We start from the raw sequence: 57,671 nt of genomic DNA, 5'->3' as shown, positions 1-57,671 counted from the left end.
CGCCGATGTCGGACGGCACCCCGACGCCGGGCAAGCACGACGGCATGGCCTCGTTCCGCGGCCGCCGCGGCAAGACCGTCCTGGTCCGCAACCACGAGGTGAACGGGCCGGTCGGGGCGTTCGGCAACGCCGCCGAGGCGTACGACCCGGCCTGCGGCGGCGGCACGACCACCGCGATCGTCGACCGCTACGGCAACGTCGAGTGGTCCGGCGTGAGCCTCAACGGCACCCAGATGAACTGCTCGGGCGGCCCGATGCCGTGGGGCTCGTGGGTCACCTGCGAGGAGACCGTCAACGGCCCGGACGTCGGCCCCGACTTCACCGGGCAGCCCAACACCAAGCTGACGCAGAAGCACGGCTACCTGTTCGAGGTGCCGTCCGACGGGACGTCGTCGCGTGTGCCGATCCGCAGCGCGGGCCGCTTCGCCCACGAGTCGGCGGTGTTCGACCCGATCACCGGCGCGGTCTACATGACCGAGGACAACTTCGGCTTCGCATCCGGCTTCTACCGCTACCTGCCGCCGGTGACCCCGTGGATCGGCGGCAAGCTCCGCGACGGCGGACGCCTGCAGATGCTCGCGGTCAAGAAGCGTCCCAACCTCGACCTGTCGGCCGGCCAGCAGCCGGGCGCGGCGTACGACATCACCTGGGTCGACATCGACGACCCGGACCCGGCGTTCGCCCCCGGCACGACCAACGACCAGGCGATCCAGGCGGTCGGCAACCAGGGGCGGGCCAAGGGCGCGGCGCTGTTCTCGCGGCTCGAAGGCGCTTACTACCAGCGCGGCGTCGTGTACTTCGTCTCGACGCAGGGCGGCGCGACCCCGGCCGGCGACACCGCACCGGACGGCTTCGGCGACGGCCGCGGCCAGGTGTGGGCGTACAACACCGTCACACGGCGGCTGCGGCTTGTCTTCGAGTCGCCGGGCTCGGCCAAGCTCGACCTGCCGGACAACGTCACGGTCAGCCCGCGCGGCACCCTCGTGCTGTGCGAGGACGGCGACGGCGACAACTTCCTGCGCGGCCTGACGGTCGACGGGCGCATCTTCGACCTGGCGCGCATGGAGCCGGTGGCCGGCGACGCGGGCGCGGAGTTCGCGGGCTCGACGTTCGGCCCGGACGGGCACACGTTGTACGTGAACATCCAGTCGCGGAAGGGCATGTCAATCGCGGTCTGGGGGCCGTGGCACAAGGGCGGATTCTGAGTCCCTGGGTGACTCCTTCCCGGCACAGGCCGGATGCCGCCGCGCCGCGGACCGGACGGGCGACCGTTCGGCCGCGGCCCGCCCCCGGGCGCCCCGCCCCGGCCCCCCCCCCCCCGGCCCCCCCCCCCCCCCCCCCCCGCGGCGGCGTGCCATGCTGGCCCGCGTGATCGTGGGCGTGGGCATCGACGTGGCGGACATCGGGCGCTTCGGGCAGTCGCTGGAGCGGACCCCGGGGCTCGCCGACCGGCTGTTCACCGAGGCGGAGCGCTACGTGCGCCCCGGGCAGGAGCGCGGCGTCGCCTCCTTGGCCGCCCGGTTCGCGGCCAAGGAGGCCCTCGCCAAGGCGCTCGGCGCCCCGCGCGGACTCCAGTGGCAGGACGCGGAGATCGGTACCGAGGACTCCGGCCGCCCGGTGCTCACCGTGCGCGGCACGGTCGCGGCGCGGGCCGCGGAACTGGGCGTCACGACCTGGCATGTGTCGCTGAGCCACGACGCGGGCATCGCCTCCGCGGTGGTCATCGCCGAGGGCTGAGCCCGGCCGGGCCGCGGTTCTCGCGGTACGCGGCGGGTGGGCTCTCGGCCTGTCCGGGGCGCCCGGATGATTCGCCGCGAGACCGGGCAGGACGGTCTCCGGTGGAGGTCTCCGGTCGCGGAGCGGTCTTCGGAAGGGGCAAGCGTGCGCGAGGCTCATGATGTCTGGCAGGTCCGGGCGGCCGAGGCCGCGCTGATGGCCCTGCTGCCGGACGGCGCGCTCATGGAGCGTGCCGCCGCGGGTCTCGCGGCGACCTGCGCGGGACTTCTCGGCCGCGTCCACGGCAGCCGCGTCGTGCTGCTCGTCGGCAGCGGTGACAACGGCGGCGACGCCCTGATCGCGGGTGCCCGGCTGGCCCGGCGCGGCGCACGCGTCGACGCGCTCCTGCTGGCCCCGCAGCGGGCCCACGCGGGCGGTCTGGCGGCCTTGCGCGGTGCGGGCGGGCGGATCCTCCCGGCCGACGCCCTGGGCTTTCCCGCAGCCGCACACGACCTCGTCGCCGCCGCGGACCTCGTGGTGGACGGCATCGTCGGCATCGGCGGCCGGGGCGGACTGCGCGCCCCCGCGGACGACTTGGCCCGCGCCGCCGCGCAGTCGCGCGCGGTCGTCGTCGCGGTCGACCTGCCCAGCGGCGTCGACGCGGACACCGGCGCGGTCGCGGCGGAAGCCGTCCGGGCGGACGTCACGGTCACCTTCGGGACCTGGAAGCCCGGGCTCCTGGTCGACCCCGGAGCCTCGTACGCGGGAGCCGTCGAGCTCGTCGACATCGGCCTGCAGCCGCCCGCGCCCGTCCTGCGGGCCCCCCAACACGTCGACATCGCCGCCCTGCTGCCGACCCCGGCACGCGAGACCGACAAGTACGCACGCGGAGTGCTCGGGCTCGCGGCCGGCTCGGAGCGCTACCCGGGCGCCGCGGTACTGGCCGCCGGGTCCGCGCTGCGGGCAGGCGTAGGGGCGCTCCGCTATCTGGGACCGCGCGCGGTCGCCGATGCGGTGGTCTCGGCGCACCCCGAAGTGATGGCGGGCTCCGGGCGCGTGCAGGCGTACGCGGTCGGTCCGGGGCTCGACACGGGCGAAGAGGCGCGCGGCCGGTTCGCCGCGGCGCTGGACGGCGGCGTCCCCGTGCTGGTCGACGCCGATGCGCTCACGCTCCTCGCCGAGGCCGGCCCCAAGGCGCTCGAAGGCGTGCCCGGCGCGCTGCTGACCCCGCATGCGGGGGAGGCCGTCCGCCTGCTGGCCGGACTGGGGGAGTCGCCGACCCGGGCGGATGTCGAGGCCGAGCGGCTGACGTGGGCGGTCCGGCTGGCGGCCGGATACGACGCCACCGTGCTCCTCAAAGGCAGCACGACCGTGGTGGCCGACCCGCGCGGCGAGGTGTGGGTGAACCCGACGGGCACGCCGTATCTGGCGACCGCGGGCAGCGGCGACGTGCTCACCGGCGTCGCGGGCGCGCTGCTGGCGGCCGGCCTGACCCCGGCCGAGGCGGCCGTCGCGGGCGCGTACCTGCACGGTCTGGCAGGCCGGATCGCCTCGGACGGAGACGTCCCGTGCGCGGCTTCGGACGTGTCGGCGGCGTTGCCTGCGGCGTGGCGCGCGGTGCGCGAGGCGGGCGCGCCGGACGAGGAGTGACGAGGAGTGAGGACGACGCACCGCGGGTACGCCGCGTGCGGTCGTCCCCGGAGAAACGGACATCCGCGGACCACGGCCGCACAGGTGTGGACCGTCACAAGAGCGTCACCGCACTGTTTGGCTGCCGCGTCCGCGCCAGCGTCGCGGGCGCGGGCCTGCCACACTGGGAGACCCGATCGGGCCCGACAGCGCGGCCCGCACGACCGTACGACCGCCGAATGAGGGGATCCACCGCCCTATGCGTGCCGAAGCCCGGATCGATCTCGACGCGGTCCGGCACAACATCGCCGCGGTGCGCGGCCGGGCCGGATCGGCCGAGGTCATGGCGGTGGTGAAGGCCGACGCTTACGGGCACGGCATGGTGGCCTGCGCCCGTGCCGCGCAGCAGGCCGGCGCCTCGTGGCTGGGCACTGCTATCCCGGGTGAGGCGCTCCGACTGCGCCGGGCCGGGCTGGACGGCCGGATCCTGACCTGGCTGTGGGTGCCCGGCGACCCGTTCGCCGAGGCGGTCGAGGCCGACGTCGACATCTCGGTGAGCGCGCTGTGGGCGCTGCGCGAGGTCGAGGACGCGGCGCGCGCGACCGGCCGTACCGCGCGCGTGCACCTCAAGGCGGACACCGGTCTGGGCCGCAACGGCTGCCAGCCGCACGACTGGGCGGCGCTGGTCGAGTCCGCGCTCAAGGCGGAGGCCGACGGGCTGGTCCAGGTGGTCGGGCTGTGGTCGCACTTCGCGTGCGCGGACGAGCCCGGGCACCCGTCGATCGCCCTGCAACTGGCCGCGTTCCGCGATGCGGTGGACTACGCCGAGCAGCGCGGCGTCACCCCCGAGGTGCGGCACATGGCGAACTCGCCGGCCACGCTGCTGCTCCCCGAATCGCATTTCGACCTGGTCCGCAGCGGCCTTGCCACGTACGGCGTCTCGCCGGTCCCCGACCTGCACACGCCCGCCGAGCTGGGCCTGCGGCCGGCGATGACGCTGGCCGCGTCGGTGGCGTCCGTCAAGCGGGTCCCGGCCGGGCACGGAGTGAGCTACGGGCACACCTGGCACGCCGAAGCGGAATCGACGCTCGCGCTGGTGCCGGTCGGCTACGCGGACGGCATCCCGCGGCACGCCAGCAGCGCCGGTCCGGTGCTGATCGGCGGGCAGCGCCGCACGCTCGTGGGCCGGGTGGCGATGGACCAGTTCGTGGTCGACCTGGGCGACGGCACCGCCGAGCCGGGCGACGAGGTGATCCTGTTCGGCCCCGGGGACCGGGGCGAGCCGACCGCCGAGGACTGGGCGCAGGCGGCCGGCACCATCGCGTACGAGGTCGTCACGCGGATCGGGTCGCGCGTGCCGCGGGTGTACCTGGGGGCCCGGTGAGCGATGCCGGGAGCAATGTCGGACGCCGCGCCGGGATCCTCGGGGCGGCCGTCGGCGTGCTCGCGGTCGGCGCCGCGGCCGGGGTCGCCATCGAGCGGATGACGGTCGGCCGGGTGCGCCGCCGGGCCGAGGAAGAGCTGGACGCCATCGCGGAGTTCGGCACCCTGCGCGGTGAACCGCACATCGTCGCGGCGGAGGACGGCGTCGAGCTGTACGCCGAGGTCGACGGCGACCCGCGGGCCCCGCTCACCGTGGTCCTGTGCCACGGCTACACGCTCAACATGGACTGCTGGCACTTCCAGCGCGCCGAACTCCAGGACGACTACCGGCTGGTGCTGTTCGACCAGCGCAGCCACGGGCGCTCCGGTCGGGGCGCGCCGGAGACGTCCACGATCGACCAACTCGGCGAGGACCTGTACGCGGTGCTGCAGGAGCTGGTGCCGCGCGGCCCGATGGTGCTGGTCGGGCACTCCATGGGCGGCATGACGATCATGGCGCTGGCGGACCAGCACCCGGAGCTGTTCGGGCGCCGGATCGTCGGCGTCGCGCTGCTCAACACGTCGGCGGGCAAATGGGCGACCGTGACGCTCGGCATCCCGGCGGCCGGCGCGCGGCTGCTGCACCGGGTGGCGCCCGGCGTGATGCGGACGCTCGGGCGCCGCGCGGCGCTGGTCGAGGCGGGCCGCCGGGCAGCCCGTGACCTGGTGTACGTGTTCACCGAGCGGTACGCGTTCGACTCGGACGTGGACCCGACGGTCGTGCGGTTCACCGACCGGATGATCTCGGCGACGCCGATCGACGTGATCGCGGAGTTCTTCCCGGCGTTCGAGACACACGACAAGCTGGCCGCGCTGCCGGTGCTGGGCCGCGTGCCGACGCTCGTGGTCGGGGGAGCGGGCGACCTGATGACGCCCGCGTCGCACAGCGAGGCGATCCACGACGCACTGCCGGACTCCGAGCTGGTCGTGGTGCCCGAATCCGGGCACCTGACCCCTCTCGAGCATCCGGAGGTGGTCAATGCGGCGCTGCGCGGGCTCCTTGCGCGCGCCGCGCGCGAACCGGGCCGGCACGCCGGCACCGGAGGTGGGCCGCGGCGAAACGGATCGTTTGGCTCCCCTCGCAGCGGCGGCGATCGTGACGCCGGCTAGGCGGTGCGCGGCATAGGTGCAGGACCACGGCCCGGGTATGAGCCCGGGCCCGAGCATGGGCAGGGACAGGAAGCTGTGGCGGTGAACGAGACGGTGCAGGAAGTCCGCGTGACGGTCGCGACCGGCGAGGAGATGCGGGACCTCGGCCGCCGCCTTGCGGGACTGCTGCGCGGCGGTGACCTGCTGGTGCTGTCCGGCGGGCTCGGGGCCGGCAAGACGACGATGACGCAGGGGCTGGGCGCGGGGCTCGGGGTGCGGGGAGCGGTGACGTCGCCGACCTTCGTCATCGCCCGCGTGCACCCTTCGCTGGTGGGCGGCCCCGCGCTGGTGCATGTGGACGCGTACCGCCTCGGCGCCACGAGCGACGTCGCGGGCGAGGTCGACGACCTGGACCTGGACGCGTCGCTGGACGAGTCGGTGACGGTCGTCGAGTGGGGCGAGGGCAAGGTCGAGGACCTCAACGAGGACCGCCTCACGGTCGTCATCGAGCGCGCCGAGGGCGAGGACGCCGCCGACGGCGGCGGCACGGACGCCGATGCCGACGTCGACCCGCCGTCCGACCCGCGCACCGTGATCCTGCGCGGCCACGGCCCCCGCTGGGCCGGAGTCGACGTGGCCGAGGCGCTGACGCGCGACTGAGCCCGGTGCCGGCCCGCAAGGCGGGCATCCGCTCTCGCGGGCTCCGCACAGTCTGTGGACGGGCCGGGACGGAGTCGTCGTGGCCGAGGCCTTGACCCGCGGCTGACCCCCGTCCCGGCCCGCAAGGCGGGTATCTGACGGCGGCCGCTCTGGCGCGCTCTGCACAGCCTGTGGACAGACCTCCGCGCGACTGCTCCCACTCTTGGTAAGTCCCTGAAGCGGGGGCGCATGGTGCGGTCGGATGATCACATCGGCGTCGTCTGCCGGGTCACTCCGTGGGCGGGGGCGGGACGACGATGCGGTTCGTGGGCGGGGGTGGGCCGGTCGGGGTGCTGCCGCCCGAGCTGCCTGCGTTGCCGCCGGAGCCTCCGCTGCTGCCGCCGTTGGATCCGCCCGTGCTGCCGCCGGTCGAGCCGCCGCTGGATCCGCCCGTGGAGCCGCCCGTCGAGCCGCCGTTCGAGCCTCCTGTGGAGCCCGTCGGCGGTGCCGACGTGGGCGGGCCCGACGTCGGGGGACCGGAGGTCTCCGGCGGTGCCGTGGTCGTGGGCGGGGCCGTCGTCGGCGGTGCCGTCGTGGCGGGCGGCGCGGTGGTCTCCGGGACGCGGTTGTCGTTGCTGTTGTCCGCCGGGACCTCGAAGTCCACGACCGGCTCGCCGGCCAGCGCGGCCTTCATGTAGTCGGTCCACATCCGGGTGGGCAGGTTGCCGCCGTCCACGCGGGCCAGGCCCGCGGTGCCGTTCATGGACTCGAACTCGTTCGTGGTCGGGTTCTGCCGGAACATCCCGATCGCGGTGGACAGCTGCGGCGTGTAGCCGACGAACCAGGCCGACTTGTTCTCGTCCGTGGTGCCGGTCTTGCCGGCCGCCGGGCGGCCCAGCGCGCGGGCCCGTGCGCCGGTACCGGTCTGCACGACGGACTGCAGCACCTCGTTGACGCTGTTGGCCTCGTCCTCGCTGTACGCGGACTTCTTGTCGTGGTCCGGCAGCCCGATCTCGTTGCCGTTGCGGGTCAGCTGCTCGACCGAGTACGCGTCGACGCGCGTGCCCTGCCCGGCGAACGTGGCGTACGAGCCGGCCATGTCCAGCGCGCTGGGCGACGCGGTGCCGAGCGACACCGCGGGGTTCGTGTTCAGACCCGGGGTGTTCTCCGGCAGACCGGCCCGTACCGCGTCCTCGACCACCCGGTCGGTGCCGACGTCCACGCCGAGCTGCGCGTAGACGGTGTTCGCCGAGACGTCCATGGCCCGGGACAGCGTGACCATGCCGTAGTCGCGCCCGTCCTCGTTGCCCGGCTGCCAGGGCTTGCCGCCCTCCATCACGGGCTTGCCGTTGGGGTACGTGATGACCACGTCGTCGTCGCCGTCGTACCGCGTCTGCGGCGTGACCGGCACGCGCTTCTTGCCCTTCTGCGCGCCTTCGCGCAGGCCCGAGGCCAGCACATACGGCTTGAACGTCGAGCCGACCTGCACATCGCGGCGCGTCGCGCTGTTGACGTACTGCTTCACGTAGTTGGGCCCGCCGTAGATGGCCACGATCTTGCCGGTGCCGACCTCGACCGAAGCGCCGCCGACCCGGACCCCGACATCCTTCGCGCGCGCCTCCGGATCCAGGTTGTCCGCCAGGGAGTTCTGCACGGTGTCGTACATGGCCTGGGTCTTGGCCTTGTCGAACGTCGTCTTGATCGTGTAGCCGCCGGCCGCGAGCAGCTGCTCGTCGACGATGTTGTTCTCCAGCAGGTACTGCTTGGCGGTCTCGACGAGGTAGCCGTTCATGCCCTCCAGACCGGGCTGGGTCTGCGGGTCGAGCGGTTCGGGGAAGACCATTGCGGCGCGCTGCTCGGCGGTCAGCCACTTGGACTTGACCATGCCGTCCAGGACGTAGTTCCAGCGCGCGATGGCGTTCGCGCGGCCGCGGGCGGTCGTGTTCTTGACGTCGTAGGCGCTCGGCGCGTTGACCAGTGCGGCCAGGTACGCGCCCTGCTCGACGGTCAACTGCGAAGCGTCCACGCCGTAGTAGGCCTGCGCGGCGGCCTGGATGCCGTACGCGCCGCGCCCGAAGTACACCGTGTTCAGGTAGCCCTCGAGGATGTCGTCCTTGGACTCGGTGCGGTCCATCTTGATTGCGATGACCGCTTCCTTGAACTTCCGCGACAGCGTCTGTTCCTGCGTCAGGTAGAGGTTCTTCACGTACTGCTGCGTGATGGTGGAGCCGCCCTGCAGCGACGATCCGCCGCTGGTGACCGACTTGGCCAGGCCGCGCAGCGTGCCGGTCAGGGAGATGCCGGAGTCGGTGTAGAAGCTGCGGTTCTCGGCGGCCAGGAACGCCTGCTGGACCGGCTTGGGGACGGTCGACAGCGGCACGTTCTGCCGGTTCGTGGAGCCGGTCCGGACGATCTCGCTGCCGTCGCTCCACTGCCAGATGTTGCTCTGCTTGGTGGCCGTGGCGTTCGCGTGCGAGGGGATCGGGGTGATGGCGTACACCACGCCCACGCCGAGGAAGAGCAGCCCGAGGCCGAGCAGCACTGTGGTGGCCACGTGCTTGAACGACGGGATCCAGCGCCGGACGCCGGTCCGGCCGGACCGCGGGTAGTCGACGAGGCGGCGCCGCCGGACGGCGCTCACGGCAGGCGCGGCCGGAGGGCGGCCGCCCGCGGGTGCGCCGGGACCCGGGGTCTGCTTCGCCACTCCGTCACCACTTCCGCCGTACCGACATGCCTCCCCGATCTTGAAGGCGATGGTATGTCGATAAATCGGAAAAAGTGATGTTGCTGCTGGTTTGCCGGGCGTGCCGCGGACGCGCCCGGCCGCGGCGTCCGAGCCGAACGAGGCAGGTCGGACCGGGGATTGCGGCGGTGCGCCCGGTACCCGGGCCCGGGAGTACCAGGCCGGGAAATGAGAGTTAGGCCACGGCCGCCGGGGCGGCGGACGTGCGCTGCGACGGCCGGCCGGCCTCCGGCTACGCCGCGGGAGCGGCTTTGAAGGCGGCCTCGGCGGCAGCCTCGGGGGCGGCCTCAGGGGCTGCCGCTACGCGACCACGACCACGAGGGTTCCGATGTCCACGAACTGGTACATCGCGAGGCTGTCCGGGACCGTCTCGCGCACGCCCGCGTTCTTGGCCTTGTTGGACGCGGTCGGCTTCGCGGTGGCCTTGCCGGTCGCCTTGCGCGTCGCGGTCCCCGACGGGCTGGTGGACGGGGCGATCGGGGTGGGCGCGTTCGCCGCGATTATCTCGGCGAGCGGGGTCTCGGTGCCGCTGAAGCCGTAGACGAGGTTGCCCGCCCGCTTGATCACCACGGTGTTGACGATCTTCAGGCCGTCGCCGCCCGACTGCGGGCCGGTCGTCTTGCCCTCGACCCGGTAGTTGCCCACCGGGGTGAGTGCCGTGCCAGGGGCCACGCTGTATGTGCGCAGCACCTTGTCCTTGCCTTCTTCCAGGCCGACCAGCCACACGCGGTTCTGCCCGACCGAGTAGACGACGCGCTTACCGCTGCCCGAGCCGTTCGGCACGCCCGGGTCCGGTGCCGTGGTCGGCGGCTGCGGTTCCTGCGGCGCGCCGCCGCTGGGCGGAGGGGCGGTGGACGACGTTATCGCCGCCCTGCGGTCCTTGGGTGCGCTGTCCGAGGCCTGCCAGGCCAGTGCGCCCACGCCGATCAGCGCCGCGACCGTGATGCCCGCGACCGTCGTACCCGGATTCGCCATTGCCGTGCCTCTCGGAGAACCGCCGAACCTTCTGCCCTGCCCGGTCCCGAGTCGGAGGCCGGGACAGGATTTCCTGGCACACATCGTGCCAGCAGGGCGGGGCCTGCCGTGGCCGGGCGGCCCGCAGCTGTGGAAAATCCGTCAGTGGGTCTGCATCTTGCCGTTCAGCCACAGGAACGCGGGCTCGATCAGCTGCCGCCACGTCGCCGTCACGTGCCCGCCCCGCGGCACGGTGTACGCCTCGGCGGGCACGCCGGCCTGCTGCGCAGCCGCCACGAGTTCGTCGCTGTAGCGCGACAGGCCCACCTCGTCCTCCTTGCTGGTCATCAGCCACAGCGAGGCGTCCGGCGCGGGCTTGTGGTGGCCCAGCAGCCACAGCGCGCTGTTGCGGTCGCGCAGGTCCTTGTCGCCGCCGAAGGCCGACGCGTCGCCCTTGAAGTCGTCGCCCGCGATGCTCATGCCGTAGTGGAACGCCTGCGGGAACTGCACGGCCAGCTTCGCGGCGCACGTGCCGCCCGTCGAATAACCGAGCGCCGCCCACTTCTTGGGGTCGCTCGCCACCCGGAAGTTGCTGATCACCATCGTCCGGACGTCGTCGGCCAGCCAGGTCGCCCGGTTGCCCTTGCCGGGCACGTCGCTGCACTGGGTGTTCGTGGTGTTGTTGCCGATGTCGGCGACGACGAGGACGAACGGCTGCACGCGGCCGTCCGCGAACAGCGGCTCGACCTGTTTCTGCACGTTCATCGCCCCGCCGCCCACCCAGCCCGAGTTGGTGCCCGGGATGCCATGCAGCAGCATCACGACCGGGAACTCGCGGTCCTTGTTCGCCGGGTCGTCGTACTGCGGCGGGGTGTACACGTCGACCTCGCCGGTGACGCCGGACTTGGGCCCGGTGAAGTCGGTCTTCACGAAGCGTCCCGAGTACGGCTTGAACTGCTGGGTGCCGTTGTGCGGCACGCCGCTCGCGGGAGTCGTGCCCGGCGCCGCGCCGCCCGGCCCGGCATGCCCGGCGCCTCCGGGGTGCGGGGTGCCCGGCGCGGAGGCCTGGCCGGCCGTCACGTCGCCCACGTCCTGCCCGAACAGGTCGGCCCAGGTCACGTAGAACGGCCCGAGGGTCTTGTTGGTGATGATCAGCGCGCACAGCGCGGCGACGACCTGGCCGGTGACGACGAGGCCGGTACGCCCGGCTATGTGGCTCGCCTTGCGCTGCGCGAGCCGGGGCCACACGGCGACGGTCACCGCGATCACCGCGAGCAGGAGCAGGACGGTCAGCCACATGAACGGCGTACCGGCAGGACCCATGGGTGCGTGCTCCTTGCTGCTGCTTGCTCTCGGCGGTGCGGGGGAGGGACGGGAGAGATGCGGGAGGATTTGGTGTGCTTTGCGCCGTTTCAGGCACATCCATCCAGTGTCACCCGCGCGGCGGAGTGCTCTGGACCCGCCCCACCCCGCCCTGACCCGGCCAGGTCGGCGGCGCTCCCGGGATAGCCTGGGCCGGTGCTTCTGCTCGCTTTCGATACCGCCACCCCCGCAGTGACCGTCGCTCTGCACGACGGATCCGGCGTCGTGTCCGGTTGCACCCAGGTCGACGCCCGCCGCCACGGCGAGCTGCTGGTCCCCGGCATCGTCGCGGCGCTGGCCGAGGCCGGCCGCGACCGCGCCGAGCTGACCGGCATCGCGGTCGGCGTGGGCCCGGGCCCGTACACCGGCCTGCGGGTCGGCCTGATGACCGCCCGCGCGCTGGGCGACGCGCTCGGCATCCCGGTGCACGGCATCTGCACCCTGGACGCCCTTGCGTACGCCACCGGCCGCGACACGCCTTTCGTCGCCGCGACCGACGCGCGCCGCAAAGAGGTCTACTGGGCGCGCTACGAGAACTCCCGCACGCGCGTCGAGGGCCCGTCCGTGGGCCGCGCCGCCGATCTTGCGGAGTCCGTCGCGGGCCTGCCCGCGGTCGGCGCGGGGGCTGCGCTGTACGCCGACGCGTTCGCGTCGGTGGACGGCCCCGAGCACGTGGACGCCGCGGCGCTGGCCGCACTCGCGGTCGAGCGCCTGAAGGACGGCGGGGAGATCCTGCTGCCCGAACCGCTTTACCTGCGGCGGCCGGACGCGAAGGTGCCGGCCAACTACAAGCCTGTCGTACCGTCTTGAGGGCCTCGACCTGAGGGTTCCGTCCTGAGACAACCGTCCTGGGGGAGGACTGTCATGAACGGACCGCCGTACCCGCCGCCGCCTGCGGTGCCGCCGCCTCCGCCGCAGTACGAGGCCGGATCGGTGCCCGCCGGGTTGCCGAAGCCGGGCAACTGGGCGGTGCTCATCGAGGAGCAGATGAGCACGAACCGCCGCACCACGGTGCGGGTCGTGGCCTGGGCCGCCGACCGTGCCGGGGCATGCGCGGTGGCGGCTCACTACGCCCATACCTATGAGCCGCGGCACCCAAGGAGGCCGCAGAGCCGCAACGCTTTCCGGTACGACGAGGGGCACTGGACGGTGCTCATCGACGGGGCCATGGAGGCGTTCCACTTCTCGGTGCGCGTGGCAGAACACAAGGCGACCTCCCCTTAGTGGGGAGGCCGCCTTGGTCGTTCACTCACGGAAGCGATACCCCCGGGCGGGGGGCTTGAGCGGCTGCGGCCGGCAGGCCGTCCTCAGCTCGCCGGGAGGCTGTCCAGCCACCCCTCGAACCACTGGTCCACGGTGTCCAGGAAGTCGTTCCCGGTGCTCGGCCGGACCCGCAGCACCTGCGGGTCGTGGTCGCTCGCCTGGTCCGCGAACTCCGCGTTCACGTGCACGATGTCGTACTCGAACCGGGTCACCCGCGGGCTCGCCAGGATGTGGTCCAGGACCTGGCTGTTGCCGTTGAAGACGTACCCGTACTGCTCGTTCGCGGGCAGGGTCTCGACCAGCGCCTTGAGCGAGCCGTCGCCGGTCAGCGCCTGGACGGACGGCGAGAAGGCGAAGTCGTTCAGGTCGCCGAGCACCACGATGTTGGCGCGCGGGTCGGCCTTGAGGATCTCGCCCACGAAGCCGTGCAGGACCTGGGCCTGCTTGATCCGCTGCACCTCGGAGCTGCGCACCGGCGGCTGCGTGCGCGAGTCGAGCGTCTGGTCGCCGCCCTTGGACGCGAAGTGGTTCGCCACCACGAAGACCGTGCGGCCGCGGAACTTGAACTCCGCGGCGAGCGGCTTGCGGCTGCTCGTCCACGCCTCGTCGGCCGGGGCCACGCGCCCGGGGGAGAGCGTCAGCTGGGTCTGGCCGAGCCAGTTCTTGCGGACCCCGACCGCGGTGGTCGCGTCGCCGCCCGCGCGGTCGACGAACTGCACGCGCTTGGCGTCGAACAGGAAGGCGTTGCGGATGTTGCCGCCCGGCTGGCCGCCGTCCTTGCCGTCCTGCGGGTCGATGGTGCGCCACTCGTAGCGCGGGCCGCCGGCCGCCACGATCGCCTCGACCAGCTTGTCGAGGGTCTGGTTCGCGGCCACCACACCGTCGTTGACCGGCCCGGTGTTGTCCTGGATCTCCTCCAGGGCCACGATGTCCGGCGTCGACAGGTTGGTGACGATGCCGCGCGCGAGGCGGTCGAACTTGGCCTGGGCGTCCACCGGCGAGAGGTTCTCGACGTTGTAGGTCGCGATCGCCAGCTCGGTGTTGCGCTGGTCGCGGGTGACCTCGGGGGTGCGACCCGCGGAGGTCACCGTGCCGAGCGTGGTCGCGGCGATGACGTATCCGCCGAAGCTGTCGTAGTTCAGCGGCCCGGCGGTCACGCCGGACAGCGTGTCCCCGACATTGGCCTTGGGGAACGGCCTCTCGGCGAACGGGATCAGCGAGGTGACCTTGATCCGGCCGCCGTTCTGCGCCGCGTACGAGTTGTAGAGCGTGCCGCCCGCGGCGGTCGGGTTCTGCGTCGGCTCGACGGTCGCCCACAGCTCGTTGAACTCGGTGGTGGCGCCGGTGATCCGGGTGTCGGAGACCTGCACGCGCTGGCCTTCGAGCGACTCGTAGAAGTCGAGGGCGTACGCGGTCGGCTCGAGCGGGCGGGCCTCCAGGTCGCCGTCGGCGGTGTACGCGTCGGGCACCGAAGCCGCGTCCACGACCACCGCAGCGGGCAGCGCGTTGCCGGACGACGTGACCTTCCACGTGGCGCCGGTGACCTGCGTCATCGACTGGCCGTTGGACGACGCGGAGCCCGGGTAGAACTCGGTGACCTTGCCGTCGACCGCGACCAGGTCGCCGACCGCGACCTGCGGGGTGGCCGAGCCGGTGAAGACGAACAGGCCTTCGGAGGTGCGCGGGTCGGCGTCCGGTGCGGTGTCCTGGAACCAGAAGCCGCGGGCCGAGCCGAACGCCCGGATCGCGGTGACCACTCCGGGCACCGCGGTGACCTGGGTGTTGTTCTTCGGCGAGACGCGCCCGGTGCCCTGGATCTCGTGGATGCGCGCGGACGGGCCGCCGGGGCCGGGGCCCGGGTCGACCGGGCCTTCGCCGCGCGAGTTGAGCGGGGTCGGCGCGCCGGCGGCGAAGTCCGCGGCGTTGTCGTCGGTGTCGGCCAGGGCCGCGCCGCGAGCCGCCGAGGTGGCATTGGCGGTGGCCGGCGCCGGGGCGCCTTCGCGCACCACGGCGGTGCCGTAGCCGACGAGGTCGCGCACGCTCGCGTCGGCGAGGCAGTCGGCGGCGGTCAGGCAGGTCAGCGGCGTGGTGCCCTGCACGAGGGCGACGGTGCCCGCGGTACCGGACATGTTGAAGCCGCCGGACGCGTCGGGCGCGGGCAGCGGCACCGTGCCGCCGGAGCCCTTAGCCGCGGCCACGAGGTAGCGGCCGTTGGGGGCGAGCGAGCCGGTCAGCGCGATCGCCTGCCACTTGCTGGTCGGGCTGGGCGCGGCGGGCAGGTACTGCACGCTCCAGCCGTCCAGGGCGAGTGCGGTGCCGCCTCGGTTGGCCAGTTCGACGAAGTCCTGGTTCAGCGTGGCGCCGGCGTTCCCGCCGCCGCCGTACACCTCGGCGACGACCGCGTCGGCGGACGGGGCCGCGACCGCGGCCGACGGCACGAACAGCACGGGAGTGGCGGCAAGCGCGCCGGCCAGTGCGGTCGCCACCGCTCCGGACGTACGTCGCCGCCGCGCACGCGACGACAACTGACGTGATGTCACCCGAATCCTCCTGGGTCTGGCTGGGTTCTGCTCGGGGGCGAAAAGCGGAACGGATGTGCGTGGCCCGGGGAATCCGGCGCTCCCGCGAATCCTCGGGAGTGCCGGTGAACGCCGTCCGTCGCGCGGGCGACGCGAGGTGCGTGGGCGGCGGAACAACGGTCGGGAATGCGGACAAGTCGCTCCCCCGACTCTTCGCGCGTAGAACTGTGGGGCCGACATTAGGGCGTGGGCGGGGGCCTGCGGAAGATGCCGGAGTCGACGCGCGTAGCCCGCGCGGCGGGCGGACGGGCGGCGGCGGGCGCGGCCGTAGACTCGCGTCCATGACGTCCGCTCCGACACTGCGCCCTCTGCGCTGGTGGGACATCGCGCCGCTGCTGGCGCTCGAACACGACCTTTTCCCCGAGGACGCCTGGTCGCCGGGGATGTTCTGGTCCGAGCTCGCCGACCCCGAGACGCGGCACTACGTGATCGCCGAGGACGAGTCCGGCGAGATCGCCGGGTACGCCGGGCTGGCCACCGCGGGCGGCGAAGGCGATGTGCAGACCATCGGCGTACGCCGCGACCAGTGGGGGACCGGGCTGGGCGCGACGCTGCTCGCCGACCTGCTGGCCGAGGCCCGGGCGCGCGGCTGCCACCACGTGCTGCTGGAAGTGCGCGTCGACAACACGCGGGCGCAACGGCTCTACGAGCGCTTCGGGTTCGTCCCGCTCGGGGTGCGGCGCGGGTACTACCAGCCGGCGAACGTCGACGCGCTGGTGATGCGCTGCGACCTCGGGGCGTCCGAGCAGCCTGCGCCGAACGAGGGAGTGGACACCGGTGGCCGCTGACGAACCGCTGGTCCTGGGCATCGAGACCTCGTGCGACGAGACCGGCGTCGGCATCGTGCGCGGCACCACGCTGCTCGCCGACGCCGTCGCCTCCAGCGTCGACGAACACGCCCGCTACGGCGGCGTGGTCCCCGAAGTCGCCAGCCGCGCGCACCTGGAGGCGATGCTCCCCACGGTGCACCGCGCGCTGAAGGACGCGGGCGTCACGATGTCCGACATCGACGCCATCGCGGTCACCGCGGGCCCGGGGCTGGCCGGCGCGCTGCTGGTCGGCGTAGCTGCCGCCAAGGGCTACGCGATGGCCCTCGACAAGCCGGTCTACGGCGTCAACCACCTCGCCGCGCACGTGTGCGTCGACCAGCTCGAGCACGGCCGGCTGCCGGAGCCGTGCATGGCCCTGCTCGTGTCCGGCGGGCACTCGTCGCTGCTGATGGTCCCGGACGTCACCTCGGATGTGCGGCCGCTCGGCGCGACCATCGACGACGCGGCGGGCGAGGCGTTCGACAAGGTGGCCCGCGTCCTCGGGCTCGGGTTCCCGGGCGGGCCGGCCATCGACCGGCACGCGCGCGAGGGGGACCCGGCGGCGATCGCGTTCCCGCGCGGGCTCACCGGGCCGCGCGATGCGGCGTACGACTTCTCGTTCTCCGGCCTGAAGACCGCGGTGGCCCGCTGGATCGAGACGCGGCAGCGCGAAGGGCAGGCGGTGCCGGTCGCGGACGTCGCGGCGTCCTTCCAGGAAGCCGTGGTGGATGTGCTGACCCGCAAGGCGGTCCGGGCCTGCCGCGAGAACGGCGTGGAGCACCTCCTCCTCGGCGGCGGCGTCGCGGCCAACTCGCGGCTGCGCGCGCTGGCCGAGGAACGCTGCGCGGCGGCCGGCATCACCTTGCGCGTGCCGCGTCCTGCACTGTGCACCGACAACGGGGCCATGGTCGCGGCGCTCGGCGCCGAGATGGTGTGGCGCGACAGGGCGCCGTCGCTGCTCGACATCCCGGCGGACTCGTCCATGCCGGTCACCGTGACGCAGGCCTAGCGTGCGTCCACAGAAGACGGAGGACCCGCCATGACTGCACGCATCACGGCCGCCATGTGGGAGGCGAAGGCCAACCCGGGCTGCGGGGACGCGCTCGTCGACTGGGTCTATGCGACGGCGCTGCCGACCCTGGAAGGCCTGCCCGGGCTCGGGCGCGTCGAGGTGTTCCGCAGCGGTGAGGAGAGCCGCGTGGTCGTCATCAGCCTGTGGACGGGAGAGCCGGCCTGGCTGCCCGACCCGCCGGCGCGGCTGGTCGCCCGGCCGCCGCACGCCTGGGACTTCGAGCAGATCCAGCGCTGACCGGCCGCCGGAGCAGGGCCGGGACATCCGGCCCGCCCCCGGCGAGGAGGCCTGATTCACAAGCCGGGGGCGAGACGGGCCGCGCTCATGGCATCGCGCCGCCGCACGAGCCATGCCTTCAGGTCTTGAGTGTGCCCCGGTCACCCTGTGGTTTACACACGTAACCGCATTCCCGTGCCTGTCGCGGCCGGGATGGTGTATGCGCGTCGCCTAGCGTGGGGGCGGCGGCCGACGGAAAGGCATCAGGAACGGTGGCGGTGCGTACAGCAGTTCGGAGCCGGCTCGGGGTCGTGGCGGCGGTGGTCCTGGCGCTCGCCGTGTCGGCGTGCGGGGGGGCGGACGAGCCGGGCCCGTTCGGCAGCGGGACGCCGCACGGCCTGGACGTACCGGGCACCGCCTCCGCGGAGAACCCGAACGGCGCCGGAAGCCAAGGCGGTTCGGGTGCTCCCGCGCCGGGCGACGCGGCTGCCGCGGCGGCCCGCTGGGGCCTCGAACCGCTGCGCGCCGCACCGCCCGCCCCGGCGGTCAAGCCGGTCAAGGCGGACCCGGCCGCGCCGCCGGTGGTCAAGCGGATCCCCACCGACCAGAAGATCGTGTTCGTGACCATCGACGACGGCGCCGAGAAGGACCCGAAGTTCGTCGAGATGATGCGCGACCTGAAGGTGCCGTTCACGATGTTCCTGAACGACACGTACGTACGCCAGGACCCCGGCTACTTCCGGAAGTTGCAGGAGCTCGGCAACAGCGTCCAGAACCACACGCTCGACCACCCCAACATGGTCAAGCTCGGCCCGGACGCGCAGAAGCGCGAGATCTGCGGCAACTCCGACCGGATCGAGGCGGAGTACGGCACGCGCCCGTACCTCTTCCGCCCGCCCTTCGGGAACTACAACTCCACCACTGTGCAGGCCGCGGGCGGGTGCGGCGTCGGCGCTATCATCCTGTGGCGCGAGGCCATGCAGATCGGCGACATGCAATATGTGGACGCCGACAAGACGCTCAAGCCCGGCGACGTGATCCTGGCGCACTTCCGCGGGCCGTCCGACCTCAAGGGCAAGACGATGACGCAGATGATGGCCAACCTGCTCCGCAAGATCCAGGCGCAGGGTTTCGCCGTCGCGCGCCTGGAGGACTACGTCTGACCGGCCGCGCGCACCGGTCGGCCGATGAGCATCGCGGGCTGCCCGGCGACGCGCGTGAGGAACACCGTCGCGGACGCGGGGCCGCTCGGCTTCACCCGCTTGCGCACTTCCTCGGGCTCGACTGCCGAGCCGCGCTTCTTCACGGTCAGCGTCCCGATGCCGCGCTCGCGCACGAGTGCCTTGAGCTTCTTCAGGTTGAACGGCAGCACGTCCGTCAGCTCGTACGCCGTGGCGTAGGCACTGCCCACCAGCGCATCCCCGGTGATGTACGCGATCGACGGATCCACCAGCACGCCGCCGACCTCCTCCGCGACCTCGGCGACCAAGTGCGCCCGGATGACCGCCCCGTCCGGCTCGTACAGATACCGCCCCACCGGCCCGTCCGGCGCCTGCCGTTCCGCCGCCGCGGTCAGCTCCGCCCCGGACGGCAGCAAGGTGGCCCGCAGCCGCTCACCCGCGAGCCGGCCCCACCACACCACGGCTTCCTTCACATCCCCGCCGTACGAGACCCACTCGGCCTCCATGCCGGCCGGCACCACCTCGTGCGGAATGCCCGGGGCCACCTTGACCGCCCCGCACGGCACCTTCTCCGCCAGCGTGCCCACGAACGAGAACGGCGGCGAATAAGCCTCCGGGTCGAACACCCGCCCCCGCGCGGTCCGCCGCGCCGGATCCAGGAACGCCGCATCGAACCCGCCGAGCTCCATCTCGGTCACGTCCCCCTGCCGGACCTCGACCAGCCCGCCCAGCCCCAGCGCCTCGGCATTGGCCGCCGCCACCGCACAGGTCAGCCGGTCCAGGTCCACCGCCACCACCGAGATGCCCGCCCGGGCCAGGGCCAGCGCGTCGCCGCCGATCCCGCAGCACAGGTCCGCCGCCCGCCGCACCCCGGCCGCCGCGATCCGCGCCGCCCGATGCGCGGCCACTTCGGCGCGCGTCGACTGCTCCACCCCGTTCGGCGTGAAGAACATCCGGTCCGCATCGGCCCCGAACTTCACCCGCGCCCGCTGCCGCAACCGCGCCTGCGTCAGCGCCGCCGCGACCAGCTCCGCGTCATGCTCCTTGCGCAGCCGCGTCGCCCACGCCAACTCGTCCGCCGCCGCATGATCGGCCAGCACGGCCAGCAGGTCCCGGCCCTCATCCCCCAGCAGCCGCACAAAGATCTCGGAGTCCACGCCCCCATTCTCGCTGCGCGGACCCCGCACCCCGCACCGGACGGCCCGAGGCCGGCCGCCCCGGTCGCGGCGCGGGGGACTCCCACCACCCCCGAGCCGACTCCGGCAGATCCCGCCCCGGCCTAAATTCCCCCGCCGCCCCCGCCGCCGCGCATCCAGGCGGTGGCCCCCGCCGCCCGCTCCGCAGCCTCCCCGCTGCCGACCGGCGCGTCTCCGACACGCTGCAGCCCGGAGTCTCCGGCCGCGGCCCGCTCGGGCGACCTGACCGCCCACACCACGAGCACGGCGACCGCGGCGACCGCGACAACCCCGGCAAAGACCAGCACCGACACGTCCACAGGACCTCCCCGATTCTGCTGGACCTCCCATGATCGCCCGGCCTGGCCGGCAGGCCACTGCGCCCCGATGAACTCCGCATGAACACCAGGAAGTTGCCGGACTCGCCCCACGCCCCCCGGCGCACACGCCGACGCCACGACCCGGTGGCGGGGCTCCAAATCAGGGGACAGGGAGGCCGCTTTGCCGCAGTCGTCCGGCGTGATCACGGCCCGGCGAGAGCTCCACGGAATCGCCCCCTGAAAGGGCTCCGCGTTCCCCCGCAGGTGGGACCGAGGCCCCGATGATTGGCACTCTAGTTGACGGAGTGCTAAGCGGACCTTAGGGTCTGTGATTGGCACTCTCCCTATGAGTGTGCCAACACGCGACGGGCAGGTCCGGCACCCGCGACGACGGGCTTACCTGGTCGCCACCTGACAATTACCCCGTGAGATCTCCGAAGGGGGAGGTCGGATCGTGACGACCGCCAGCACCAAGGTTGCCATCAAGCCGCTTGAGGACCGCATCGTGGTCCAGACGCTCGAAGCCGAGCAGACCACGGCCTCGGGCCTGGTCATTCCGGACACGGCGAAGGAGAAGCCCCAGGAGGGCGTCGTCCTGGCCGTCGGCCCGGGCCGCTTCGAGGACGGGCAGCGCCTGCCGCTCGACGTGAAGGTCGGCGACGTTGTCCTGTACAGCAAGTACGGCGGCACCGAGGTGAAGTACAACGGCGAGGAGTACCTCGTCCTCTCGGCGCGCGACGTTCTCGCGATCATCGAGAAGTGACATCGCGGCCCGGGGATGAACCCGGGCCGCTGATTCAGCGACCCGCCCCGGGCACCCCGACTGGGGCGCCCGGGGCGGTGTCGTTGCGTGCGCCACGCACAGCCGTAGAGGACCAGGAACAGAGGACTCACATCCCATGCCCAAGATTCTGCAGTTCGACGAGCACGCCCGCCGTTCGCTGGAGCGCGGCGTCAACGCGCTCGCGGACGCGGTCAAGGTGACGATCGGCCCCAAGGGCCGCAACGTCGTCATCGACAAGAAGTTCGGCGCGCCGACCATCACCAACGACGGCGTGACCATCGCCCGCGAGGTCGAGCTCGACGACCCGTACGAGAACCTCGGCGCGCAGCTCGCGAAGGAGGTGGCGACCAAGACCAACGACATCGCGGGTGACGGCACCACCACCGCGACCGTGCTGGCCCAGGCCCTGGTACGCGAGGGCCTGCGCAACGTCGCGGCCGGCGCCGCGCCGATGGACCTCAAGAAGGGCATCGACGCCGCGGTCAAGGCCGTGTCGGACGAGCTGCTCGGCACCGCCCGCGCGATCGACGGCAAGGAGGACATCGCCAACGTCGCCGCGCTGTCCGCCCAGGACCGCCAGATCGGCGAGCTCATCGCCGAGGCCATGGACAAGGTCGGCAAGGACGGTGTCATCACCGTCGAAGAGTCGAACACCATGGGCCTGGAGCTGGAGTTCACCGAGGGCCTGCAGTTCGACAAGGGCTACCTGTCGCCGTACATGGTGACCGACCAGGAGCGCATGGAAGCGGTCCTGGAGGAGCCCTACATCCTCATCAACCAGGGCAAGATCTCGGCGATCTCCGAGCTCCTCCCGATCCTCGAGAAGATCATCCAGGCGGGTGGCAACAAGCCGCTGCTGATCGTCGCCGAGGACATCGAGGGCGAGGCGCTCTCCACCCTGGTGGTCAACAAGATCCGCGGCACGTTCAACGCCGTCGCGGTCAAGGCCCCGGGCTTCGGCGACCGCCGCAAGGCGATGCTGGAGGACATGGCCATCCTGACCGGCGGCCAGGTCATCGCCCCCGAGGTCGGCCTCAAGCTGGACCAGGCCGGTCTCGAGGTGCTCGGCACCGCGCGCCGCGTGACCATCACCAAGGACGCGACCACGGTCGTGGACGGGGCCGGCGAGTCGGACAAGATCGCCGACCGGGTGCGCCAGATCAAGGCCGAGATCGAGAACACCGACTCCGACTGGGACCGCGAGAAGCTCCAGGAGCGCCTCGCGAAGCTGGCCGGCGGCGTGTGCGTGATCCGCGTGGGTGCGGCCACCGAGGTCGAGCTCAAGGAGAAGAAGCACCGTCTGGAGGACGCGGTCTCCGCGACCCGTGCGGCCATCGAGGAGGGCATCGTCGCGGGCGGCGGCGCCGCTCTCGTGCACGCCTCCTCGGTGCTGGAGGGCAACCTCGGCCTGTCCGGCGACGTCGCCACCGGCGTCTCCGTGGTGCGCCGCGCGATGGTCGAGCCGCTGCGCTGGATCGCCGAGAACGCGGGCCTCGAGGGCTACGTCATCGTCAACAAGGTGCAGGAGCTCGAGGTCGGCCACGGCTTCAACGCGGCCTCCGGCGAGTACGGCGACCTGCTGAAGGCCGGCGTCATCGACCCGGTCAAGGTCACCCGCTCCGCGCTGCAGAACGCCGCGTCGATCGCGTCGCTGCTGCTCACCACCGAGTCGCTGGTCGTCGAGAAGCCGGCCGAGGCCGAGGCCTCGCACGGCCACAGCCACGGCGGCCACGGCCACAGCCACTGACGCGGACATCGCATCGGTACTGGCGTAGATAGGTTCGGACGTACGTAGCTGCCGGGTCCGCCCGGCGGTCGCGGCGCAGTGGTCGGCCCGGCCGGCCGCGGGCGCGTGGTACGTCTGCACCGAGCTTGCGGGCCCGGTCCCCTTCGGGGGCCGGGCCCGTTCGCGTACCTGGTGAGCGTCACAGCGCGGGGTCCTTCCAGGTGCGGACGCGTTCTGCGAAAGTGCAGGCAGTGCCGCGCCTGACGTTGCGTCAGAACACCGCTGCGGCAGGGTTCGGCGGCCAACGGCCAAGAACAAGGGAGAACCATGGGTACGTACGCGATCACTGGTGCGGCTTCGGGCCTCGGGGCGGCCACCAAGGCCCGTCTGGAGGCGGACGGGCACCGGGTCATCGGCGTCGACCTGCAGGGCAGCGACGTGAACGTGGACCTGTCCACGGCCGAGGGGCGCGCCGAGGCGGTCGAGCGGATCACCGAGCTCGCCGGGGACTCCCTGGACGGCTTCGCGCCGTTCGCGGGCCTGGCCGCGGCGACCGGCCGCCCCGGTTCGCTGATGGTGTCGGTGAACTACTTCGGCGCGATCGTGCTGCTCGAAGGCCTGCGCCCGCTGCTGGCCAAGGCCGAGAAGCCGTCGGTCGTGCTGGTGAGCTCGAACTCCACGACGTGCCAGCCGAACTGGCCGGTGGAGCTGGCCGAGCTGTGCCTGGCCGGCGACGAGGCAGCGGCGCGCGAGGCGGCCGACAAGGATCCGCTGGGCTCGTACCCGGCGGCCAAGGCGGCGCTGGCGTACTACGTGCGCACGAAGGGCGTCTCGGAGGAGTGGATCGGCGCGGGCATCCGCCTCAACGCGATCGCCCCGGGCCTCATCGAGACCCCGATGACCGCGGCGGGCAAGGTCGACCCGCTGACCGCCGAGGGCATGAAGATGTTCCCGCTGCCGATCGGCCGCGGCGGCCGCCCGGAGGAGATCGCGGCGCTCACCGCGTTCCTGCTCGGCCCGGAGTCGACGTTCTTCGTCGGCTCGGTGGTCTTCTCGGACGGCGGCACCGACGCGCTGCTGCGCGGCAAGGACTGGCCCGCGATGTGGGAGCTGGACCTGTCCGCCTTCGGCATGTGAGGCCGGCGGCCCGGTGCCGCGGCCGCGTACGACACGTGTCGTGCCGGCCCCGGCCCCCGCTCCGCGCAGGATGACGGTGCCCCCGTCCCGAATCCTCGGGACGGGGGCACCGTCATCTGCGGGTCACCCCGCGGTGGTCACATCGGTCCTGTTGAGCATCCGGCGCCTGCCGTCCATTTCGACGCGGTCGTCCTCGGTGAGGCCGCCCCAGACGCCGTAAGGTTCGCGTACCGCGAGCGCGTGTTGCGCGCACTGCATGCGGACCGGGCAGCGCTGGCACACCTCCTTGGCCGCAGCCTCCCGCGCGACCCTCGCCGCGCCGCGTTCGCCCTCCGGGTGGAAGAACAGCGCGCTGTCGACACCTCGGCAGGCGGCGGACAACTGCCAGTCCCACAGGTCGGCGTTCGGGCCGGGGAGCCGTGAGAAATCAGCCATGAGTCGTCCCTCGGGTTCAGGGGCAATTGCAGGGTCGTACCTGTGCCGTCACGGTCACTGTGCGGATCGCTCCGCAAGAGGTGGCATGACCATGCGATCAAACGATGGTGCGAAAGTGCCACAGAATGATCAGTTCCATGCATATATCGGTCTTATGCGCGAAAACCAGTAAAAAATATGTGCCTCTGGCGGGTGAGCGCGTGTCGCTCGGAAAGGTCACCGCGTCGGCGTGCCCTCCGATGGGGTCGGCTCGTTGTGGTAGCGGCGGGCCGAAGGTCCCCGAACTACCCGCGACTCGACCCCGTAACCCTTTCGGGTGACGGTCGTTGGTGATGAATGAGGCGGTCGGCGGTTCGGCTCCCGTGCACAGGGCGGGCGGGCCACACTTTTTGATCACCGATCGCGAAGGCAACGGAACGTACAGGCGTGGAGGCTCAACGTGACGCGGATCTGCTGCGGAGGCCGGCGATGACGACCGTCCTGGTCTGCGACGATTCCCCGCTGGTTCGGGAGACGCTGCGGCGCGCGGTGGCCACGGTGCCCGGCGTCGAGCGGGTGACGACCGCCACGAGCGGCGAGGAGGTGCTGCGCCGCTGGGGCGCCGAGCGCTCCGACCTCGTGCTCATGGACGTGCGCATGCCCGGGCTCGGCGGTGTGGAGGCCGTACGGCGGCTGCTGGCCGGCGACCCGGGGGCCCGGGTGATCATGCTGACGATGGCCGAGGACCTCGACGGCGTGGCCCTCGCGGTCGCCGCGGGTGCCCGCGGCTACCTGCACAAGGACGCGTCGCGCGCGGAACTGCGCGCCACCGTCTCGCAGGCGCTCGCCGACCCGACGTGGCGGCTGGCCCCGCGCCGGCTCCGCTCCGCGGACATGGGCGTCGCGCCGACCCTCACGGCCCGGGAGATCCAGGTCCTCGAGGGCATGAGCCACGGCCGGAGCAACGCGGAGATCGGCCGCGAGCTGTTCCTGTCCGAGGACACCGTCAAGACGCACGCGCGCCGGCTGTTCAAGAAGCTCGGCGCCTCGGACCGCGCGCACGCGGTCGCACTGGGCTTCCGATGGGGCCTCGTGCGCTGATTCGCCGAGGGATCACGGCCCTGCGGGAGGCCTCCGGGACGACCGGGGCGAACCGCAGGGTCCGCGGCCCGGCATACTGAATCTCATGGGCGGGATCGCCGAGCGCATGCCGGACAGACCGGACAGGGCCGACAGCCGGGCAGACGACGGCATGCGTGCCGTGGTCGTCCGGGCTGTCCAGGGGGACCTGCAGGCCACCGACGAACTCCTGGCATACGTGCGCCCGCTGGTGCTGCGGTACTGCCGGGCGAGGCTCGGCCGGGTGCCCGGCGCCGAGCATGCCGCGGACGACGCGGCCCAGGAAGTGTGCCTCGCGGTGCTGTCCGCACTGCCGCGCTACCGCGACGAGGGGCGCCCGTTCGAGGCGTTCGTCTTCGGCATCGCCGCGCACAAGGTGGTCGACGTGCAGCGGGCCGCGGTCCGCGCCGCGGTGCCGACCTGCGATCTGCCCGAGGCCATCGACGACTACCCGGGTCCCGAGGACCAGGTGGTGCGGCGCAGCGACGCCGCCCAGGCCCGCGCGCTGCTCGGCCGGCTGCCCGACAACCTGCGTGAACTCCTCGTCCTGCGGGTCGCCGTGGGCCTGTCCGCGGAGGAGACCGGCCGCGCCATGGGCATGTCGCCGGGCGCCGTGCGGGTCGCGCAGCACCGGGCGCTGTCCCGGCTCCGCGCGCTGGCCGAGGAGGAGATGACCGCGTGAACGCAGGGATCCCCGGGATGCGGAAGTTGCGGGTCGGCCCGCCGACCCCGCGGGCGCTCGCCGATCTGGGGCTCCTGCGCCGCGACGACGAGTTCGTGGAGACGCTGCGCCGCCGGTCCGCGCGTACTTCCGGGGACCGGGTGTCCCGGCTCTTCCAGGCGCTGCTCGCCGAGGTGGACGCGAATCCGGCGGGCCGCCGCCCGGTCGGCGAGCGCTGCTGACCCGGTCCGGGGCGGCGGGTCCCGGCGGCCGGGCGGTCCTGGGTCCAAGGCCCGTCGGAGCCGAGTAGCATGGGGGGCCATCCCTTTGGCACACCACCGGGGCCGCTGTTCCGGCATGGACGGCGGGCTCACCGGCGGAGTCGTCGTTTTCCCTCGCCCGTGCGGCGGAGGGCGGCCGCAGTGTCGAAAGTGTCGAACCGGCCGAACCACTCGGCCGGCTCGCCGACCGGATCCCGTGCGGGACCGGCAGCGGCGATGACTTCGAACCGGAACCGGAAGGTGTCATGAGTCTCACGGCCGACGGCGTACCCGAGAAGTTCGCGATGCTCGGGCTGACCTACGACGACGTCCTGCTGCTGCCGGGTGCGTCGGACGTCGTGCCGAGCGAGGTCGACACCGCGTCGCGGGTCACGCGCAACATCACCGTGCGCATCCCGCTGCTGTCGTCCGCGATGGACACCGTCACCGAGTCCCGCATGGCCATCGCGATGGCCCGCCAGGGCGGCGTCGGCGTGCTGCACCGCAACCTGTCGATCGAGGACCAGGCCGGCCAGGTCGACCTGGTCAAGCGGTCCGAGGCCGGCATGGTCATCGACCCGATCACCATCGGTCCGGACGCCACGCTGCGCGAGGCCGACGAGCTGTGCGGGCGCTACCGCATCAGCGGCGTCCCGGTCACCGACGAGAACGGCCGCCTGCTCGGCATCGTCACCAACCGCGACCTGCGCTTCGAGGTCGACCACGCGCGCAAGGTCCGCGAGGTCATGACGCCGATGCCGCTGGTCACCGGACCGGTGGGGATCGCCGGCGAGGAGGCGATGGAGCTCCTGCGCCGCCACAAGGTCGAGAAGCTGCCGCTGATCGACGACGCGGGCCGGCTCAAGGGCCTGATCACCGTCAAGGACTTCGTCAAGAGCGAGAAGTACCCCAACGCCACCAAGGACGCGGACGGTCGCCTGGTCGTCGGTGCCGCGGTCGGCACCGGCGAGGACAGCTTCCGCCGCGTGCAGGCGCTGGTCGAGGCGGGCGTCGACTTCATCGTGGTGGACAGCGCGCACGGCCACTCGCGCGGCGTGCTGGACATGATCGCCAAGGTCAAGGCCAACACCAAGGTCGACGTCATCGGCGGCAACGTCGCCACCCGGGACGGCGCCCAGGCGCTGATCGACGCGGGCGTGGACGGCGTCAAGGTCGGCGTCGGCCCCGGCTCGATCTGCACCACCCGCGTCATCGCCGGCGTCGGCGCGCCGCAGGTCACCGCCATCTACGAGGCCTCGCTCGCATGCGGCCCGGCGGGCGTCCCGGTCATCGGCGACGGCGGCCTGCAGTACTCCGGCGACATCGCCAAGGCGATCGCCGCGGGCGCCGACACGGTCATGCTGGGCAGCCTGCTCGCGGGCTGCGAGGAGAGCCCCGGCGAGCTGATCTTCATCAACGGCAAGCAGTTCAAGAGCTACCGCGGCATGGGCTCGCTGGGCGCCATGCAGTCGCGCGGCCAGGCCAAGTCGTTCTCCAAGGACCGCTACTTCCAGGACGACGTGCTCTCCGAGGACAAGCTCGTCCCCGAGGGCATCGAGGGCCAGGTGCCGTACCGCGGCCCGCTGTCCGCGGTCGCGCACCAGCTCATCGGCGGCCTGCGGGCCTCGATGGGGTACGCGGGCGCGCCGACGGTCCCCGAGCTCAAGGTGCGCGGGCGTTTCGTCCGGATCACCTCGGCCGGCCTGCGCGAGTCGCACCCGCACGACATCAACATGACGGTCGAGGCGCCGAACTACTCGTCGCGCTGACCGGAGTTTTCCGTCCGGGGCGGTCGGGAACCTGAGGTTCCGGGCCGCCCCGTACGCTTGTCCGCGGGCCTGTCGTATGAACGGCGGCCCGAAACCGCGCACCGCACGGGCGGCTGTCCCCACGACAGGCCCGCGCGGACCGGCGGTACGTCCGCTCGGCGGTCCGACCGGACGCCGAGCACCCGAGAACGGCAGGAGAGGCGCAACGTGACTGAGGTCGAGATCGGTCGAGGCAAGCGCGGACGGCGTGCCTTCCACTTCGACGACGTCGCCATCGTCCCGAGCCGGCGCACCCGGGACCCCGAAGAGGTCTCGATCGCCTGGCAGATCGATGCGTACCGGTTCGAGCTGCCGTTCCTGACCGCGCCGATGGACAGTGTGGTCTCGCCGGAGACGGCGATCGCGGTGGGCCGGATGGGCGGCCTCGGGGTGCTCAACCTCGAAGGCCTGTGGACCCGCTACGAGGACCCGACCGCGCTGCTCCAGGAGATCGGCACGCTCGACGAGGCCTCCGCCACCCGGCGCATGCAGGAGATCTACGCGGAGCCGATCAAGGCCGAGCTGATCGGCGAGCGCATCAAGCAGATCCGCGACGCGGGTGTGGTGACCGCGGCGGCGCTCTCGCCGCAGCGCACCGCGCAGTACCACAAGGCCGTGATCGACGCGGGCGTGGACATCTTCGTGATCCGCGGCACCACGGTGTCCGCCGAGCACGTCTCCGGGCGCGCCGAGCCGCTGAACCTCAAGCAGTTCATCTACGACCTCGACGTGCCGGTCATCGTCGGCGGCTGCGCGACCTACCAGGGCGCGCTGCACCTCATGCGCACCGGCGCGGCCGGCGTGCTGGTCGGCTTCGGCGGCGGCGCGGCGCACACCACGCGCGGCGTGCTGGGCGTCGCGGTGCCGATGGCGACGGCCGTCGCGGACGTGGCCGAGGCCCGCCGCGACTACCTCGACGAGTCGGGCGGCCGCTACGTGCACGTCATCGCGGACGGCAGCGTCGGCCGCAGCGGCGACATCGCCAAGGCGGTCGCGTGCGGTGCGGACGCCGTCATGATCGGCTCCGCGCTGGCCCGCGCCACGGACGCGCCGGGCGGCGGCGTGCACTGGGGCTCCGAGGCCCACCACCCCGAACTGCCGCGCGGGCGCCGTATGAACCTGGGCGCGGTCGGCACGCTGGAGGAGGTGCTCAACGGGCCGTCGCACGTCTCGGACGGCTCGATGAACCTCTTCGGCGCCCTGCGCCGGGCGATGGCGACGACCGGCTACACCGAGCTGAAGAAGTTCCAGCAGGTCGAGGTGACGGTCTCCCCGGCCCACTGAGTCGGACGACACACCACGGCGGCCCGGCCCCCTGCGGGGGGACCGGGCCGCCGTCGCGTTTCGGACGGGCGGGGGAGAGAGCGACGAGGGCTGGAAGCGTCCTGGGTTCGACCTGCGGCTCGTCGGCGTGCGCCGCCCGGATGGGAGACACCGTTCGGCCGCTGCCGCGTGGCGGCAGGACGGGTGGCAGCGGAACGCCAGCCGCCGTAGTGGGGGCGGAAGGTCCGCAGGAGCCGAGGCGCGTCCGCCGGTTCCGCCCGCGTCGCGTGGGTGTGCCGACCCGGCGTGAAGTCTCGCGCCCGCCGCTGTTGCGTGGCGGCGGGCCTGGCCGCCGAGGGCGTGAACGGCAGGAGTGGGTGCCGGGGGCGAGGCGGGCGCCGGTTCCGGGGCGGCTGCGGCGGATCGCGGGGCGTCACGCACCGGGGCGCGAGCCGCCGTGGCGGGTGCCGGGTCCGGGGGCGGCGGATCGCGGGGGTGTCAGGCGCGGGTGTCCTGGAAGTGGGCCAAGGCGATGTCGAGTTGCTCGGCGTACTGCGGCCAGGCGGGGCCGTCGGGGGCGGCTATCCAGAGGTTGTAGCTCGTCGTGCCGACGCGCCAGCGGATGTCCTTGAGGTGGCGACTGCCCTCGGGAGCCGTGTACGTGTACTCCCAGGTGGCCGATGGGCCGCCGTCCCGGGTGCCTTGGTTCAGGGCGAGTTGCCGGTAGCCCGGGTACGACGCCGACGCGCGCGTCTCGTTCGCGGACCGGAGTTGCTCCGCGTAGGGGTCGGCCGTGTCGCCGCGCAGGACGCGCACCACGAGGCGGGAACTGCCGTCCGGCGACTCGTAGGCCGGGTTGCCGGACTTGTCCCGGGTCTCCTTCCAGCCCTTGGGTACGGCGACGGTGAATCCGGCGCTGTGGGTGCGGAGTTCGTAGCCGGTCGGCGGCCCTGCGGGAGGCGTCGACACCGGGGGAGTGGTGGCGGGCGCGGGAGTGCCGGCCGGCGTGGTCGAGGCGGTTGCGGGCGGTGGGCCGGTCGTCACGCCGGGGCCGGGAGCGGGGCTGTTCGCCGGGGCGGTGGTGGATGCCGACGGGGGTTCCGCGGCGCCGGTCTTCCGGCCCTCGGAGCCGTTGCCGCCGGAGGTGAGCACCAACGTTCCGGCGACACCGCCGCCGACGAGCAGGACGGCGGCCGCGATGGCGACGACGACGTTGCGCGTACGTCTTCGTCCCGGCGGCGCCGGTACCACTGGCACTACCGGTGCCGGTGCCGGGATACGCGGAGCCGAGGCGGGGCGCGGCGGCGGTCCCGAGGTGACCGTGGAGAGGTCCGGGGCCGCGGGCGGTATCGGCGGGGCGGGCGGACCGGCCGCGGCGTTCAGGGTGGTCGGAGCGTTCGCCACAGCCGAGGCTCCGGGCGGGCCGGGGTCGGCGGCCGGGCCGGGAGCAGCGCCGGGAGCAGGGCCAGGCTGTTTGGCGGCGTCGAGCGCGCGGGCGACCGCTGCGGCGTCCGGTCGGGCTGCCGGGTCCTTGGCGAGCAGGGCGTCGATCAGCCCGGCGAGCGGCCCGGCCTGGGTCGCGGGCGCGTGCGGCTCGTTGACGATCGCGGATATGACGGCCCACTGGTTGGCACGCCGGAAGGGGCTGCGTCCTTCGACCGCGACGTACAGCAGCACGCCGAGCGACCACAGGTCGGTCGCCGCGGTGGGCTGCAGGCCGGCGGCGCGTTCGGGGGCGAGGTACTCGAGAGTGCCGATGAAAGAGCCGGTCGCGGTGACCGACGACGCGCCTTCGACGGCGGCGATGCCGAAGTCGACGAGCACGGCCCGGCCGTCCGGCTGGATCAGGACGTTCGCGGGTTTGACGTCGCGGTGCAGGACACCGGCCGCGTGTGCGTTGGCCAGTGCGTCGAGGATGTCGGCACCGATCGCGGCCGCGGTGTGCGGGGGCAGCGGGCCCGCGGCGAGTACGGCCGCGAGGGTGCGGCCCGGCACGAGTTCCATGACGATCCACGGGAACGGTTCTTCGTCCACCACCTGGTGGACCGTCACCACGTGCGGGTTGCGCAGCCGGGCGAGGGCGCGGGCCTCGCGCAGCGCGCGGGCGTGCATGACCGCGGCTTCTTCGGCGGAGGCGTCCAGCGGCGCGCGGACCTCTTTGAGGGCGACCTCGCGGTGCAGCATGGTGTCGACGGCCCGCCACACCGTGCCCATGGCCCCGCTGCCGAGGCGTTCGCGCAGTTCGAACCGGCCGTCGCAGACGCGTCTGCCGGGCCCTGGCGCTTCCTCGTACATGTGCCTCTCCCCAAGGCCGCACGACTGTCCCACGGTCACGATGCCAGGTCCGGGCCGCCGGCGGTGCGGCCGCCCCGGGTTCAGCGCCGGGCGGTGTCCTTGAAGTGCGCCAGGGCGACGTCCAGGTGCTGCGCGTGCTGCGGCCAGGACCTGCCGTCCGGGGCGGACATCCACAGGTTGTAGCCGGTCGTGCCGATGCGCCAGCGGACGTCTTTGATACGGCGTTTGCCGTCCGCGGGGGTGTACGTGTACTCCCAGGTCGCCGAGGTGCCCCCGGACTGGATGCCCTGGGTCAGGCCGACGTTGACGTAGCCGGGGTACGACGGCGAAGCGGCGGTCTCGCGCTGGGACTTCTGCTGCTCCGCGTACGGGTCGGCGCTGTTGCCGGGCAGGACGCGGACCGTGAGGCGTGCGGTGCGGTCCGGGGATTCGTAGACGGGGCTGCCCGACTTGTCGGCGGCCTCCGTCCACCCGGCCGGGACCGCGACCTGGAAGCCCGTGCCGTGGGTGCGCAGTTCGTAGCCGGCCGGCAGCGCGGGGGCCGAGGGCGCGGTGCTGCCCGGGGCGGCCGGGGTCGTCGGGCCGGCCTGGGGGGTCTTCTTGCCGCCGTCGCCGCTTCCGTCCGTGAGCGTCCACGCCGCGACGCCGCCGCCGGCGAGGAGCGCCGCGACCAGGGCGCCGACGAGCAGCGCGCGCTTGCGGCGCGGTGCCCGGCCGGACGGCGACGGGGCGGCGGGTGCGGGCCGGGCCGGGACCGTGGGCAGGTCGGCGTCGGTGGACGGTTCGGGCCCGGTGGTCGAGGCGTGTGCCGCGGGCGCGGTGCTCAGGGCGGCGTGCAGCGTCGGGACATCGGCCTGCTGCCTGGCCGCCGCCAGCCCCGCGGCGACGGTCGCGGCGTCCGGGCGCTGCGCCGGGTCCTTGGTGAGCAGCGCGTCGATGACCGGGGTGAGGGCGCCCGCGTGCTGCGGCGGCGGGTGCGGTTCGTTGACGATCGCGCCGAGCGTGGCCCACTCGTTGGCCCGGCGGAACGGGTTGCGGCCTTCGACGGCGGTGCAGAGCAGGACGCCCAGCGACCACAGGTCGGTGGCCGGCGAGGGCTCGCCGCCCGCGGTGCGCTCCGGGGCCGCGTACTCCAGGGTGCCGATGAACGACCCGGTGGTGGTGACCGCCGCGGTGCCCTCGACCGCGGCGATGCCGAAGTCCACCAGGACCGCCCGTCCGTCCGGCCGGACCAGCACGTTCGCGGGCTTCACGTCGCGGTGCAGCACGCCCGCGCCGTGCGCGGCGGTGAGGGCGTCGAGGAGGTCCGCGCCGAGCCCGGCCGCGGTCCGCGGGTCCAGCGGGCCGTCGGCGAGCACCGCGGCGAGGGTGCGGCCCGGGACCAGCTCCATGACGATCCACGGGAACGGCTCGTCGTCGGCGACCTGGTGGATCGCCACCACGTGCGGGTTGCGCAGCCGGGCGAGGGCCCGGGCCTCGCGCAGCGCGCGGGCCCGGATGGTCTCGGCCTCCTCGGCGGACGCGCCCTCGGGGGCGCGGACCTCCTTGAGTGCGACCTCGCGGTGCAGCGTGGTGTCCAGGGCGCGCCACACGGTGCCCATCGCCCCGCTGCCGAGGCGTTCGCGCAGCTCGAACCGGCCGTCGCAGACGCGTCTGCCCGATCCCGCCGGTACGTCGTCCATGTGCTTCTCCGTGCCTCTCCCGACAAGTACCGACAGATCCCGACGCGTCCGGCACATCCCCGCGGCTGCTGCGCACCGTGCCCTCGCACGGTCACGATGCCAGGTCTTCTCCGCTGCCGAGGAAAGAGGCCAGGAGAAAACGGGCGATTCCGTCCTCGTGGTTCGGCCCGGCCACATCCGTCGCCCGGGCCAGGACGTCCGGGTGGGCGGTCGCGGGGGCCACGCGCCGGTCGTCCGGGCCGTCCGCGGCGTCGAACATCGGCAGGTCGTTGAGGTGGTCGCCGCACACCACGAGCGGCCCGGTGTGGCCGATCCGGGCCCGCAGGCCGCGCAGCGCGCTGCCCTTGTCGGCGGTGGGGCCGTGCACGCTGAACTCGGTCCAGCCCGGGATGTAGTCGTTGCGGATGCCGAGGACCGTCGCGCGGTCGCCGCAGACGCCGTCCAGGAGCTTGGCGGTGCGCTCGGCGTCGTCGTGCGGGACCGCGAGGCGGATGAGCGCCACGGTCGAGGTGCGGGCCAGCGCGGCGAAGTCGGTGCAGTACCGGAGTCGGGGGTCGCCGGCCGCGGCCTTCTCGTCGTGGAACCAGCGTGCCGACTCGTTCGACAGCGCGCCGAAGTCCACGTGGTCGGCGGTCCCGTCCCAGGTGGTGAGGGTGGGCTCGATGCCCGCGGCAACCAGGCAGTCCACCACGGCGCTCGCGGTCGCGGCGTCGAGCGTATGGTGGTCGAGGTGCGCCCCGGTGCCCGGATCGGAGATGTAGGCACCGTTCAACTCGATGACCGGAAGCGGCAGTTCGACGCCCGCGAGCAGGGCGCGGATGGACGGTACGCCGCGTGCGGTGGCGATGGTCAGCGCGGTGCCGGCCGCGATCAGGCGGCCGAGTGCGGCACGGGTGTAGTCCGATGCGGTCGCGTCGGGGCGCAGCAGCGTCCCGTCGAGGTCGCACACGATCAGCGGTGCGGCGGCGGGCGTCGTCGGCATCCGGTCCTCGCTCTCGCGGAAGGCGCCTTCGGGATCGGCGCGGTACGCCGAGTGGCGGACCGTGTTCCGACGGTACGCGGCCGCACACGGGAAGTTCACCCGGCAGGGGTATAGAGGACCGGGGACAGGGCTCCGCTCGGCTGCCGTGCGGGGCTCGATCCGTGTCGCCTGCGCGCCGAGGGCCGGTGCACAGGTGATGATCAGGAGGGACCGGGCAGGCACGAACGGGAGCGGGTGACGGCGCGTTGAGGACCACGGCGTTGGGGTTGCGGGCACGCGAAGACGCACTGGACCGGATGGCCGAGCGGGAGTTGGACGTCGTCGTGGTCGGCGGCGGCGTGGTCGGCGCGGGGACGGCCCTGGACGCGGTCACCCGCGGCCTGAGCGTGGGCCTGGTCGAGGCCAAGGACTGGGCGTCGGGCACCTCCAGCCGGTCCAGCAAGCTGATCCACGGCGGGCTGCGGTACCTGGAGATGCTGGACTTCGCGCTGGTCCGGGAGGCCCTGCGGGAGCGCGGCCTGATGGTCCAGCGACTGGCTCCGCACCTGGTCAAGCCGGTGCCGTTCCTGTACCCGCTGCAGCACCACGGCTGGGAGCGGCTGTACGTCGGCTCGGGGGTGGCGCTGTACGACACCATGGGCGTGTCGTCCGGCTACGCCCGCGGCCTGCCCGCGCACCGGCACCTGTCGCGCCGCCGCGCGCTGCGCCTGGCGCCCGCGCTGCGCAAGGACGCGCTGGTCGGCGCGGTGCAGTACTACGACGCGCAGGTGGACGACGCGCGGCACACCATGACCCTGGTGCGCACCGCGGCCGGCTACGGCGCGCACGTCGCCTCCCGGGCCTCGGTGACCGGCTTCCTGCGCGAGGGCGAGCGCGTGGTCGGGGTGCAGGTGCGCGACCTCGAACAGGACCGCACGTACGACATCCGGGCCCGGCAGGTCGTCAACGCGACCGGCGTGTGGACCGACGAGACCCAGGCGATGGTCGGCGAGCGCGGGCAGTTCCACGTGCGCGCGTCCAAGGGCATCCACCTGGTGGTGCCGAAGGACCGCATCCATTCGTCCACCGGGCTGATCCTGCGCACCGAGAAGTCGGTGCTGTTCGTGATCCCGTGGGGCCGGCACTGGATCATCGGGACCACGGACACCGACTGGGACCTGGACAAGACGCATCCGGCGGCCAGCCGCACCGACATCGAGTACCTGCTCGAACGGGTGAACGCGGTGCTCGCGGTGCCGCTCAGCCGCGAGGACGTCGAGGGCGTGTACGCCGGGCTGCGCCCGCTGCTGCGCGGCGAGTCGGACGCGACCAGCCAGCTGTCCCGCGAGCACACGGTCGCGCACCCGGTGCCCGGCCTGGTGGTGGTGGCCGGCGGCAAGTACACGACGTACCGGGTGATGGCCGCCGACGCGGTCGACGCCGCGGTGCACGGCCTGGACCGCAAGGTCGCGGCGAGCTGCACCGACACGGTCCCGCTGGCCGGCGCGGAGGGCTACCACGCGCTCTGGAACGCCCGGGCGGCCATCGCCGCGCGCAGCGGCCTGCACGTCGTCCGGGTGGAGCACCTGCTCAACCGCTACGGGTCGCTGGTCGACGAGGTGCTGGCCCTCGTGGATGCGGACGCCGGGCTCGGCCAGCCGCTGGATGGCGCCGACGACTACCTGCGCGCCGAGGTCGTCTACGCCTGCACCCACGAGGGCGCGCTGCACCTGGACGACGTGCTGGACCGGCGTACCCGCATCTCGATCGAGACGTTCGACCGCGGTGTGCGGGTCGCCGAGGAGTGCGCGCGGCTGATGGCCCCGGTGCTGGGCTGGACCGACGAGCAGGTGCGCCGCGAGGTCGACTACTACCTCAAGCGGGTGGAGGCCGAGCGCGAGTCGCAGGAGCAGCCGGACGACCGGACCGCGGATGCGGTCCGGATGGGCGCCGAGGAGGTCGTCCCGCTCGCCTGACCGGCCGCCCGACTGCCGCCCGACTGCCCCGCGCGTCGTCCCGGCCGTTGTCCCGCGATGCCCTGATCTGACGAAGTGTCAGGCCATTTGGCGGGAAATGACGGCCGGACGACCCGCCCAACCCCGGGCCGGGGTGGTTGACTGGAAGGGCCGCGAACCCCAGCACAGGAGACGCGCATGACCGACCCGGAGTCCGACGGGCGCCTGCTCGCGGGCCGGTACCGGCTGCGGGAACGCCTGGGGCGCGGCGGCATGGGCACCGTCTGGAGCGCCCTCGACGAAGTGCTCGACCGGCAGGTCGCGGTCAAGGAACTCCGGGTGCCGGGCCACGTGGACGACGAAGAGCGCGGCACTCTGTGCGCCCGCATGCTCCGCGAGGCGCGCGCCGCCGCGCGGATCGACCACCCGAACGTCGTGACCATCTTCGACGTGGTCGCCGAGGACGGCCGGCCGTGGATCGTCATGGAGCTCGTCCGCGGCCTCTCGCTCGCGCAGGAGATCGAGAAGGACGGCCCGATGGCCCCCGGGCAGGTCGCCGAGATGGGCCTGCGGCTGCTCTCCGCGCTGGAGGCGGCGCACGACGCGGGGGTCCTGCACCGCGACGTGAAGCCCGCCAACGTCCTGCTGGCCCGCAACGGGCGCGTGGTGCTCACCGACTTCGGCGTCGCCTCCGTGGAGGACAGCGCCACCCTCACCCAGCTCGGCGCGCTCGTCGGCTCGCCGGAGTACCTCGCGCCCGAGCAGGTGGACGGCCAGATGCCCGGCCCGCCCGCGGACCTGTGGTCGCTCGGCGTGACGCTGTACGAGGCGGTCGAGGGCCGCCCGGCGTACCGGCGCGCCACGCACGCCGCCACCCTTGCCGCGGTCGCTGCCGCGCGGTTCCCGGAACTGGAGCACGCCGGCGCCCTGATGCCCGTGCTGCGGTCCGTGCTGGTCCAGGACCCGACCGCGCGCGCCGACGCGGTGCTGCTGCGTGAGCGGCTGGTCGAGGCCGCGGAGGCGGCGCCCGCGCCGCCGGGGCCGGCCCGGACGTTTTCCGGACGGGCCCGCCCCGCGGCGGCCCGCCGGCATGCCTGGCACGGCGGCTCCGGGACCGCCGCGGGGGCGTCGGGCGGCGGACGGCACTACGTCGGCGACCCGGGCAGCCGCGGATCCGGTGTCCTCGCCGGGAGCGGCGCGCGCGGGCACGCGACCGGCCGGACCGGACGCGGAGCGCTGGGGGCGGCCGCAAGCACCGGCGCCGGCGCCGCCACCGGTACGAGCGCGGGGGCCCGTAGGCCTGCCGCCGATCGCGACTCCGCGGGCGCCGGTTCCGCGGGGGCCACAGGCACAGGCCGGGGAGCCGAGAAGTCAGCCGCAGCCCCCGCCGAGGACGTCGCGGCGCCGCCCACCGGCGTCACCCAGACCAACTTGCGTGTGCAGGGCACGCGCGCGGGCGAGACCGTGCCGCCCGGCGGCTCCGGCGCGGACACCGGCAAACGGGCCCGCAAGCGCTTCGGCCGGGGCGCCGGCTCCGCATCCGGCAGCGGCGCAGCCACCGCCACCGCCACCGGCGCCGGAACCCGGGCCGGCGACCCCGGCTCGTCCGCCGGGTCCGGCAAGCTCGGCCGCCGCGACCGTGCGCGGGCCCGCCGCGGCGGCGGGTTCCGGGCGCGCTACCGGCGCTGGCCGCGCTGGTACATCCGGCACTGGGCGACCGTGCTGGTGATCGTCGCGATCATCAGCGCCGCGATGGCCAAGTGGCTCGCGAACTACGGTTCCTGGGCCGGGATGTACACGATCTCCCTGCTCGCCGCGGCGCTCGGCGTATGGCTCGTGCTGCCGCACCGCAGACTCTCGCGCTCGGTGCCGGCCGCGATGCTGATCGGCGTGATCGGCGGCGGCGCCCTCGAACTCCGGGACATCGACCCGGATTTGGTGTGGGTGCTCGGTCTGGTCGGCGGCTGCCTGGCGCTCGGTCCGCTGATCGACGGCGCGGTGCTGCGCCGGCTGCGCACCGGGTCGGGGCTCGGGTTCGCGCTGCCCGTGCCGGAGGGCTGGAGCTGCACGACCACCGACAGCGGCCTCGCGGTGTACGACCCGGACCGGCTGATCTCGGTGACCGTCAGTGTGGACCGCGGCATCGTGATGCCGCCGGAGGAGTCCGTGCTGCACCGCGAGCACGGCACGCTGGCATCGCGCGACTACCGCGACAGCGAGGGGTACCGGCGCGTGGAGCTGGAGTCCATGGACTACCGCGGGCACGACGCCGCCGAGTGGGAGTACGTGTGGCGCGGCCCGGAGGGGGCCGCGTTCCACGGCAAGGACCTTGTCGTGCGCACCGGGGACGGCGTGCGGTACTGGATGACCGTCCGGTGCCGCGAGGAGCTGTGGCCCACCGCCGCCGCGTACTTCGACCACGCGAAGGAGAACATGGCCATCAGGCGGTGAACCCGGCCGCGCGGAGGGCCGCGGCCGCCCGGTGGGTACGGTGGCCGTGACAGGGGCGGGCAGGCACGCGGGCAGGCAGGCACGCGGGCAAGCAGGCAAGCGGACGAGCTGCACATCGGGCGGGAGCGGGGAGTCGGGTGACGGATCCGACCGGGGAGCGCATGGTGGCCGGGCGCTACCGGCTGGCGGACATGCTGGGCCGGGGCGGCATGGGCACGGTGTGGCGCGCGTACGACACCGTGCTGGACCGGACCGTGGCGGTCAAGGAAGTCCGGGTGCCGGACGACCTTCCGGACGACGAGCGCGCCCGGCGCGCGGCCCGGGCGATGCGCGAGGTGCGGGCCGCCGCACTCGTGACGCATCCCGGCGTGGTGGCCGTCTACGACGTCGTCGAGGACGGCGAACGCCCCTGGATCATCATGGAACTGGTGCCGGGCCGGACGCTCGCCGACGACCTCTCCGAGGGCCGACTGCCGGTCTCCGAGGCGGCCCGCGTCACCCGCAGCCTGCTGGCGGCGCTCGCCGCCGTGCACGCCGCGGGCGTGGTGCACCGCGACATCAAGCCCGGCAACGTCCTGATGGCGCTCGACGGGCGCGCGGTGCTCACCGACTTCGGCATCGCGACCCTGGTCGGCTCGTCGACGATCACGGTCACCGGCACGACCATCGGCACGCTCGAATACATGGCCCCGGAGCGCGCCCAGGGCATGCGCCCCGGACCGGCGTCGGACCTGTGGTCGCTCGGCGCGACGCTGTACGAGATGCTCGAAGGCCGCTCGCCGTTCCGGCGCAACGGCGAATTCGCCACGCTGCAGGCCGTGTTGGACGGCGTGTACGACCCGCCGCGGCATGCGGGCGAGTTGGGCGAAGTGCTGGCCGGGCTGCTCACCGTGGACCCGCTGCTGCGGCTGACCGCGGACCAGGGACTGCGGCTGCTGGCGCAGTCCTCCGCCGCGGGTGCTGCGGCGGTGACCGCGCCTGTACCTCCGTCGCCTCTGCCACCTCCGCCGGCAGCCGTGCCCGAGACCGAGCTCGGCGCCGCGCCGGCCGCGGCCATACCGCCGCCCCCGCCGATGCCCGCCGCGCCGCCGCGTGTGGGCCCGCAGGCACCCGACACGCCCGAATGGCCGACGGCCGACAACTGGTCCGCGCCGCTGTACGCGGTGGACCCGCGCTCCTCCGGCGGCGAACTCGGGCCCGGCTCGGACACGTTGCCCGTGCCGAGCCGGCGCGTGCGGGTCCTCGTGCCGGTGCTCGCCCTGGTCCTGGTCGCCTCGGGCGCGGGGGTGTGGGCGTATGTCGCCGGGCGCGACGGCGGCGGAAGCGCCGCGAAGCCCGCATCGGCCACGACCCCGCCGAACGCCACGAGCGCCCCGGGGACGGCACCGGGCGCGTCCGCGCCGCCGAGCACCGGCCCGTCCGCGACGTCGAAGCCCGGTCCGTCCGCGACGTCGACCGCCGGGGTGCCCGCACCTCCGCCGGGCCCGCCGGCCACGTCCGCGCCGCCGTCCTCGGCCCCGGTCCCTGCCCCGGCCGGCTACCACTACGTCGACGACCCGGGCGGCTTCCGGGTCGCGGTGCTCGACGGCTGGCAGCGTTCCGCGGAGGGCGGCCGGGTGTTCTACCGGTCGCCGGACGGCACGATGCGCCTCGGCGTGCGGATGAACGCGGCCGACGCCTCCGGCGACCCGTACTCCGACCTGGCCGCCCAGGACGCGAACGGCAGCGGCAGCTCGGCCACCGCGACCTATCCCGGGTACACGCGGGTGCGCCTGGAGAAGACCACGTTCGGCGGCGGCCCGGCCGGGATCTGGGAGTTCACCTGGAACGACCAGGGCACGCTGCGCCGGTCCGTCAACCTGCGGTACGTCGCCAACGGCCTTACGTACGACTTCTGGGTGTCCGGTCCGGAGGCCGGCACACCGACCATAAGGTCGGTTTTCGAGGCGGCGAAGTCCACCTTCACGCCCCGTAGTTGATCAGGGCGCCCGATGCGGGCGAGTACTGTGCCGGTTCCGTCACGGGCACGTCCGGATCCGATTGCGGCAGCTCCGAACGGGCATGGGCCTCCATACGTTGTCTCGGGGGGACGATGTACAGCACGGTCCGATGGGGAGGGACCCGTGACGGAGGCAAGTGGCGGCCGCGAAAGCCGCCTGGTCAATGGCAGGTACCGGCTCGGCGAATCGCTGGGCCGCGGGGGGATGGGCACGGTCTGGCTCGCCGTCGACGAACTGCTGCGCCGCGAGGTGGCGGTCAAGGAAGTCCGTATACCGGACGACCTCGACCCCGCGGAGCAGGAGACCCGGCGCGAGCGCGCCATGCGCGAGGCCAGGGCGGCCGCACGCGTGGTGCATCCGAACGTGGTGACCATCTACGACGTCGTCGAGGACGGCGGCCGCCCGTGGATCGTCATGGAGTTGGTGCGGGCCCGCTCGCTCGACGACGTGATCGAGCACGAGGGCCGGCTCGGCCCGTCCGAGGCCGCCGAGATCGGCATCAAGGTGCTGTCCGCGCTGCGCGCGGCGCGCGATGCCGACGTGCTGCACCGCGACGTGAAGCCCAGCAACATCCTGATCGGCAGCGGCGGCCGGGTCGTGCTCACCGACTTCGGCATCGCCACTGTGCTCGGCTCCGCGACGCTGACCGCGACCGGCATGCTGATCGGCTCGCCCGAATACCTGGCGCCGGAGCGCGTCCTGGGCCGGCGGCCCGGGGCCGCGTCCGACCTGTGGTCGCTGGGCGTGACGCTCTACCAGGCGGTCGAGGGGCGCTCCCCGTTCGCCCGGGGCGGCGCCATCGAGACGCTGACCGCGGTGCTGCAGGACGAGCCTGCGGCCACCCGGTACGCAGGCGCGCTCGGCCCGGCGATCGCCGCGCTCATGCGCAAGGAACCGGACGACCGGCCCGACGAGGCCGAGACCGAACTCCTGCTCGGTGCTGCGCTGAAGGGGAAGCAGCACGGCACCGGGCAGGCCCTCGCGGCGGGCGGCCACGCGAGCGCCGAGACGGCACTGGCCACCGGCGCGGGCGCCGCGGCGCTGGGCATCCCGGCGCCGCCGGAGCCCTCGTCGTTCGGCGGCCAGGCCACCGTCGAGGACCCGCGCGGACCGCACGGGCTCACCCAGGGGCCCGGCTTCGCCCGCACGGCGGGCGAGGGTGCGGCGGCCGGGGCGCTGGGCGCGGGTGCGTACGGCGCGGCCGGCGAGTCGTCCGGCTGGGTTCCGGTGGCGCACGAGCAGGCCGACGAGACGCGGACCGCGGGTGCCGGCCACCCGCGCAACCCGGACACCCCGCCGCCGTTCCCGGGCCCGGCCATGCACGGCGCCGAGGCGCCGGTCGGCCCCGGCGGTACGCAGCGGATGACCGGCGAGGCCTTCCCGCCGCGGCAGCGCTCGCGGTCGAAGTACGTCCTGATGGGCGGACTGGCCGCGGCAGCGGTGGCCGCGGCGATCTGGGCCATCCCGGCGGCGATGGACAAGGACGGCGGCGGAGGCGGCGGCACCGGGAACGACAGCGGCAACAGCGCCGGGGCCACCGGCGACAGCTCCGATGCGGGTGTGGGCGGCGTGCTGAGCCCGGCGACCGACGACTCGAACGGCAATGCCGGGGCGGGCGGATCCGAGACGAAGGACGACTCCCCGGCGACGAAGAAGACGTCGCCGACCACGCGTCCGACGACCACGCACCGGCCGACCAACACGACCACCAAGCCGACCACGACGGCGCCGACGACCACCAAGCCGACCACGACGAAGCCGCCCACCACCACGCCGCCGAGCAGCGGACCGGTGGTGGTGGCCCCGGCGGCCGAGGTCGCCGGCTGACCGAGGCGGACGCGTACATACGAGGCGGACCGTTCCTGCCGCATCCGGGCCTCCGGCTTGCCCGGATGCCGCGGGAACGGCCGTGCGCGGGCGGCCGGACGGGGGCGGGCGCCGGTCGCGCGGCCCCGGAGGCTTTAGGCTGACCGGGCTAACGGCACACATCCGGTGGAGTCCCGGCGGGGGAGGCCGGACCACCGGCACAGCGGGAGGAAATCATGGCGGACGGCGGGCCGGCCGGCGGCGTGTCCGGGGATGCGGCACGCGCGGACGCGGGCGGGCCGGCGCGTCCGGCCGGTGCCGCACGCATCGTGGCGGGCCGCTACCGGCTGGCCGGGGTGCTCGGCCGCGGCGGCATGGGCACGGTCTGGCGGGCCGTCGACGAGATGCTGCACCGGGACGTCGCGATCAAGGAACTGCGGCTCCCCGAGCACCTCGACGACGAAGAGCGCGAGATCCAGCAGCAGCGCACGCTGCGCGAGGCGCGCACCGCCGCGCGGATCACCCACGAGAACGTCGTCACCATCCACGACGTCGTCGAGGACGGCGGCATCCCGTGGATCGTCATGGAACTCGTCGAGGCCGAGTCGCTTGCCGACGTGCTCAAGAACCGCGGCACGCTGGCGCCCGCCGAGGCCGCCGAGGTCGGCCTCAAGGTCCTCGGCGCGCTCATGGCCGCCGAGGAGAAAGGCGTCCTGCACCGGGACGTCAAACCGGCCAACATCCTGGTGACGCTGCAAGGCCGGGTCGTGCTCACCGACTTCGGCATCGCGACCGAGACCGGCGCGCAGACGCTGACCGCGACCGGCATGCTCATCGGCTCGCCCAACTTCCTGGCCCCGGAGCGGGCCCAGGGCCTGCGCCCGAACCTCGCCGCCGACCTGTGGTCGCTCGGCCTGGTCATGTACATGGCGGTCGAGGGGCGCAACCCCTTCGACCGGCCGACGATGATCAGCACGCTCAACTCGATCCTGCTCGAAGAGCCCGACCCGCCGCGCCGGGCGGGCGTCCTGCTCCCGGTGATCCACGGCCTGCTGCAGAAGGACCCGGCGCAGCGCCTGCCCGCCAAGGAGGTCGAGCGCCTCCTGACCGGGATCGTGCGCGGCGACCAGACCCAGGCGCACCGCGGAGCGGTCCCGCCGACCGAGGCCAACTCGGCAGTGCCGCCAGCGGGTTCCATACCCGCTGCGGAGTCGGCGCACGGGATGGCGCCGGGCGTGGGCGCGGGTACGGCCACCGTGCACGGCGCCGCATTCGCGGTCGGCAACTCGCCCACGGTGACCGGTCCTTCGGCCGGCTCCGACTCGGGACCGGGGTCCTACGCGGGGACGTATCCGGGATCGAATCCAGGGTCGAATCCGGGGTCGGGTCCCGGGTCGCATCCCGGTTCGCACTCGGCCGGAACGCCGTGGCCCGCGGCGGGGTACGGCCCGACGTACGGCCAGGGCTACCCGGCGGGACCCGCCGCGCCCGCGGGCCCGTACCCGACCGGTCCGCACACCCTGCAGGCATCGGGCCCGGCCGCGCCGCCCGCCCGGGCGTCCCGCAAGCCGATGGCGCTCGGCATCACGGCTCTGGTCATCGCGCTGATCGCGGCCGGCGTCGCGGTCACGTTCGTGCTGCGGGGCGGCGACGACGACAAGGCGAATCCGCCGGTGAACGCCGCCGCCACCGACGGTGTGCAGGTCAGCGGGCAGCCCGGCGACCGGCCGAGCGGCTCGCCGAGCGCGAGCGGCGGCCCGAGCGCGATCGTCCCGCCGCCCGGTGCCACCACGCCGCCCGCGACGACCGGTGCGCCCGCGCCGGTGCCCGGCTACACCTGGACCCGCGACCCGGCCGGCTTCTCGCTGTTCGTGCCGAACGGCTGGACGCGCTCGCAGAGCGGCGCGCAGATCGACTACGTCGACCCGCGCAGCAAGACGTTCCTGCGGATCGGCATCGACAACGGCGGCGTGCGCCCGCTGGACAACCTGACCGCGATCGATGCGGACTTCAAGAAGAAGAAGCAGGACTACCGCACGCTGCAGCTCGCCTCGTACCCCATCGGCCGGCCCGGCTGGGAGGCCGCGGTGTGGGAGTTCACGTGGCTCGGCAACCCGTTCGACCCGCAGGGCGGCAACCTCAAGCCCAGCCACGCGATCGACGTGGGCATGCGGACCGACAAGGGCACCGACTTCTCGGTCTATGTCGCCTCGTTCGACCCCGACTGGTCGAGCTCCCGCAAGGTCTTCGACACGGTCCTCGCCAACTTCCGCGAGGGCTGACCGGCACCCGGGCACGCGTCCCGGAAGCTTGCCGAAGCCTTGTTACTGCGAAGTAGCCCGGCTTAGGCTGGCCGCATGACGGACATTGCCCGCGCCGCGGCCCCCGCTGCCCACCCCGAGCTCCCGGTCGACCGCCTGGTGCGGCGCGTCGTGGCCGGCGCCGTCCCGACCCGGGTCACCACCCGCGCGCCGTTCACCGGCGCCGCGGTGGCCGACCTGCCGGAGTCCACCCCGGAGGACGTCGCGACGGCGTACGAGCGGGCCCGGGTCGCGCAGCAGCGCTGGGCCGAGCGCCCGGTCGGCGAGCGCGCCGCGGTGTTCCTGCGCTTCCACGACCGCCTGCTGGCCCGCCAGGACGAGATCCTGGACATCATCCAGACCGAGACCGGCAAGGTCCGCAAGCACGCCTTCGAAGAGGTCCTCGACGTCGCGCTCACCTGCCGGCACTACGGCCGCCGGGCCCGCGGCTACCTGCGCACCCGGCGCCGCGCCGGCGCGCTGCCGGTGCTCACCAAGGCCGTCGAGGTCCGGCACCCCAAGGGGGTCGTAGGCCTGGTCTCGCCGTGGAACTACCCGCTGGCGCTGTCCATCGGCGACGCGATCCCGGCGATGATCGCGGGCAACGCGGTGGTCATGAAGCCGGACACCCAGACCGCGCTGACCGCGCTGTGGGCGCTCGACGTCGCCACCGAGTGCGGCCTGCCCGAGGACCTGTGGCAGATCGTCATCGGCGACGGCCCGGTCGTCGGCCCGGCGGTCGTCGCGCACGCCGACTACGTGTGCTTCACCGGCTCGACCCGCACCGGCCGGCAGGTCGCGCAGCAGGCTGCCGCCCGGCTGGTCGGCGCATCACTCGAACTCGGCGGCAAGAACGCCATGATCGTGCTCCCGGACGCCGACCTGGACCGGGCCGCGGAAGGCGCCGTGCGGGCGTGCTTCTCGTCGGCCGGGCAGCTGTGCGTGTCGATCGAGCGCATGTTCGTGCACGCCGACGTGCACGACCAGTTCCTGGAGCGCTTCCTGGCCCGGGTCGAGGGCATGCGCCTCGCGGCCGGCTACGGCTGGGACGCCGACATGGGCTCGCTCACCTCGCGCCGCCAGCTGGAGAACGTCTCCCGGCACGTCGACCAGGCCCGTGAGAACGGCGCCAAGGTGCTTACCGGCGGCCGGGCGCGCCCCGACATCGGCCCGCTGTTCTACGAGCCGACCGTGCTGCAGGACGTCACTCCCGGCATGGCGGTGTGCGCCGAGGAGACCTTCGGGCCGGTCGTCTCGGTCTACCCGTTCACCGACGTCGACGAGGTTGTCGAGCGGGCCAACGCCACGGCGTACGGCCTCAACGCGAGCGTGTGGACCCGCGACACCGCGCGCGGCGCGCGCCTCGCGCGGCGGCTGCACGCGGGCAGCGTGAACGTCAACGAGGGCTACGCCGCGTCGTACGGCAGCGCGGGGGCGCCGATGGGCGGCATGGGCGACTCCGGCCTCGGGCGGCGGCACGGCGTCGAGGGCATCACGAAGTTCACCGAGGCGCAGACCGTCGCCACGCAGCGGGTGATCCCGATCGCGGCGCCGTTCGGCATGACCGACGAGCAGTGGGCGCGGTCGCTGACGCTGTCGCTGCGCATCATGAAGACGTTCGGCGTGCGCTGAGGCGCGGCCGCGGGGCCGATGTCCGCATCGGTCTTTGCGCAGGTCGGCCGGGGTCCCGTGCGGGCTTCCGGCCGGTCCGGTGTGCCGTACCGCTCGCAGTCGCCCCGATTACAGATAGTGTGTGATCTCCAGGCGCAGCGTGACGATTGTCGATGCCGGCGTCTGCAGGCGTGCCTTTCACCGCGTCGCCGTGGTGTCCGCCTGAGGCTCGGCGGCCGATATCGGGCGTCCCCGACACCGGCCGCCGGCGGGGTCGTGACCGGATTGCTGTCCCCTGCGTCCCGGTCACGGCGCCGGCGCGAGGTCCCACGGCAGCCGCATACGACATGCCTCATCGCGCCGACGATCTCGGCGACCAGGGCCGCCGGTGGGCGGCTGGTCAGCAGGCACAACGACGGTCGGCGCGGGGAGGTTACGCCGTCGGGTCGGCAGGCGTCCCCTTTCGAGTGATGTGCCCGGGAAACGCCTGCCGGACGGCGGCCTGAGGACACGTCAGATGCGGCCGCGGCACAGTTCCAGCAGGGCCATCGCGACCTCGGTGCCCGGCTTGTCGAGCGCCTCGCGGTAGCGGTTGATGACCTCCATCTCGCGGGTCAGCTGCACGCGGCGGCCGCCCGCGGCGATCCGGGTGCGCTGCACTTCCTGGGACAGCGCCACGCGTTCCGCGATCAGCGCGATGATGCGCCGGTCCAGATCGTCGATGCGGGTCCGGGTGTCCGCGATGACCTGCTCGGGGGAGGCCTGCGGGTCGGCGCCCGCGGCGGAGGCGGCGGAGGCGGAAGGCGTGGTGCTGGTCACGGGAGTTCTCCTCGGGTCGGGCGGACCGGTGTCTCGCATACCCGGGAAACGGAACGGCGCCCCGGGTTCCGAGAACCCGGGGCGCCGTTGAAGCCTGTGGTCGTTCAGGCAACAGCGATGGCGCCGGGATCCCCGGAGCCATAGGTAAAGACGTACGCCGCACTGAACATGGCGCACAGTATGCCCTGTACCACGCCGCCCCGGGCGCACCTTCCGGATGCCGAGACGGGCGTCCGATCACGAGCCCGTAGAATCAAGGGACCCCCGCACTCCTCGGAAGGCCTTCCGTGACCTCGACCAGTCCGGACGCGAGCGGTACCGAAACCGTTCTCGTCGTCGACTTCGGTGCCCAGTACGCGCAGCTGATCGCCCGACGGGTCCGCGAGGCCCGCGTCTACAGCGAGATCGTCCCGCACACCATGCCGGTCGACGAGATGCTGGCGAAGAAGCCCGCGGCCATCGTGCTCTCCGGCGGCCCGTCGTCGGTGTACGCGGACGGCGCGCCGAGCGTCGACCCGGCGCTGTTCCAGGCCGGCGTCCCGGTCCTCGGCATCTGCTACGGCTTCCAGGCGATGGCGCGCGCGATGGGCGGCAACGTCGCCGAGACCGGCCTCGCCGAGTTCGGCGCCACCGAGCTGACGGTCACCGACACCGCCTCCACCCTGTTCGACGGCCAGCCCGCCGACCAGTCGGTGTGGATGTCGCACGGCGATGCCGTCGACCGCGCCCCGGAGGGCTTCGCGGTCACCGCGACCTCCGCGGGCGCCCCGGTCGCCGCGATCGAGGACAACGAGCGCCGGCTGTACGGCGTCCAGTACCACCCCGAGGTTCTGCACTCGAAGTACGGCCAGCAGGTCATGGAGCGCTTCCTGCACGTGGGCGCCGGGCTGCGCGCGGACTGGACGATGGCCAACGTCATCGACGAGCAGGTCGACCACATCCGCGAGACCGTCGGCGACAAGCACGTCATCTGCGGCCTGTCCGGCGGCGTCGACTCCGCGGTCGCCGCGGCGCTCGTGCAGAAGGCCGTCGGCGACAAGCTGACCTGCGTCTTCGTCGACCACGGCCTGCTGCGCAAGGGCGAGGCCGAGCAGGTCGAGCGCGACTACGTCGCGGCCACCGGCGTCTCGCTGAAGGTCGTGGACGCGCAGGAGCGCTTCCTGAACGCGCTGGCCGGGGTCACCGACCCCGAGGAGAAGCGCAAGATCATCGGCCGCGAGTTCATCCGGGTCTTCGAGCACGCCGCGGCCGAGGTCGTCGCCGAGGCCGGCGCGCACGGCGAGCAGGTCGAGTTCCTGGTCCAGGGCACGCTCTACCCGGACGTCGTGGAGTCCGGCGGCGGCACCGGCACCGCGAACATCAAGTCGCACCACAACGTCGGCGGCCTCCCCGAGGACCTGCAGTTCAAGCTCATCGAGCCGCTGCGCAAGCTCTTCAAGGACGAGGTCCGCGCGGTCGGCGAAGAGCTGGGCCTGCCCTCCGAGATCGTGTGGCGCCAGCCGTTCCCGGGCCCCGGCCTCGGCATCCGCATCATCGGCGAGGTGACCGCCGACCGCCTGGAGATCCTCCGCGACGCCGACGCGATCGCCCGCGACGAGCTCTCCAAGGCCGGCCTGGACCGCGAGATCTGGCAGTGCCCGGTGGTGCTGCTGGCCGACGTCCGCTCGGTGGGCGTGCAGGGCGACGGCCGCACTTACGGCCACCCGGTCGTCCTGCGCCCGGTCTCGTCCGAGGACGCCATGACCGCGGACTGGTCGCGCCTCCCGTACGACCTGCTGGCCCGTATCTCGAACCGCATCACCAACGAGGTCCGCGAGATCAACCGCGTCGTCCTCGACGTGACCAGCAAGCCCCCGGGCACCATCGAGTGGGAGTAGTCCCCACGGAGCACTGGTAAACGAAGTGGCCTGCCGCCCCGCTGAATTCACGGGCGCAGCAGGCCACTTCGCCGTTGCGGGGCAGCGGTGCTACCGCCAGTTCTTGGTTGTGAGGGCGGGGTAGGGCGCGGGAAGATCGACGTCCTTGCCGAAACGGAATTCGTGCTTGTCGGCGTAGCCGGGTTCGTCCACGTCGCCTGTGGGCGTGCAGAGCAGCGTGACCGTCCGGACGCTGCGGTCGACGATCAGGTAGTACGGGATCGCCATGCGTCCGTAGGCCCTGACCTTGACGAGCATGTCCGCAATGAGGTCGTTGCCGGTGACTTCGGCGACCAAGTCGAGCGGATCGCTGGGAAGCCAGTTCAGATGTCCGGCGGCCGAAGAGACTTCGGCGGGTGTGTAGGTGCGAGTGAGCACGGCAAGGTCCGGGACGACGTGGTTGCCGGTCGCTTCGTCCGTGCAGCGTGCCGAGTGGCAGTAGCCGAGCCCTCGCAACCGGGCCGACTCGACGTTCCCGCGGTGCATTTGGAACAGAAGATCGCGCTCGATATCCAGGTGCTCCAAGTCGGCGGGAGGCGTGATCGCGATTCCGCCTTCGACATACTCCGCACGCCAGCGGCGGTCGGGCACCGGTACCTCTTCGAGGAGGTCGGGGATGGCATTGGGATGGTGTGTCGACGCCATGACTTCAGCCTAGGGTCGTCGGCGATCACCCGATCGGATGAGTGGAATCCGGGGTGCGGGACAATCTCCGTCATGGCTACTGCGCGACTGACGTACACCGAGATCGGGGCGACTCTGGGGTCGGCGATGCCGCCCGGGTATCACCACGTGGAGCGGCGGGTGTGTGTCGGGAGTGGGGAGCGGGCGTTTCGGGCGTTGGCGGAGGGGATCATGCGCTGGGAGATCCAGCGCGGGGCCGGGCTCGAGGTGCGGGCGGCCGCTGATCGCGCGGCGGTGGACGTCGACATCACGTGTGTGACGCGTGTCGGGCCGGTGCGGGTGCCGGTGCCGTGCCGGGTGGTCGCGGTCGTCGACGAGGCCGCGCGGGCCGGGTTTGCGTACGGGACGTTGCCGGGGCATCCGGAGCGCGGCGAGGAGGCGTTCCTCGCCGAGATGGGTGCCGATGGTGAAGTGTGGTTCGTGGTGCGGGCGTTCAGCCGTCCCGGGCCGTGGTGGGCGAAGCTCGGGGCGCCGGTCGCGAAGATGATGCAGAAGCGGGTGACGGACCAGTACGTGCGGGCGGGGCAGCGGCTTGCGGGCTGATTCCTTGCTTCGTACCGGCTGAGCTCTCGGGTCGTTCCCGGCGCGTACCCCGCGTCAGGTTCCGGTCGGGAACAGGGCGTCCTGGGCGGACTGCTGGGCGGCCAGGAGTGCGCCGCGCAGGACCGCTTGGCCGCCCAGTTCGGTGGCGCGTACCTCGGTGTGCAGCGGGGAGAGGCGGGTCAGCCGGTCTTGGACGCGGCGGGCGAGTTCCGCGCCGCCCGCGCGGCCGATCTCGCCGCCGAGGACGACGCAGCCGGGGTCGAGGACCGCGGCGACGGCCGCGGCGCCGAGGGCGACGCGGTCGGCGTAGGCGTCCAGGAAGGCGTCCTCGGGAGTGCCGTCGGCGCCCGCGGCGACCGCGGCGACCGCGGTGCGGATCAGGGCGGCGCCGGGGAGTTCGCCGTCGTCGGGGGCGGGGGACAGGCCGTATTCGGCGGCGAGCCGGACGGCGCCGGGGCTCCAGGCCAGGGAGTTGAAGCCGCCGTCGCAGGAGTCCTTGGACGGCAGTCCGCCCGTGCCCGGCACCGGCAGGAAGCCGAGTTCGCCGGCCCCGCCCGAGGCGCCGCGGCGGATCTTGCCGTCGAGGACGACGGCCGCGCCGATGCCGAAGCTCAGCCAGATCATCACGAACGTCTCGAACCCGCGTGCCGCGCCGAGGCGTTGCTCGGCGAGTGCGGCGAGGTTGGTCTCGTTCTCCACCTGTATGGCGGCGGGCAGGCGTTCCTGGAGCACGGTGACCAGGCGGCGGTGCCAGGCGGGCAGGCTGCTGGAGTCGCGCAGGTCGCCGGTGGCCGGGTCGATGAGCCCGGGCGCACCGATGCCGATGCTGTGCAGGCGGGTCACGCCGGCTTCGCGGGCGGCGCGTTCGACCAGGGCCACGGCCTCGTGCGCGGCGGTCTCGGTGTCGGCGGCCGCGGCGACGGGGGCGGACGCCTCGGCGAGCCGGGTGCCGAGGAGGTCGGTCACGACGACCTCGACGCTGTCCATCCGCACGTCCAGCCCGGCCAGATAGGCCTGCTCCGCGACGATCCCGTACACCCGGGCGTTGGGGCCGCGGCGGGCCGCGCCCGCCTCGCCGACGACGTGGATGAGGCCCGAGCCCTGGAGGCGTTCGACCAGGTCGGCGACGGTCGGCCGGGACAGCCCGGTGAGGGTCTTCAGCTGTCCTGCGGTGAGCGGGCCCTCGCTCTGCAGCAGGCGCAGGGCCAGCCGGTCGTTGAGGGCGCGGGCGGTGCTCGGTGAAGCGGGGGCCATGACGCAGATCCTTCCAGATCTTTTTATCAGGCAGGGTTCCTGATAATTTAACGCACAGCACAGGCCCAGGGGAGAGAGGGAGACGACATGAGCAACGCCATGTCGGCGGATTCGCCGTCCGGCACGCTGCCGGGCGCGGCTCAGGGCGGCCGGCCCCGGCCGAGCCGCGAGCTGCTCCGGGCGCGGTACGCGATCGCCGGGGTGTTCACCGTGCACGGCGCGGTGACCGGCACCTTCGTCGCCCGCGTCCCGTGGGTCCAGGACCACGCCGGGGTCAGCGCGGGCCAGCTCGGCTTCGCCCTCGCCTTCCCGGCGATCGGTGCGGCACTGGCCATGCCGATGGCGGCCCGGCTGAGCCACCGCTTCGGGGTGAAGCCGACCCTGCGCGTCATGCTCGCGCTGTGGACCCTGGTCCTTCTGCTGCCGGGCTGGGCGCCCAACGTGTGGGCCCTGTGCGCGGCGCTCTTCCTGTACGGCGCCACGGCCGGCACCTCGGACGTCGGCATGAACGCGCTCAGCGTCGAGACCGAGAACCGGATGGGCCGGTCGATCATGTCCGGCCTGCACGGGATGTGGAGTGTCGGCGTCCTGATCGGGTCCGGCGTGGGCACGATCTGCGCGCACGCGGACATCGACGCGCGCGTGCAATTCAGCGTCGCTGCCGTGGTGCTGACGGTCATCGGCCTGGTTGTCACGCAGTGGGTGCTGGACGTCCGGCCCGAGCCGGGTCAAGAAGAGGAAGAGGCGCCGCCGCACTTCGCGCTGCCGCCCAAGTCCGCGCTGCTGATCGGCGGCATCGCGTTCTGCGCGGTCTTCGCGGAGGGCGCCAGCCTGGACTGGTCGGCGGTCTACCTGGAGGACGTCCTGGACTCCTCGGCCGCGGTGGCCGCCGCGTCCACCACCGGCTTCGCCCTGACGATGGCCATCGCCCGCCTGCTCGGCGACCGCCTGGTCGACCGCTTCGGCGCGGTTCCCGCGGTGCGCTCCGGCGGCATCCTGGCCACCCTGGGCGGCCTGCTCGTGGTCTTGGCGCCGCACCCGGCGATGGCGATGGCCGGCTTCGCGCTGATCGGCCTCGGCGTGGCGGTCGTCGTACCGCTGGCCTTCGCGGCCGCCGGACGCAGCGGCCCCAACCCGAGCCAGGCCATCGCGGGCGTCGCGACCGTCACGTACACCTCGGGCCTGATCGCCCCCAGCCTGATCGGCGGCATCGCGGACGCGACGTCGCTGGTGGGGTCGTTCATCCTGGTGACAGCCCTGGCGTCCGGCCTGATCTTCGGCGCGGGCCTGCTGAACCCGAACCGGACGGGGACTGTTCGGGTCGCCTCCGGCGCGGTCCCGGAGCCCCGCCCGAAGTCGGCCGTCGAGTAGGCGGCCGGTCAGGCGAAGTCGGCGGCGTTGTCCTCGGCCCAGGTGGTGAAGGGGCGGGCCGGGTGGCCGGTCAGGGTGGCGACGGTGCCGGTGGTGTCGACGGGCTTGCCGTCGTTGCTGCGCCACCAATCGATCAGGGCGTCCGCGTACGGGGCGGGGACGTACGCGGCGACCTCGGCTTTCCAGGCGTCGGGCGTGACCTGGGCGATCTCGACGGTACGGCCCAGCGCGGCGGAGAGTTCGGCGATCTGGGTGCGGAAGTCCATCGAGGCGGGGCCGGTCAGGTGGTAGACCTGCCCGGCCTTGCTGCGGTCGGCCAGTACCGAGAACGCGCATTCGGCGACGTCGAGTTCGTGGATCGGGTCGTTGTGCGCGCCCGGGAACGGCAGGTTGACCGGCGAGCCGGACTTGATGGCCCACGCCCAGCCGCGCGCGTTGCCGGCGAAGGAGCCGGGACGCAGGACCGTGGTCGGCAGCGGCGAGGCGAGCAGCGCGTTCTCGACGTCGAGGTGCGCCTTGGCCATGAGGTTGTTCTCGGCGTCCTCGGCGAGCACGGCCGACGAGGACAGCAGGACGACATGCCGGACCCCGGCGGCCGCCGCCTCCTTGATGAACACGTCGATGTGCTCGGCGGACGCGTACAGGAACACCTGCTTGATGCCGGTGAGTGCGGGGGCGAAGGTCCCGGGGGCGGCGAGGTCCAGGTGCACGGTGCCCGGCGTGGCGGCCGCGGTCGCGGGGTCGGCGGTGGCGGCGCGGTACGGAAGGCCCGCGTCGTCGTGGAGATTCATGAGGTGGCGGGCGACGGCGCCGCGGGCGCCGGTGATGAGCGTGGTCATGGCAGAGGCCTTTCGGGACGGGGACGAGTTAGGATGAGTGCGTGAAGAAGATTCTGCGTCGCGCAATCTCTGCGTCACGCAGATAAATCTGGGGCATGGAGGTGCCGGTGTCAACCCGTGCAGAGCTCTTGGCGCGCATCGCCGACGACAGCCAGCGGCACTACGCCGACTACATGGCGTTCAACCAGGCGATGGCCGACCACCTCGGCCTGCACGCCACCGACCTGCAGTGCATCGCCCTCCTCGACCTCCAGGACGGGCCGGTGAGCACCGGGGACATCGCCCGCATGACAGGTCTGACCTCGGGCTCGGCGACGCGCCTGGTGGACCGCATGGTCAAGGCCGGAATCGTCGAGCGGCACGCCGACCCGCAGGACCGCCGGCGGCAACTCGTCGCTCTCGTCCCCGAGGCCCGGCAGCGCATCGGGGCGGCGTGGGAGGAGCCGGGCAAGGCGTTCGCGGAGGTGCTGGAAGGCTTCTCGGAAGACGAACTCCGCACCGTGGCCGCCTACTTGGAACGCGCGGGCGAGGTGGGGCGGGCCCAGGCGGAGCGTCTCAGGGGTACGCCGCGCGGCTGAGGCCGGGCGTACGGCCGCTCCGGTCGAAAAATCCCCGCCCCGGGCTGTCACACATGATCGCCGGGCTCCGTCAGTGCTGTGTCCGAGCCTGACGGAAACGCGCAGGCAGCGGACGTGAAGAACAGTCTGCCGACCACGTCGAATCCGGGGAAAAGCCATGTCTGTCGCTTACATCGTCCTCGCCGTCATCAGCGCCCTGTGGGTCGGGTTCTCCGGTGTCTCGCTCGCCCGCCGCGCGGAGTTCGTCACCGAGCCGCTGGTCGAGTACGGGGTGCCGAAGGCGTGGTGGACGCCGCTCGCGGCGGCGAAGCTCGCCGGTGCGGCGGGTCTGCTGGCCGGTCTGGCGGTGCCGGCCATCGGCATCGCGGCTGCGGTGGGGCTGATCCTGTACTTCCTGGGCGCGGTGATCACGGTCCTGCGAGCCCGGTCCTACAAGACCGTCCTGTTCCCGGTGCTCTACCTGGCCCCGGTCGCCGTGACGCTCGGTCTGAGCTTCGCCGCCTGAGGCCCGGAACCGACAAAGCGCCCCTCCGACTTCCTGTCGGCGGGGCGCTTGGCGGTACGTCAGGACGACGTCTTCCCATGGTGCGGATCGCGTGCCGGAGCCTAGGCCGCGGCGGTCTGCGGGGCGGCGGTCTGCGGCGCGTCGGCGCGCTCGCGGAGGAGGAGGCCTGCGGTGAGGGCCACCACGACGGCCGCCGAGCCGTGGACGCTGAACGCGGTCGCAGCCGAGCCTTCGTCGAGCACGAGCAGCATGTCGCTCAGCGGGGCGACCGTCATCGCCGCCATGGCCCAGCCCAGGGCCTTGCGCTGCCCGGCGAACAGCAGCGCGAAGATCACCAGGCCGAGGGTGACGTCGCGGTCCCCCTTGACCCTCAGGAAGCCGGTCCCTTCGTCGCCCGTGATGGTCGTCAGGCCGAACCCCTCGGCCATCGACTGCGGGGCTGCCAGGTAGCCGATGCCGATGTAGAGGAGGAACAGGCCGCCGAGGACGGCGAGGACGGTGGTGATGCGCTTCGTGGTCATGGCAAGTCTCCAGGGGTGTCGCGGGGGTGGCAGGGGGATGGGTCGAACTGGGGTGAGCTGAGGCTTAGACGGTGCCGCGCACGGCGCGCATGCGGCGGGCGTACGCCGGGCGGCCGACGACGTACCAGAGGACCTTGGCGAACCCGGGCAGTGCGCCGAGCATCGCGGCGCGCTCGGCGGGGTCGGCGTCCTCCAGGGCCATGCCGAGGAAGAAGAGCAGCTTGGGCTTGGGCGTCGCGGCGAGGAAGTGATCGCCCATCGCGTCCCACTCACGCACCGTCAGGTGCCGGGCGGCGACCGGGAGCAGCTCGTTCTCCTCGTCGTCGAGGTGCTCGACGAGGACGGCGTAGTGGTCGGTGAGTACGGCGACCAGGGTGTCGCGCTCGGCCTCGCCGGCGGTCGCCTCCCAGGCCGGGAGCGCCGCTTCGGCGCCGGCCAGGGTCGCGGCGACGCGCTCGTGCTGCGCCTCCATGCGCAGGACCAGGTCGGCTTCGAGGTCGACGCGGCCCAGGAGGACGGGCCACAGGTGCTCGTCCTCGCCGTGGTGGTGGTTGTGCAGGCCGAGCCGGTAGTCGCGGAAGTGGTCCGCGAGGACCCGGGCCCGGGCGGTGTCGCCGGGGGCGACCTCGGCGATCAGCTGCGCCAGCATCCGGGATTCGCGGCGTATGCCGCGGTGGACGACCACCATGCCGTGGGTGTCGGGGCGGGCGGCTGCGGGGCTCTGGGTGTTGCTCGCGGTTTCCATGTGCTGAAGCTTGGCCGGGGCTTCATGGAGGCCACTTGGAAACGACTTGGAGCCGCTGCGGAGGCGCTTGCGTGCGGTTGCGCGGGGCTTTGCGGTACGTCAGCCCCGCAGCTCTAGTGGCTGCGGCCGCCGGCGGCAGCCGCGAGCAGGACGTCCACGAGCTGGTCGGCGGCGTCGGGGCGGCCGTGGGACCGGGCGCGTCCTGCCATTTCCGCCCGACGGTGCCCGTCGGCCAGCAGCGGGCCCAGGGCGTCCTGCAGCGTCTGCGCCGACACCTCGCCGAGCAGCGCCACGGCAGCCCCTGCCTCGGCCAAGTGCCGCGCGTTGTGCGCCTGTTCGTTGCCCGCGGACGACGCCAGCGGCACGAACACTGCCGCCTTGCCCAGGGCCGTCAGCTCGGCGAGTGTCCCGGCTCCGCTGCGCGAGACCACTACGTCCGCAAGCGCCAGTACGTCGGGGAGTTCGGGGCCGACGAAGCCGGTCAGCAGGTAGCGCGCGGCCGACTCGGCGGGCAGGGAGGCGGCAGCCTCGCGCAGTGCGTCCACGTTCGCCGGGCCGCACTGGTGGATGACGTTCGCCTGCTTGAGGAGCCACGGCAGGTTGTCGCGCACCACCGCGTTGATCTGCTGCGCGCCCTGGGCGCCGCCGGTGACGTACACGGTCGGCAGGCGCAGGTCGAAGCCGTGCAGGCCGAGCGCCTGCACCGCCTTGTCCGGCCGGCCGGCGAGCACCTCCGGACGCACCGGATTGCCCGTCACCACGGCCGTGGCCCGCGCCGAATCCGGCAGCAGCGCCAGCGTCGACTCCGCGGACACCGCGACGCACGCGGCCCCGCGGGCCAGGACCTTGTTCGCCAGTCCCAGCCGTACGGTCTGCTCGTGAACGACCAAGGGCCGTCGGCACATCCGCGCCGCGAGGCCCACCGGCACGGCGACGTACCCGCCGGTCGACAGCACCACGTCCGGCCCGAACTTCGCCACGATCGACCGCGCCTGGGCGACGCCGAGGGGCACCCGGCCCATGTCCTTCACGTTCGCCGGCGACACCATCTTCAACGGGTTCGAGGAACGCCGGATCTTGCCGGTGGCCACGGCCGCGAACTCGATGCCCTCGGCCGCGGCGACCCGCGACTCCAGTCCGGCCTCGGTGCCCACCCACAGCACGTCCACCGACCGGCCCGACGCGGCCAACCGGGCCTGCAGCGTCCGGACGGCGGTCAGCGCAGGGTACGTGTGGCCGCCGGTCCCGCCACCGGTGACAAGGATCCGGAAAGCCCGACCGGATTCTCCGAAGGTGCGCAGGGGCTCGCGGCTGGTCACAGGTGCTCCAAGCGGTACCGGGACACGGCCGCCTCGGCTGCGGCCCTGATTGCGGCCCCCACACTAGTGCGCCGCCGCCGTGCGCCAAGCCACCGTCGATGGGCGGGTGTGGGGGGGGCCCCCCCCCCGGGGGGGCGCCCCCCCCCCGGCCCGCCCGGGGGGGGGGGTGGGGGCG

Annotated in this window: 48 protein-coding genes (1 of these 48 cut by a window edge); 31 read left to right on the top strand and 17 right to left on the bottom strand. The window is 73.2% G+C overall.

Going from position 1 to position 57,671, the window contains the following annotated elements; translation table 11 throughout:
* The 6 genes from LZ495_RS23205 to tsaE form a co-directional block, all read left to right on the top strand.
* Positions 1-1,205 carry the 3' portion of a PhoX family protein gene (locus tag LZ495_RS23205; RefSeq protein ID WP_235054778.1) on the top strand. The gene continues 256 nt to the left of window position 1, outside the view, so 1,205 of the gene's 1,461 nt are visible here — the last part of the coding sequence; its start codon lies beyond the left edge, outside the window; it ends in the stop codon at positions 1,203-1,205.
* Between the two features lie 151 nt (positions 1,206-1,356).
* A complete protein-coding gene (locus LZ495_RS23200) occupies positions 1,357-1,737 on the top strand; it encodes a holo-ACP synthase (RefSeq protein WP_235054777.1) in 381 nt (126 codons plus the stop codon).
* A gap of 144 nt (positions 1,738-1,881) precedes the next feature.
* The gene (locus LZ495_RS23195; protein WP_235054776.1) at positions 1,882-3,366 is read left to right on the top strand and encodes an NAD(P)H-hydrate dehydratase; all 1,485 of its coding nucleotides are present in this window, start codon (positions 1,882-1,884) and stop codon (positions 3,364-3,366) included.
* A gap of 238 nt (positions 3,367-3,604) precedes the next feature.
* Positions 3,605-4,729 (top strand): alanine racemase, encoded by a 1,125-nt coding sequence (gene alr, locus LZ495_RS23190; RefSeq protein ID WP_235054775.1) that lies wholly within the window; start codon positions 3,605-3,607, stop codon positions 4,727-4,729.
* Entirely contained in the window at positions 4,726-5,877 is a 1,152-nt protein-coding gene (locus LZ495_RS23185) for an alpha/beta fold hydrolase (protein WP_235054774.1), read from the top strand. The genes alr and LZ495_RS23185 overlap by 4 nt, the downstream gene beginning before the upstream one ends.
* Before the next feature lie 132 nt (positions 5,878-6,009).
* Complete coding sequence (tsaE, locus tag LZ495_RS23180) at positions 6,010-6,516, top strand: tRNA (adenosine(37)-N6)-threonylcarbamoyltransferase complex ATPase subunit type 1 TsaE (protein WP_235054836.1); 507 nt, start codon at positions 6,010-6,012, stop codon at positions 6,514-6,516.
* Positions 6,517-6,784: 268 nt separating this feature from the next.
* Here the strand turns inward: tsaE and LZ495_RS23175 are convergent, their stop codons facing one another.
* From LZ495_RS23175 to LZ495_RS23165, 3 genes are all read right to left on the bottom strand, one after another.
* A complete protein-coding gene (locus tag LZ495_RS23175) occupies positions 6,785-9,199 on the bottom strand; it encodes a transglycosylase domain-containing protein (RefSeq protein WP_235054773.1) in 2,415 nt (804 codons plus the stop codon).
* A 339-nt stretch (positions 9,200-9,538) separates the two neighbouring features.
* Positions 9,539-10,213 carry a hypothetical protein gene (locus LZ495_RS23170; RefSeq protein ID WP_235054772.1) on the bottom strand — a complete coding sequence of 225 codons (675 nt, stop codon included), beginning with the start codon at positions 10,211-10,213 and terminating at the stop codon, positions 9,539-9,541.
* A 141-nt stretch (positions 10,214-10,354) separates the two neighbouring features.
* Entirely contained in the window at positions 10,355-11,515 is a 1,161-nt protein-coding gene (locus tag LZ495_RS23165; protein WP_235054771.1) for an alpha/beta hydrolase, read from the bottom strand.
* A 195-nt stretch (positions 11,516-11,710) separates the two neighbouring features.
* On the opposite strand from LZ495_RS23165, the gene tsaB reads away from it, so the two are divergent.
* Both tsaB and LZ495_RS23155 read left to right on the top strand, forming a co-directional pair.
* Positions 11,711-12,364 carry a tRNA (adenosine(37)-N6)-threonylcarbamoyltransferase complex dimerization subunit type 1 TsaB gene (gene tsaB, locus LZ495_RS23160; protein WP_235054770.1) on the top strand — a complete coding sequence of 218 codons (654 nt, stop codon included), beginning with the start codon at positions 11,711-11,713 and terminating at the stop codon, positions 12,362-12,364.
* Between the two features lie 54 nt (positions 12,365-12,418).
* Positions 12,419-12,778 (top strand): hypothetical protein, encoded by a 360-nt coding sequence (locus LZ495_RS23155; protein ID WP_235054769.1) that lies wholly within the window; start codon positions 12,419-12,421, stop codon positions 12,776-12,778.
* 83 nt (positions 12,779-12,861) lie between these two features.
* On the opposite strand, the gene LZ495_RS23150 is transcribed toward LZ495_RS23155, so the two are convergent.
* A complete protein-coding gene (locus LZ495_RS23150) occupies positions 12,862-15,303 on the bottom strand; it encodes a DUF8508 domain-containing protein (RefSeq protein WP_235054768.1) in 2,442 nt (813 codons plus the stop codon).
* Between the two features lie 374 nt (positions 15,304-15,677).
* On the opposite strand from LZ495_RS23150, the gene rimI reads away from it, so the two are divergent.
* The 4 genes from rimI to LZ495_RS23130 all read left to right on the top strand — a co-directional run bounded on the left by rimI (position 15,678) and on the right by LZ495_RS23130 (position 18,656).
* The gene (rimI, locus tag LZ495_RS23145) at positions 15,678-16,184 is read left to right on the top strand and encodes a ribosomal protein S18-alanine N-acetyltransferase (RefSeq protein WP_235054767.1); all 507 of its coding nucleotides are present in this window, start codon (positions 15,678-15,680) and stop codon (positions 16,182-16,184) included.
* Positions 16,174-17,214, top strand: a complete 1,041-nt coding sequence (tsaD, locus tag LZ495_RS23140) for a tRNA (adenosine(37)-N6)-threonylcarbamoyltransferase complex transferase subunit TsaD (RefSeq protein WP_235054766.1) — start codon at positions 16,174-16,176, stop codon at positions 17,212-17,214. Before rimI ends, tsaD begins: the two co-directional genes overlap by 11 nt.
* 30 nt (positions 17,215-17,244) lie before the next feature.
* A complete protein-coding gene (locus tag LZ495_RS23135; protein ID WP_235054765.1) occupies positions 17,245-17,514 on the top strand; it encodes a hypothetical protein in 270 nt (89 codons plus the stop codon).
* A 257-nt stretch (positions 17,515-17,771) separates the two neighbouring features.
* Complete coding sequence (locus LZ495_RS23130; RefSeq protein WP_235054764.1) at positions 17,772-18,656, top strand: polysaccharide deacetylase family protein; 885 nt, start codon at positions 17,772-17,774, stop codon at positions 18,654-18,656.
* Here the strand turns inward: LZ495_RS23130 and LZ495_RS23125 are convergent.
* Positions 18,647-19,831, bottom strand: coding sequence for a class I SAM-dependent methyltransferase (locus tag LZ495_RS23125; protein ID WP_235054763.1), 1,185 nt, complete (start codon positions 19,829-19,831; stop codon positions 18,647-18,649). The genes LZ495_RS23130 and LZ495_RS23125 overlap by 10 nt on opposite strands.
* A gap of 122 nt (positions 19,832-19,953) precedes the next feature.
* The gene (locus tag LZ495_RS23120; RefSeq protein ID WP_235054762.1) at positions 19,954-20,169 is read right to left on the bottom strand and encodes a hypothetical protein; all 216 of its coding nucleotides are present in this window, start codon (positions 20,167-20,169) and stop codon (positions 19,954-19,956) included.
* Positions 20,170-20,623: 454 nt separating this feature from the next.
* On the opposite strand from LZ495_RS23120, the gene groES reads away from it, so the two are divergent.
* The 3 genes from groES to LZ495_RS23105 all read left to right on the top strand — a co-directional run bounded on the left by groES (position 20,624) and on the right by LZ495_RS23105 (position 23,816).
* A complete protein-coding gene (gene groES, locus LZ495_RS23115; protein ID WP_235054761.1) occupies positions 20,624-20,932 on the top strand; it encodes a co-chaperone GroES in 309 nt (102 codons plus the stop codon).
* Between the two features lie 136 nt (positions 20,933-21,068).
* The gene (gene groL / locus LZ495_RS23110; RefSeq protein WP_235054760.1) at positions 21,069-22,700 is read left to right on the top strand and encodes a chaperonin GroEL; all 1,632 of its coding nucleotides are present in this window, start codon (positions 21,069-21,071) and stop codon (positions 22,698-22,700) included.
* Positions 22,701-23,006: 306 nt separating this feature from the next.
* Positions 23,007-23,816: an SDR family oxidoreductase gene (locus LZ495_RS23105; RefSeq protein ID WP_235054759.1), complete on the top strand. Its 810-nt coding sequence runs from the start codon at positions 23,007-23,009 to the stop codon at positions 23,814-23,816.
* A 123-nt stretch (positions 23,817-23,939) separates the two neighbouring features.
* Here the strand turns inward: LZ495_RS23105 and LZ495_RS23100 are convergent, their stop codons facing one another.
* Complete coding sequence (locus LZ495_RS23100; protein ID WP_235054758.1) at positions 23,940-24,251, bottom strand: WhiB family transcriptional regulator; 312 nt, start codon at positions 24,249-24,251, stop codon at positions 23,940-23,942.
* A 468-nt stretch (positions 24,252-24,719) separates the two neighbouring features.
* On the opposite strand from LZ495_RS23100, the gene LZ495_RS23095 reads away from it, so the two are divergent.
* From LZ495_RS23095 to LZ495_RS23075, 5 genes are all read left to right on the top strand, one after another.
* On the top strand, positions 24,720-25,331 hold the full coding sequence (locus LZ495_RS23095) for a response regulator transcription factor (protein WP_235054757.1): 612 nt from the start codon (positions 24,720-24,722) through the stop codon (positions 25,329-25,331).
* 106 nt (positions 25,332-25,437) lie between these two features.
* On the top strand, positions 25,438-26,031 hold the full coding sequence (gene shbA, locus LZ495_RS23090; protein WP_235054835.1) for an RNA polymerase sigma factor ShbA: 594 nt from the start codon (positions 25,438-25,440) through the stop codon (positions 26,029-26,031).
* Positions 26,028-26,252: a hypothetical protein gene (locus LZ495_RS23085; RefSeq protein ID WP_235054756.1), complete on the top strand. Its 225-nt coding sequence runs from the start codon at positions 26,028-26,030 to the stop codon at positions 26,250-26,252. The genes shbA and LZ495_RS23085 overlap by 4 nt, the downstream gene beginning before the upstream one ends.
* Positions 26,253-26,536: 284 nt before the next feature.
* Positions 26,537-28,039 carry an IMP dehydrogenase gene (gene guaB / locus LZ495_RS23080; RefSeq protein ID WP_235054755.1) on the top strand — a complete coding sequence of 501 codons (1,503 nt, stop codon included), beginning with the start codon at positions 26,537-26,539 and terminating at the stop codon, positions 28,037-28,039.
* Positions 28,040-28,246: 207 nt separating this feature from the next.
* Positions 28,247-29,362, top strand: coding sequence for a GuaB3 family IMP dehydrogenase-related protein (locus LZ495_RS23075; protein WP_235054754.1), 1,116 nt, complete (start codon positions 28,247-28,249; stop codon positions 29,360-29,362).
* A gap of 477 nt (positions 29,363-29,839) precedes the next feature.
* Here LZ495_RS23075 and LZ495_RS23070 read toward each other — a convergent pair whose 3' ends face one another.
* The 3 genes from LZ495_RS23070 to LZ495_RS23060 all read right to left on the bottom strand — a co-directional run bounded on the left by LZ495_RS23070 (position 29,840) and on the right by LZ495_RS23060 (position 34,399).
* The gene (locus LZ495_RS23070) at positions 29,840-31,636 is read right to left on the bottom strand and encodes a serine/threonine protein kinase (RefSeq protein ID WP_235054753.1); all 1,797 of its coding nucleotides are present in this window, start codon (positions 31,634-31,636) and stop codon (positions 29,840-29,842) included.
* Between the two features lie 80 nt (positions 31,637-31,716).
* Positions 31,717-33,318 (bottom strand): serine/threonine-protein kinase, encoded by a 1,602-nt coding sequence (locus tag LZ495_RS23065; RefSeq protein WP_235054752.1) that lies wholly within the window; start codon positions 33,316-33,318, stop codon positions 31,717-31,719.
* 91 nt (positions 33,319-33,409) lie between these two features.
* A complete protein-coding gene (locus LZ495_RS23060) occupies positions 33,410-34,399 on the bottom strand; it encodes an HAD-IIB family hydrolase (protein WP_235054751.1) in 990 nt (329 codons plus the stop codon).
* A gap of 146 nt (positions 34,400-34,545) precedes the next feature.
* Between LZ495_RS23060 and LZ495_RS23055 the strand changes: the two genes are divergently transcribed.
* From LZ495_RS23055 to LZ495_RS23030, 6 genes are all read left to right on the top strand, one after another.
* Positions 34,546-36,255, top strand: a complete 1,710-nt coding sequence (locus LZ495_RS23055) for a glycerol-3-phosphate dehydrogenase/oxidase (RefSeq protein WP_235054750.1) — start codon at positions 34,546-34,548, stop codon at positions 36,253-36,255.
* 177 nt (positions 36,256-36,432) lie between these two features.
* On the top strand, positions 36,433-38,685 hold the full coding sequence (locus LZ495_RS23050) for a serine/threonine-protein kinase (protein ID WP_235054749.1): 2,253 nt from the start codon (positions 36,433-36,435) through the stop codon (positions 38,683-38,685).
* Positions 38,686-38,822: 137 nt separating this feature from the next.
* Positions 38,823-40,664 (top strand): serine/threonine-protein kinase, encoded by a 1,842-nt coding sequence (locus LZ495_RS23045; RefSeq protein WP_235054748.1) that lies wholly within the window; start codon positions 38,823-38,825, stop codon positions 40,662-40,664.
* 144 nt (positions 40,665-40,808) lie between these two features.
* Entirely contained in the window at positions 40,809-42,512 is a 1,704-nt protein-coding gene (locus LZ495_RS23040; RefSeq protein ID WP_235054747.1) for a serine/threonine-protein kinase, read from the top strand.
* Between the two features lie 215 nt (positions 42,513-42,727).
* Positions 42,728-44,773 (top strand): serine/threonine-protein kinase, encoded by a 2,046-nt coding sequence (locus LZ495_RS23035; RefSeq protein ID WP_235054746.1) that lies wholly within the window; start codon positions 42,728-42,730, stop codon positions 44,771-44,773.
* Between the two features lie 75 nt (positions 44,774-44,848).
* On the top strand, positions 44,849-46,423 hold the full coding sequence (locus LZ495_RS23030; protein ID WP_235054745.1) for a succinic semialdehyde dehydrogenase: 1,575 nt from the start codon (positions 44,849-44,851) through the stop codon (positions 46,421-46,423).
* A 492-nt stretch (positions 46,424-46,915) separates the two neighbouring features.
* On the opposite strand, the gene LZ495_RS23025 is transcribed toward LZ495_RS23030, so the two are convergent.
* Positions 46,916-47,221 (bottom strand): chorismate mutase, encoded by a 306-nt coding sequence (locus LZ495_RS23025; RefSeq protein WP_235054744.1) that lies wholly within the window; start codon positions 47,219-47,221, stop codon positions 46,916-46,918.
* Between the two features lie 287 nt (positions 47,222-47,508).
* Here LZ495_RS23025 and guaA point away from each other — a divergent pair, with 287 nt between their 5' ends.
* Positions 47,509-49,098: a glutamine-hydrolyzing GMP synthase gene (guaA, locus tag LZ495_RS23020; protein WP_235054743.1), complete on the top strand. Its 1,590-nt coding sequence runs from the start codon at positions 47,509-47,511 to the stop codon at positions 49,096-49,098.
* Between the two features lie 90 nt (positions 49,099-49,188).
* On the opposite strand, the gene LZ495_RS23015 is transcribed toward guaA, so the two are convergent.
* Positions 49,189-49,782: a Uma2 family endonuclease gene (locus LZ495_RS23015; RefSeq protein WP_235054742.1), complete on the bottom strand. Its 594-nt coding sequence runs from the start codon at positions 49,780-49,782 to the stop codon at positions 49,189-49,191.
* 72 nt (positions 49,783-49,854) lie between these two features.
* On the opposite strand from LZ495_RS23015, the gene LZ495_RS23010 reads away from it, so the two are divergent.
* Positions 49,855-50,364, top strand: a complete 510-nt coding sequence (locus tag LZ495_RS23010; RefSeq protein WP_235054741.1) for a DUF1990 domain-containing protein — start codon at positions 49,855-49,857, stop codon at positions 50,362-50,364.
* Between the two features lie 54 nt (positions 50,365-50,418).
* Here the strand turns inward: LZ495_RS23010 and LZ495_RS23005 are convergent, their stop codons facing one another.
* Positions 50,419-51,618: an ROK family transcriptional regulator gene (locus LZ495_RS23005; protein WP_235054740.1), complete on the bottom strand. Its 1,200-nt coding sequence runs from the start codon at positions 51,616-51,618 to the stop codon at positions 50,419-50,421.
* 87 nt (positions 51,619-51,705) lie between these two features.
* Here LZ495_RS23005 and LZ495_RS23000 point away from each other — a divergent pair, with 87 nt between their 5' ends.
* Positions 51,706-52,989: an MFS transporter gene (locus LZ495_RS23000; protein ID WP_372498631.1), complete on the top strand. Its 1,284-nt coding sequence runs from the start codon at positions 51,706-51,708 to the stop codon at positions 52,987-52,989.
* 8 nt (positions 52,990-52,997) lie between these two features.
* Here LZ495_RS23000 and LZ495_RS22995 read toward each other — a convergent pair whose 3' ends face one another.
* Positions 52,998-53,828, bottom strand: coding sequence for an NAD(P)H-binding protein (locus LZ495_RS22995; RefSeq protein ID WP_235054739.1), 831 nt, complete (start codon positions 53,826-53,828; stop codon positions 52,998-53,000).
* A 107-nt stretch (positions 53,829-53,935) separates the two neighbouring features.
* On the opposite strand from LZ495_RS22995, the gene LZ495_RS22990 reads away from it, so the two are divergent.
* Both LZ495_RS22990 and LZ495_RS22985 read left to right on the top strand, forming a co-directional pair.
* Positions 53,936-54,406 carry a MarR family winged helix-turn-helix transcriptional regulator gene (locus tag LZ495_RS22990; RefSeq protein WP_235054738.1) on the top strand — a complete coding sequence of 157 codons (471 nt, stop codon included), beginning with the start codon at positions 53,936-53,938 and terminating at the stop codon, positions 54,404-54,406.
* A 157-nt stretch (positions 54,407-54,563) separates the two neighbouring features.
* Positions 54,564-54,911, top strand: coding sequence for a DoxX family protein (locus LZ495_RS22985; RefSeq protein WP_235054737.1), 348 nt, complete (start codon positions 54,564-54,566; stop codon positions 54,909-54,911).
* Positions 54,912-55,012: 101 nt separating this feature from the next.
* Here LZ495_RS22985 and LZ495_RS22980 read toward each other — a convergent pair whose 3' ends face one another.
* The 3 genes from LZ495_RS22980 to LZ495_RS22970 form a co-directional block, all read right to left on the bottom strand.
* A complete protein-coding gene (locus tag LZ495_RS22980) occupies positions 55,013-55,432 on the bottom strand; it encodes a DUF4267 domain-containing protein (protein ID WP_235054736.1) in 420 nt (139 codons plus the stop codon).
* Between the two features lie 64 nt (positions 55,433-55,496).
* Positions 55,497-56,177, bottom strand: coding sequence for a hemerythrin domain-containing protein (locus LZ495_RS22975; RefSeq protein WP_235054735.1), 681 nt, complete (start codon positions 56,175-56,177; stop codon positions 55,497-55,499).
* Between the two features lie 113 nt (positions 56,178-56,290).
* Positions 56,291-57,496 carry a UDP-N-acetylglucosamine--N-acetylmuramyl-(pentapeptide) pyrophosphoryl-undecaprenol N-acetylglucosamine transferase gene (locus LZ495_RS22970; RefSeq protein ID WP_235054734.1) on the bottom strand — a complete coding sequence of 402 codons (1,206 nt, stop codon included), beginning with the start codon at positions 57,494-57,496 and terminating at the stop codon, positions 56,291-56,293.
* Positions 57,497-57,671 lie beyond the last annotated feature (175 nt).

Source organism: Yinghuangia soli (assembly GCF_021502675.1).
In the GTDB taxonomy this organism is placed as follows: domain Bacteria; phylum Actinomycetota; class Actinomycetes; order Streptomycetales; family Streptomycetaceae; genus Yinghuangia; species Yinghuangia soli.
The sequence above is the reverse complement of the archived record's forward strand: the minus strand, read 5'-3'. Positions and strand labels throughout refer to the sequence as shown.

What these genes read in the sequence shown, in the direction of transcription:
- LZ495_RS23050 (WP_235054749.1), top strand. Translation starts at nt 36,433, where the DNA reads ATGACCGACCCGGAGTCCGACGGGCGCCTGCTCGCGGGCCGGTACCGG.
- tsaE (WP_235054836.1), top strand. Translation starts at nt 6,010, where the DNA reads ATGCGGGACCTCGGCCGCCGCCTTGCGGGACTGCTGCGCGGCGGTGAC.
- LZ495_RS23035 (WP_235054746.1), top strand. Translation starts at nt 42,728, where the DNA reads ATGGCGGACGGCGGGCCGGCCGGCGGCGTGTCCGGGGATGCGGCACGC.
- LZ495_RS23155 (WP_235054769.1), top strand. Translation starts at nt 12,419, where the DNA reads ATGAACGGACCGCCGTACCCGCCGCCGCCTGCGGTGCCGCCGCCTCCG.
- LZ495_RS23105 (WP_235054759.1), top strand. Translation starts at nt 23,007, where the DNA reads ATGGGTACGTACGCGATCACTGGTGCGGCTTCGGGCCTCGGGGCGGCC.
- LZ495_RS23005 (WP_235054740.1), bottom strand. Translation starts at nt 51,618, where the DNA reads ATGGCCCCCGCTTCACCGAGCACCGCCCGCGCCCTCAACGACCGGCTG.
- LZ495_RS22975 (WP_235054735.1), bottom strand. Translation starts at nt 56,177, where the DNA reads ATGGAAACCGCGAGCAACACCCAGAGCCCCGCAGCCGCCCGCCCCGAC.
- LZ495_RS22985 (WP_235054737.1), top strand. Translation starts at nt 54,564, where the DNA reads ATGTCTGTCGCTTACATCGTCCTCGCCGTCATCAGCGCCCTGTGGGTC.
- shbA (WP_235054835.1), top strand. Translation starts at nt 25,438, where the DNA reads ATGCCGGACAGACCGGACAGGGCCGACAGCCGGGCAGACGACGGCATG.
- LZ495_RS23200 (WP_235054777.1), top strand. Translation starts at nt 1,357, where the DNA reads ATGCTGGCCCGCGTGATCGTGGGCGTGGGCATCGACGTGGCGGACATC.
- LZ495_RS23000 (WP_372498631.1), top strand. Translation starts at nt 51,706, where the DNA reads ATGAGCAACGCCATGTCGGCGGATTCGCCGTCCGGCACGCTGCCGGGC.
- LZ495_RS23070 (WP_235054753.1), bottom strand. Translation starts at nt 31,636, where the DNA reads ATGTACGAGGAAGCGCCAGGGCCCGGCAGACGCGTCTGCGACGGCCGG.
- rimI (WP_235054767.1), top strand. Translation starts at nt 15,678, where the DNA reads ATGACGTCCGCTCCGACACTGCGCCCTCTGCGCTGGTGGGACATCGCG.
- LZ495_RS23095 (WP_235054757.1), top strand. Translation starts at nt 24,720, where the DNA reads ATGACGACCGTCCTGGTCTGCGACGATTCCCCGCTGGTTCGGGAGACG.
- LZ495_RS22980 (WP_235054736.1), bottom strand. Translation starts at nt 55,432, where the DNA reads ATGACCACGAAGCGCATCACCACCGTCCTCGCCGTCCTCGGCGGCCTG.
- LZ495_RS23015 (WP_235054742.1), bottom strand. Translation starts at nt 49,782, where the DNA reads ATGGCGTCGACACACCATCCCAATGCCATCCCCGACCTCCTCGAAGAG.
- LZ495_RS23030 (WP_235054745.1), top strand. Translation starts at nt 44,849, where the DNA reads ATGACGGACATTGCCCGCGCCGCGGCCCCCGCTGCCCACCCCGAGCTC.
- LZ495_RS23100 (WP_235054758.1), bottom strand. Translation starts at nt 24,251, where the DNA reads ATGGCTGATTTCTCACGGCTCCCCGGCCCGAACGCCGACCTGTGGGAC.
- groL (WP_235054760.1), top strand. Translation starts at nt 21,069, where the DNA reads ATGCCCAAGATTCTGCAGTTCGACGAGCACGCCCGCCGTTCGCTGGAG.
- LZ495_RS22995 (WP_235054739.1), bottom strand. Translation starts at nt 53,828, where the DNA reads ATGACCACGCTCATCACCGGCGCCCGCGGCGCCGTCGCCCGCCACCTC.
- LZ495_RS23165 (WP_235054771.1), bottom strand. Translation starts at nt 11,515, where the DNA reads ATGGGTCCTGCCGGTACGCCGTTCATGTGGCTGACCGTCCTGCTCCTG.
- LZ495_RS23135 (WP_235054765.1), top strand. Translation starts at nt 17,245, where the DNA reads ATGACTGCACGCATCACGGCCGCCATGTGGGAGGCGAAGGCCAACCCG.
- guaB (WP_235054755.1), top strand. Translation starts at nt 26,537, where the DNA reads ATGAGTCTCACGGCCGACGGCGTACCCGAGAAGTTCGCGATGCTCGGG.
- LZ495_RS23065 (WP_235054752.1), bottom strand. Translation starts at nt 33,318, where the DNA reads ATGGACGACGTACCGGCGGGATCGGGCAGACGCGTCTGCGACGGCCGG.
- LZ495_RS23010 (WP_235054741.1), top strand. Translation starts at nt 49,855, where the DNA reads ATGGCTACTGCGCGACTGACGTACACCGAGATCGGGGCGACTCTGGGG.
- LZ495_RS23170 (WP_235054772.1), bottom strand. Translation starts at nt 10,213, where the DNA reads ATGGCGAATCCGGGTACGACGGTCGCGGGCATCACGGTCGCGGCGCTG.
- alr (WP_235054775.1), top strand. Translation starts at nt 3,605, where the DNA reads ATGCGTGCCGAAGCCCGGATCGATCTCGACGCGGTCCGGCACAACATC.